This is a genomic window from Mycobacterium sp. pUA109, assembly GCF_041287095.1.
Classification (GTDB): domain Bacteria; phylum Actinomycetota; class Actinomycetes; order Mycobacteriales; family Mycobacteriaceae; genus Mycobacterium.
Genome location: NZ_JBGGKS010000019.1, coordinates 1 through 57,671, shown reverse-complemented (window position 1 = coordinate 57,671; position 57,671 = coordinate 1). Strand labels below are relative to the sequence as shown.

General features: G+C 64.2%; 48 protein-coding genes (1 of these 48 running past the window's edge). 35 read left to right on the top strand and 13 right to left on the bottom strand.

Annotated features, from left to right (window positions below):
- On the top strand, positions 1–1,307 hold the 3' portion of the coding sequence (locus tag ACAG26_RS20520; RefSeq protein ID WP_370484909.1) for an FAD-binding oxidoreductase. 106 nt of this gene lie to the left of the window's left edge; 1,307 of the gene's 1,413 nt are visible here — the last part of the coding sequence; the start codon falls outside the window, past its left edge; it ends in the stop codon at positions 1,305–1,307.
- Between the two features lie 20 nt (positions 1,308–1,327).
- Here the strand turns inward: ACAG26_RS20520 and ACAG26_RS20515 are convergent, their stop codons facing one another.
- The 4 genes from ACAG26_RS20515 to ACAG26_RS20500 all read right to left on the bottom strand — a co-directional run bounded on the left by ACAG26_RS20515 (position 1,328) and on the right by ACAG26_RS20500 (position 5,968).
- The gene (locus ACAG26_RS20515) at positions 1,328–2,893 is read right to left on the bottom strand and encodes an FAD-dependent monooxygenase (protein WP_370484908.1); all 1,566 of its coding nucleotides are present in this window, start codon (positions 2,891–2,893) and stop codon (positions 1,328–1,330) included.
- Positions 2,894–3,033: 140 nt separating this feature from the next.
- Positions 3,034–4,029, bottom strand: a complete 996-nt coding sequence (locus ACAG26_RS20510; RefSeq protein WP_370484907.1) for a fumarylacetoacetate hydrolase family protein — start codon at positions 4,027–4,029, stop codon at positions 3,034–3,036.
- Positions 4,030–4,066: 37 nt separating this feature from the next.
- Positions 4,067–4,951, bottom strand: a complete 885-nt coding sequence (locus tag ACAG26_RS20505) for an NAD(P)-dependent oxidoreductase (RefSeq protein ID WP_370484906.1) — start codon at positions 4,949–4,951, stop codon at positions 4,067–4,069.
- Between the two features lie 48 nt (positions 4,952–4,999).
- Positions 5,000–5,968 carry a VOC family protein gene (locus ACAG26_RS20500; RefSeq protein WP_370484905.1) on the bottom strand — a complete coding sequence of 323 codons (969 nt, stop codon included), beginning with the start codon at positions 5,966–5,968 and terminating at the stop codon, positions 5,000–5,002.
- A gap of 170 nt (positions 5,969–6,138) precedes the next feature.
- Here ACAG26_RS20500 and ACAG26_RS20495 point away from each other — a divergent pair, with 170 nt between their 5' ends.
- The 13 genes from ACAG26_RS20495 (at position 6,139) to ACAG26_RS20435 (ending at position 21,800) form a co-directional block, all read left to right on the top strand.
- On the top strand, positions 6,139–7,350 hold the full coding sequence (locus ACAG26_RS20495; RefSeq protein ID WP_370484904.1) for an acyl-CoA dehydrogenase family protein: 1,212 nt from the start codon (positions 6,139–6,141) through the stop codon (positions 7,348–7,350).
- A 77-nt stretch (positions 7,351–7,427) separates the two neighbouring features.
- Complete coding sequence (locus tag ACAG26_RS20490; RefSeq protein WP_370484903.1) at positions 7,428–7,868, top strand: acyl-CoA thioesterase; 441 nt, start codon at positions 7,428–7,430, stop codon at positions 7,866–7,868.
- 9 nt (positions 7,869–7,877) lie between these two features.
- Entirely contained in the window at positions 7,878–9,167 is a 1,290-nt protein-coding gene (locus ACAG26_RS20485; protein WP_370484902.1) for an alpha/beta hydrolase, read from the top strand.
- Positions 9,167–10,864 carry an AMP-binding protein gene (locus ACAG26_RS20480; protein WP_370484901.1) on the top strand — a complete coding sequence of 566 codons (1,698 nt, stop codon included), beginning with the start codon at positions 9,167–9,169 and terminating at the stop codon, positions 10,862–10,864. The genes ACAG26_RS20485 and ACAG26_RS20480 overlap by 1 nt, the downstream gene beginning before the upstream one ends.
- Positions 10,865–10,892: 28 nt before the next feature.
- Positions 10,893–11,447 carry a VOC family protein gene (locus ACAG26_RS20475; RefSeq protein ID WP_370484900.1) on the top strand — a complete coding sequence of 185 codons (555 nt, stop codon included), beginning with the start codon at positions 10,893–10,895 and terminating at the stop codon, positions 11,445–11,447.
- 63 nt (positions 11,448–11,510) lie between these two features.
- A complete protein-coding gene (locus tag ACAG26_RS20470; RefSeq protein ID WP_370484899.1) occupies positions 11,511–12,062 on the top strand; it encodes a chromate resistance protein ChrB domain-containing protein in 552 nt (183 codons plus the stop codon).
- A gap of 206 nt (positions 12,063–12,268) precedes the next feature.
- Entirely contained in the window at positions 12,269–12,862 is a 594-nt protein-coding gene (locus ACAG26_RS20465; RefSeq protein WP_370484898.1) for a CoA pyrophosphatase, read from the top strand.
- A gap of 198 nt (positions 12,863–13,060) precedes the next feature.
- Positions 13,061–15,457 carry a LuxR C-terminal-related transcriptional regulator gene (locus ACAG26_RS20460; protein WP_370484897.1) on the top strand — a complete coding sequence of 799 codons (2,397 nt, stop codon included), beginning with the start codon at positions 13,061–13,063 and terminating at the stop codon, positions 15,455–15,457.
- A 218-nt stretch (positions 15,458–15,675) separates the two neighbouring features.
- The gene (locus ACAG26_RS20455; protein WP_370484896.1) at positions 15,676–16,800 is read left to right on the top strand and encodes a phosphotransferase family protein; all 1,125 of its coding nucleotides are present in this window, start codon (positions 15,676–15,678) and stop codon (positions 16,798–16,800) included.
- Positions 16,801–17,144: 344 nt separating this feature from the next.
- Entirely contained in the window at positions 17,145–18,632 is a 1,488-nt protein-coding gene (locus ACAG26_RS20450) for a PEP-utilizing enzyme (protein ID WP_370484958.1), read from the top strand.
- Positions 18,633–18,759: 127 nt separating this feature from the next.
- On the top strand, positions 18,760–19,656 hold the full coding sequence (locus ACAG26_RS20445) for a hypothetical protein (RefSeq protein ID WP_370484895.1): 897 nt from the start codon (positions 18,760–18,762) through the stop codon (positions 19,654–19,656).
- A gap of 30 nt (positions 19,657–19,686) precedes the next feature.
- Positions 19,687–20,298, top strand: coding sequence for a hypothetical protein (locus ACAG26_RS20440; protein WP_370484894.1), 612 nt, complete (start codon positions 19,687–19,689; stop codon positions 20,296–20,298).
- Positions 20,295–21,800 (top strand): pyruvate, phosphate dikinase, encoded by a 1,506-nt coding sequence (locus tag ACAG26_RS20435; RefSeq protein ID WP_370484893.1) that lies wholly within the window; start codon positions 20,295–20,297, stop codon positions 21,798–21,800. The genes ACAG26_RS20440 and ACAG26_RS20435 overlap by 4 nt, the downstream gene beginning before the upstream one ends.
- 9 nt (positions 21,801–21,809) lie before the next feature.
- Here the strand turns inward: ACAG26_RS20435 and ACAG26_RS20430 are convergent, their stop codons facing one another.
- Positions 21,810–22,859, bottom strand: coding sequence for a tyrosine protein kinase (locus tag ACAG26_RS20430; protein ID WP_370484892.1), 1,050 nt, complete (start codon positions 22,857–22,859; stop codon positions 21,810–21,812).
- A 186-nt stretch (positions 22,860–23,045) separates the two neighbouring features.
- Here ACAG26_RS20430 and ACAG26_RS20425 point away from each other — a divergent pair, with 186 nt between their 5' ends.
- From ACAG26_RS20425 to ACAG26_RS20405, 5 genes are all read left to right on the top strand, one after another.
- Positions 23,046–24,113: a hypothetical protein gene (locus ACAG26_RS20425; RefSeq protein ID WP_370484891.1), complete on the top strand. Its 1,068-nt coding sequence runs from the start codon at positions 23,046–23,048 to the stop codon at positions 24,111–24,113.
- A 71-nt stretch (positions 24,114–24,184) separates the two neighbouring features.
- On the top strand, positions 24,185–25,816 hold the full coding sequence (locus ACAG26_RS20420; protein WP_370484890.1) for a PEP-utilizing enzyme: 1,632 nt from the start codon (positions 24,185–24,187) through the stop codon (positions 25,814–25,816).
- A gap of 379 nt (positions 25,817–26,195) precedes the next feature.
- Positions 26,196–27,146 (top strand): hypothetical protein, encoded by a 951-nt coding sequence (locus tag ACAG26_RS20415; protein ID WP_370484889.1) that lies wholly within the window; start codon positions 26,196–26,198, stop codon positions 27,144–27,146.
- Between the two features lie 37 nt (positions 27,147–27,183).
- Positions 27,184–28,803, top strand: coding sequence for a PEP-utilizing enzyme (locus tag ACAG26_RS20410; protein ID WP_370484888.1), 1,620 nt, complete (start codon positions 27,184–27,186; stop codon positions 28,801–28,803).
- A gap of 182 nt (positions 28,804–28,985) precedes the next feature.
- The gene (locus ACAG26_RS20405; protein WP_370484887.1) at positions 28,986–29,645 is read left to right on the top strand and encodes a TetR/AcrR family transcriptional regulator; all 660 of its coding nucleotides are present in this window, start codon (positions 28,986–28,988) and stop codon (positions 29,643–29,645) included.
- Between the two features lie 767 nt (positions 29,646–30,412).
- On the opposite strand, the gene ACAG26_RS20400 is transcribed toward ACAG26_RS20405, so the two are convergent.
- The gene (locus tag ACAG26_RS20400; RefSeq protein ID WP_370484886.1) at positions 30,413–32,029 is read right to left on the bottom strand and encodes a phytoene desaturase family protein; all 1,617 of its coding nucleotides are present in this window, start codon (positions 32,027–32,029) and stop codon (positions 30,413–30,415) included.
- A gap of 69 nt (positions 32,030–32,098) precedes the next feature.
- Between ACAG26_RS20400 and ACAG26_RS20395 the strand changes: the two genes are divergently transcribed.
- Together ACAG26_RS20395 and ACAG26_RS20390 are read left to right on the top strand one after the other, a co-directional pair.
- Positions 32,099–32,776, top strand: a complete 678-nt coding sequence (locus ACAG26_RS20395; protein WP_370484885.1) for a TetR/AcrR family transcriptional regulator — start codon at positions 32,099–32,101, stop codon at positions 32,774–32,776.
- A gap of 317 nt (positions 32,777–33,093) precedes the next feature.
- Positions 33,094–33,936, top strand: a complete 843-nt coding sequence (locus tag ACAG26_RS20390; protein ID WP_370484957.1) for a hypothetical protein — start codon at positions 33,094–33,096, stop codon at positions 33,934–33,936.
- An 8-nt stretch (positions 33,937–33,944) separates the two neighbouring features.
- Here the strand turns inward: ACAG26_RS20390 and ACAG26_RS20385 are convergent, their stop codons facing one another.
- Positions 33,945–34,580 (bottom strand): TetR/AcrR family transcriptional regulator, encoded by a 636-nt coding sequence (locus ACAG26_RS20385; RefSeq protein ID WP_370484884.1) that lies wholly within the window; start codon positions 34,578–34,580, stop codon positions 33,945–33,947.
- Between the two features lie 221 nt (positions 34,581–34,801).
- On the opposite strand from ACAG26_RS20385, the gene ACAG26_RS20380 reads away from it, so the two are divergent.
- The 6 genes from ACAG26_RS20380 (at position 34,802) to ACAG26_RS20355 (ending at position 42,109) form a co-directional block, all read left to right on the top strand.
- Complete coding sequence (locus ACAG26_RS20380) at positions 34,802–35,848, top strand: tyrosine protein kinase (protein ID WP_370484956.1); 1,047 nt, start codon at positions 34,802–34,804, stop codon at positions 35,846–35,848.
- A gap of 30 nt (positions 35,849–35,878) precedes the next feature.
- A complete protein-coding gene (locus ACAG26_RS20375; RefSeq protein WP_370484883.1) occupies positions 35,879–36,991 on the top strand; it encodes a phosphotransferase family protein in 1,113 nt (370 codons plus the stop codon).
- A 105-nt stretch (positions 36,992–37,096) separates the two neighbouring features.
- Positions 37,097–38,704: a phytoene desaturase family protein gene (locus ACAG26_RS20370; RefSeq protein WP_370484882.1), complete on the top strand. Its 1,608-nt coding sequence runs from the start codon at positions 37,097–37,099 to the stop codon at positions 38,702–38,704.
- 154 nt (positions 38,705–38,858) lie between these two features.
- Complete coding sequence (locus tag ACAG26_RS20365; RefSeq protein WP_370484881.1) at positions 38,859–39,968, top strand: phosphotransferase family protein; 1,110 nt, start codon at positions 38,859–38,861, stop codon at positions 39,966–39,968.
- 8 nt (positions 39,969–39,976) lie between these two features.
- Positions 39,977–40,936: a propanediol utilization protein gene (locus ACAG26_RS20360; protein WP_370484880.1), complete on the top strand. Its 960-nt coding sequence runs from the start codon at positions 39,977–39,979 to the stop codon at positions 40,934–40,936.
- A 69-nt stretch (positions 40,937–41,005) separates the two neighbouring features.
- Positions 41,006–42,109 carry a TIGR03857 family LLM class F420-dependent oxidoreductase gene (locus ACAG26_RS20355; RefSeq protein WP_370484879.1) on the top strand — a complete coding sequence of 368 codons (1,104 nt, stop codon included), beginning with the start codon at positions 41,006–41,008 and terminating at the stop codon, positions 42,107–42,109.
- Here the strand turns inward: ACAG26_RS20355 and ACAG26_RS20350 are convergent.
- From ACAG26_RS20350 to ACAG26_RS20330, 5 genes are all read right to left on the bottom strand, one after another.
- Positions 42,106–42,753: a TetR/AcrR family transcriptional regulator gene (locus ACAG26_RS20350; RefSeq protein ID WP_370484878.1), complete on the bottom strand. Its 648-nt coding sequence runs from the start codon at positions 42,751–42,753 to the stop codon at positions 42,106–42,108. The two genes, ACAG26_RS20355 and ACAG26_RS20350, sit on opposite strands and share 4 nt — an antisense overlap.
- Entirely contained in the window at positions 42,734–43,759 is a 1,026-nt protein-coding gene (locus ACAG26_RS20345; RefSeq protein WP_370484877.1) for a hypothetical protein, read from the bottom strand. The genes ACAG26_RS20350 and ACAG26_RS20345 overlap by 20 nt, the downstream gene beginning before the upstream one ends.
- Complete coding sequence (locus ACAG26_RS20340; RefSeq protein WP_370484876.1) at positions 43,759–45,435, bottom strand: PEP-utilizing enzyme; 1,677 nt, start codon at positions 45,433–45,435, stop codon at positions 43,759–43,761. Before ACAG26_RS20340 ends, ACAG26_RS20345 begins: the two co-directional genes overlap by 1 nt.
- A gap of 296 nt (positions 45,436–45,731) precedes the next feature.
- The gene (locus tag ACAG26_RS20335) at positions 45,732–46,424 is read right to left on the bottom strand and encodes a TetR/AcrR family transcriptional regulator (RefSeq protein ID WP_370484875.1); all 693 of its coding nucleotides are present in this window, start codon (positions 46,422–46,424) and stop codon (positions 45,732–45,734) included.
- A gap of 72 nt (positions 46,425–46,496) precedes the next feature.
- The gene (locus ACAG26_RS20330) at positions 46,497–48,167 is read right to left on the bottom strand and encodes a GMC family oxidoreductase (protein ID WP_370484874.1); all 1,671 of its coding nucleotides are present in this window, start codon (positions 48,165–48,167) and stop codon (positions 46,497–46,499) included.
- Between the two features lie 111 nt (positions 48,168–48,278).
- Between ACAG26_RS20330 and ACAG26_RS20325 the strand changes: the two genes are divergently transcribed.
- The 8 genes from ACAG26_RS20325 to ACAG26_RS20290 all read left to right on the top strand — a co-directional run bounded on the left by ACAG26_RS20325 (position 48,279) and on the right by ACAG26_RS20290 (position 57,285).
- Positions 48,279–49,073: an SDR family NAD(P)-dependent oxidoreductase gene (locus ACAG26_RS20325; RefSeq protein WP_370484873.1), complete on the top strand. Its 795-nt coding sequence runs from the start codon at positions 48,279–48,281 to the stop codon at positions 49,071–49,073.
- Positions 49,074–49,115: 42 nt separating this feature from the next.
- Complete coding sequence (locus tag ACAG26_RS20320; protein WP_370484872.1) at positions 49,116–50,216, top strand: TIGR03857 family LLM class F420-dependent oxidoreductase; 1,101 nt, start codon at positions 49,116–49,118, stop codon at positions 50,214–50,216.
- Positions 50,213–51,889: an FAD-binding protein gene (locus ACAG26_RS20315; protein WP_370484871.1), complete on the top strand. Its 1,677-nt coding sequence runs from the start codon at positions 50,213–50,215 to the stop codon at positions 51,887–51,889. Before ACAG26_RS20320 ends, ACAG26_RS20315 begins: the two co-directional genes overlap by 4 nt.
- 86 nt (positions 51,890–51,975) lie before the next feature.
- Complete coding sequence (locus ACAG26_RS20310; protein WP_370484870.1) at positions 51,976–53,409, top strand: hypothetical protein; 1,434 nt, start codon at positions 51,976–51,978, stop codon at positions 53,407–53,409.
- Positions 53,406–54,905, top strand: coding sequence for an acyl-CoA reductase (locus ACAG26_RS20305; protein ID WP_370484869.1), 1,500 nt, complete (start codon positions 53,406–53,408; stop codon positions 54,903–54,905). The genes ACAG26_RS20310 and ACAG26_RS20305 overlap by 4 nt, the downstream gene beginning before the upstream one ends.
- 43 nt (positions 54,906–54,948) lie before the next feature.
- On the top strand, positions 54,949–55,344 hold the full coding sequence (locus ACAG26_RS20300; protein ID WP_370484868.1) for a nuclear transport factor 2 family protein: 396 nt from the start codon (positions 54,949–54,951) through the stop codon (positions 55,342–55,344).
- Positions 55,345–55,411: 67 nt separating this feature from the next.
- Complete coding sequence (locus tag ACAG26_RS20295; RefSeq protein ID WP_370484867.1) at positions 55,412–56,506, top strand: phosphotransferase; 1,095 nt, start codon at positions 55,412–55,414, stop codon at positions 56,504–56,506.
- 125 nt (positions 56,507–56,631) lie between these two features.
- Complete coding sequence (locus ACAG26_RS20290) at positions 56,632–57,285, top strand: cysteine hydrolase family protein (RefSeq protein ID WP_370484866.1); 654 nt, start codon at positions 56,632–56,634, stop codon at positions 57,283–57,285.
- Positions 57,286–57,361: 76 nt separating this feature from the next.
- Here ACAG26_RS20290 and ACAG26_RS20285 read toward each other — a convergent pair whose 3' ends face one another.
- Positions 57,362–57,511: a hypothetical protein gene (locus ACAG26_RS20285; RefSeq protein ID WP_370484865.1), complete on the bottom strand. Its 150-nt coding sequence runs from the start codon at positions 57,509–57,511 to the stop codon at positions 57,362–57,364.
- Positions 57,512–57,671: the final 160 nt, after the last annotated feature.

The window sequence follows — 57,671 nt, the reverse complement described above, 5'->3', positions numbered from 1 at the left end:
ACACCCGTATGGCCGACCGGCAGCCCGCCGCGATCGCTCGTGCGCTCGATACCGCCGACGTGGTGACCCTGGTGCGCTTCGCTGCCGAGAAAAATATTTCGCTCGCGGTCCGGGCCGGAGGGCACGGTGTTGACGGCACTGCGATGCCTGACGGTGCGCTGGTACTTGATCTGACCGCGTTCAAAGGCATCACGGTCGACGAGTCGACGGCACGCGTGCGACTGGGCGCCGGTGTGTTGTTGGGGGAGATGGATCCGGCGCTCAATGACCACGGACTGGTAGTACCGTCGGGCACGGTGAGTACCACCGGGGTTGCCGGGCTGACGATCGGCGGGGGCGTCGGCTACAACATGCGCCGCTACGGAGCCACTGTCGACAACCTCATCTCCTGCGAGGTGGTCACTACCGATGGCCGGGTGGTGCAGGCGAGCAAGGACGAGAACGCCGATCTGTTCTGGGCGCTGCGCGGTGGTGGCGGAAACTTCGGCATCATCACCGATTTCGAGTTTCAAGCGCGCCCGATGCGGCCGGTGGTGTCGGCGGGGATGATTCCTTACGCCCACGATCAGGCTCCCTCGGTGATGCGCGCTCTTCGCGAGTACATGCCCACGGCCCCGCGTGAGCTCGCGGTAATCGCTGCATTGACACAATGTCCGCCACTGCCGCCCGTGCCGGCGGAGATGCATGGGCAGGACGTGTTGATGTTCGTTGTGGTGTTCTCCGGTTCGCCCGAGCAGTCCGACACGGTGATAAAGGAGCTGGCTGCGTGCGGAACGCCAGCGACGATCGCGGTAGCGCCGACGCCGTGGCCGGTGGCCAACAGCATGCTTGATGTGATTGCGCCCTATGGCCGACGGGTGTACACGAAGGGCGGGTATCTGTCGCAGCTCTCCGATGCCGCGATCGACATTGGCGTGAAACACGCTGCGACGGCTCCGCCACGCACGGCTCCACCCGCTCCCAGCACCGTGCAGAACTTCTGGTCGCTGGGCGGTGCTATCACTGAGGACTTCGAGGAGGACTCGTGTGCGTTCTCCCGCGAGGGTGCGACCTGGTTCTGGGAGGTCGCTACTCAATGGGACGAAGAGAACGATGACCAGAAGTTCATGACATGGGCTGACGAGTTACACGTCGATCTGCGGTCACGCCTGCGCGACAATTGTTACATCAACCTGACAACCGATTTGGGTCCCGAATGGCGTTCGGGCGCATGGGGCTCGGCGACGAAGCACCGTCGCTTGGTCGAGGCTAAATCGAAGTGGGATCCCGATAACATGCTGCGGCACAATAAGAATATCGACCTGTAGGTGCCGAGTCTGTCGGATTCTTATGAGCTGACGTCTAGCTCCAAGAGGTCGGCGCGGTCGGCCACGATTCCGTCGGCCACGAGGTCCTGTTGATCGGCGCGAGCACGGATCGCTACCGCGCAGTCGGTCTCGGAGCGGATGCGCTCGGCAACCGCAAGCCGATCCATCAGATCGGATCGCCCCGTGCCGCCGGTGAGCGCAACAATGTGAGCCCCGCTGCGCGCATGCTCTTTGGCGCGCTGGACATAGTCGTCACCATCGGGCCCCCAGGCATCCCCGTTGGCCACGTCGATGGTCATGACGGTGCCGTTGCTGGCGCTGCCGTCAGCAGGCGGTAGTACCCGCGTCGGTAGTTTGAGCTTGTGGTTGGAGAAGGCATGGTGCAGCACCCACTGCGAAAGCTCGCGCACAGGGACCGCCGCGGCAGGGACGTTGGCGAAATCAGCTGTCGCCTGGACCGCAAGTTCGAGGTCTGACGCAGCCAGTCCATCCAGCGAGACGACGCCCGATCGGCTGAGGTAGGCGAGGGCGATCCGAGACGGCGATAGATCTTTGCGTGCCGGGAAGGATTCCCACCACAACTGGCTGCGCATGGCCCTCTCCTGAAGGCGCGCCACGCTGGGTCGGCGGGTGCGGACGAACTCTTGCAGCACTCTGCCTGGCGGGCGAGTTTCGAGCGCGGCGAGGCTCTCGACCAGTGCGATGGCGCTTTCCAAGGCGACTTTGGTGCCTGAACCCAGTGACGGGTGGACCGTGGCCGCCGCGTCGCCGAGCAGCACCACATTTTGGTAGGACCAATTCTGGCATTTCAAGGTCGTGAAATGCGACCAGCGTGACCTGTTGCCGAAGAAGTGCGCGCCCTTCAACATCGTCGAGTACGCGTCGGACAGGTATTCCAGTGCCCGGTCATCGGATTCATCATCGGATTTCCACTCGTGATCAGTGAAACCTGCACGGCGGATCGTCTCTGAGCTGGTCTCAATGACAAAGGTCGACAATCCTTGAGCGTACGGGTATGCGTGCGCTACGAAGATTCCCGCCGGTGTCTCGACAGGTTCGAAAACGCTACCGCTCAGCTCGATATCGGCTGCACACCAGATGAATACTCCACGGCCCATGGTGGTGCTGGCGTTGAATTGCGGCAAGAACCGACTGCGTGTGCTGCTGGAAAGGCCGTCTGCCCCGACGACGATGTCGGCGTTGCCCCGAAGGTCGTCCACGTGAGCGGGTGCGCCGATACGGACCTCTGCACCGGCTTCCTCGGCTCCCTCGAGAAGGATGCGCAGCAACTCGGCGCGACGGATCGCTCCGGTGTGTGACCGCCCGAAGTTGACAGTTCCCTGAGGGAGGTGAAATTCGGCTGATGAGAAGGGAAATGTCGCCGCCCGCAGCCGGCGATGGATGGTCGGGTCGGCGTCATCGACCGCCTTGAGCAGTGCTCGGGTCAGGCCCACACCGAAGCCAAAAGTGTCATGCGGAGGGAGGTGCTCGAACAGGCGAATCTTCCAGTCCGGATAGCGAAGGGCGGCTAGGCGGGCCGTGAACGCGCCAGCGGGTCCGCCTCCGATGATGTCCAAGCGTGCCATAGGTCTCTGCGGCTCCGTTTACGGTCGGTGGTGGTCTGGTATGGGACAAAAGTTGTGACGCCATGCTGTGGCGGTGTCAACGGCCCTTCTTGCTGCTGGGACAAGCAGGCGAAGATAGGCGACATCGCAAACGCACTGCGCTAACCGGTGAAGCAGATTCGGTTGGTCAGCACGTCGATACCGTCTACCGAAACGGTTACGTGATCGCCGTTCCGCAGGAATGGGCCGCCAGGTCCACTCTCCACCGCGGTGCCCCCGGGTGTCCCAGACAGAATCATGTCGCCGGAACCTATGGGGATATACGTCGATACATGCGCGGCGATCCTTCCGAAGGAGTATTTCATTTGGGAGGTATTCCCACGTTGGCGCACTTCTTGGTTGACGCTGCAGGAAATCGACAGGTTATCCACCGCTGGGTGGTCGACCACCATCCACGGTCCGCAGCTGTTGCCGGTCCGGAAGTTTTTGGTCAGCGACCAGGTCAAAGGGCCGTGGTCGGTCTGTGAAACACCCAAGGCGGTGTCGCGAATGCTGAAATCGTTCCAGGCGGTATACCCCCAGATGCAGGCTGCCGTGCGCCCGGGCTGGTGGTTCCCGGCTCCGAGAACCACGGCCACTTCGGCCTCGTAGTCCAGGTATCGCGTTCCAGCCGGCGGAGTGATCGTGGCTTCCGTGCCAACGATCGTGCCCGGAATAACGTAGAAGCCCCACGGAGGGGTATTGCCAGCGTCGCCGTTGAGGACGGAGTCGGGTAGGTCCATCTGCGTACCCATCGTTGACGTGTGCGCCGGGAAGTTGCCGCCCATTGCGAAGATCCGCGATCCTGGATCTGGGATCGGTGGATCCAGCGGTAGCTCCTCATAGGTGTGGATAGGCAGCCGCGTGCGGTCCTGACGGATGTCGTCCATCGCGATTGCGGCCAATTTCCGCAACGTTTCCCGCGCGTCGGCCCAATTGCTGATCATGGGAAGCCAGCTCTGCCCGGGATCCTGGAACAAAGCATGGATCCCGCGGGCAGTCTCGGGCGCCTCCGATCGCAGTGCGGGCTCGGTGGCGACGATATCGATCACGTGCAGTTGGTGGCCGACTTCCAGGATCAGCCCGGTACCGGCCCCCGTGATCCGAACAAGCCTCACCAGCGGAGACCTCGCACCCAGCCGTACGCAGGCCTGCTCATGGTGTCGGTCCTTGCGTAAGGGTCGTGAATAATTTGGCCGGCTCGGCGTCACCCTCTCCGGCATCCGAAAGCCGGCGGTAGTGCTGCGCTACGATCGCCAGAAGATCTGTCGGCGCGCCGATCTCTTTGCCGTACTGCAGAACCTGGTCAACGTCTTTGAGCGTCATGTCGACGGTGACCAGCGTCCCCTCGAACTGACCGGCGGCGATCAGCGGGGCGCGGATCTGAAATTGTCCGGACGTGGCGCCTGGACTGGCAGCGATCAGCTTGCTGACTTCGGACAGGTCGAGCCCCGCCCGCTGCGCGTATGCCATTGCCTCCACCGCGGCGGTCACATTAATGGTGGCCAGAAATTGGGCGACGAACTTGTACTTCGACCCGTTGAGCGATGAACCGACGTAAGTCACCTGAGGTGACATGGCTTGCAGCACGGGCTCATGCCGCAGATAGAGATCGTGGTCCCCGCTGGCGTAGATCATCGCTATTTTGCGTTCCACCATTGCGGGCGTGCCGCTGACAGGCGCGTCAAGCATGCCGGATTGCGCGGCGACCAGTTTTTTGCGGGCGGTTGTCTTGACTTCCAGCGGCAAGGTGCTGGCCTCGATGAGCGGTGGTACCGGGTTGGCCCGCAGGATGCCGTCGGGGCCGTCGAGGATGTCTTCGAAAGCCGACGCCGACGGCATGCAGGTGACGATGACCTCCGACGCCTCGGCAACCGCCTGCGGTGACCCGTCCCCGCCGATGTGACCACCGGCTTGGACGAGTTCGTGGCTGCGCCCCCGCTTTGTGGTCGCCACCGCGTGGCCGGCTTCGAGCAATCGCTTTGCTAGCGGCAAGCCCAGCCGCCCGACGCCGATGAAGCCGACCGTCCCCAAGCTCATGACTTCTCCTCGATAGCTCTGGTCGCCACGTCGCGTGCTCGCGGCATGTTAGGTGTTGTCGACCGCGAAGGTCTCATCAAGCGAGGCGCCCAGCAGTGCATCTGCCGGCGGCGGTCCCATCAGTTCGGCAGGCGGTGCGCCGGTGTCCCATTCGTCAACGGCGTGTGGGTCTTCAACCGTCCAGGTGCGGGGCACATAGGTCGGGTCGTGCAGGATGATCTCTTCCTCGACCGAGTACTCGAACCAGTAGCCCTCGGCGTCGCGGAAGTACATGGCGATGTTGTGCCCGGGGCCGTGCCGCAGCGGACCCCACTCGATCCGCACGTCGTTGGCCTGCAACGCGGTGGCGGTGGAGTAGAAGGCATCAACGTTCTTCATGCTGAACTGGATGTGGTGCAGGGCAGTCTCCGGCGTCCGCACGAGCACGACATCGTGATACAGGTAGCGGCCCGGGGAGCGGAGGAAACCCATCACCTGAACTCCGCCGGGACCCATGATCCGGCTGGAGTACAGCTGCCCCAACGTCTCGAGCATGAACGCCTCTTCCGCCTCAAAATCGGGGGCGCCCAAGCCGAGATGATCGGCGACGACAGGCTCGGGCCCGCCGGTGTCGGGCGCCTCGATCAGATGGGACACCGGGATTTCGGTGCTGACACCGGTCGTGAGTTCCAGGCAGTGACCCGCCGGGGTCAGCACCCGGATGGCCGGACTGCCCTCCCATCCCGCGGCGTCGAGCTTCCTGACAGTGGCACCCGTGGCCTCCAGCCGAGTGGCTGCTGACTCCAGCGTGGCACCGTCGTGTACGAGATAGCTGACGTGATGCAGACCGTGGGTGTCGCTTGGTTTGTAGACCAACGAGTACCTGTCGACACCGTGCGCACTTAAGTAATGGGTGCCGTCGGGATCGACGTGGGCCAGATTGAAGCCGAGTCGCTGGGTGGCGAATGCTGCGGCTGACTCGGGGTCCCGCGCTTTGAGGGCAATGTAATTAACGCGCTCAATGCCGATTGGTGACAACGCTGCCTCCTTGTAGCCAGGGGGACGTCGAAGCCAGCACAAATCAGTGCGCAATCAACGCCCGGACACCAGCTTACGGCGGCGGCGACTATTTGACAACAACGTCGGATACCCCTAGTGTGACGGAGGTTACGGCGGGTCTTTTAGAGCGCTATGTGTTGGAGGGAAACGTGTCCGGAACAACCACGACCGCTGCACAGAGCCCACAGCAAGCGCTGGAATCTGAAACCAGCGCGAGACTGATCGCCAAGGCAAAAGAGCTGGCTCCGCTGCTGGCCAAGCATGCCGACGAAGCGTCTCAGCTGACGCGGCCGGCGGACGAAGTCATCGACGCACTGGAAGAGGCCGGGATGTTCGGCCTGACGGCGCCTCGGCTCCGCGGCGGATCGCAGGTACCACTGCATGTATTCATCCGTATCGGCGAGGAGCTCGCCAAAGGGTGCGCTTCCGCTTCCTGGGTGAACAGCATCTACAACGGCGGCGTCTTCATGATGTGCACCTTCCCGGACCGCGCGCTCGATGAAGTCTATGCGGACGGTCCACCGCGTGCCTGCTCGAATTTCACGCCCTCTGGCGGGGCGGTGCCCACCGACGGTGGCTACCTATTGTCGGCGACGTGGCGGTTTTGCAGTGGGCAGCACCACGCGAACTGGGGTCTGATGGCGTCATTCATCAACCGTGACGGGGAGGAACCCGAGCCCGCGATGTTCATCGTCAGGCGTGCTGATCTGACCGCCGCCGACGATTGGCACGTTTCGGGATTGCGGGGCTCGGGATCCAACGCGTTGACCGCTGATGACTTGTTTGTGCCCGAGCACATGGTCCAGCCCATTGCCATCTCGTCGATGGGTGGTTCAGAATCCGAGTCGTTGGGCTCCGACAGCTATTTCAACATGCCAAACATCCCGTTCTTTACCGCGGGTGCCACCGGCGCTCCGCTGGGGCTGGCGTCAGCGGCGGTGGAGATCTTTGCTTCTCGGATCCACAATCGCGGGATTACGTACACGCCGTACACCAAACAGTCCGACGCGGTGGTGACGCATCTGCAGATGGACGAGGCCGTTATGAAGCTCGACGAGGCCCGTTTCCATGCGCAGCGCGCTGCCGATACCGCACTGGAGGTGTCGGTCAACCTGGCTGATACTTCCAGTCGAGTCCGGATTCGCTCGGATGCGGCCTGGTGCTTTAAACGGTGTCACGAAGTGGTCGAGATCGCCCGACAGGCCGCTGGTGCGAGTGCGCTGCAGGTCTCGAACCCGTTGGGGCGCATCGTCAACGATATCGACGCGCTCACAGTGCATTCGTTCCTGGTGTTCAGTACCAACGCCGAGCTTCACGGCCGAGTGCGGTGCGGGCTTCCCCCGGACGTTCCGTTCTTCTGATTCAGCGACCCTCCCGGGTTCTGGCTGCGGCACCGATATGGAGAAAGGCCGAGGTGGCTGATTCTGGCCGAGGAGGCGTGCAGTTTGATGCATTGGTGCACACATCGTTTCGGGTCGCGATGGGGGACACGGACGCGGCACAAGTCATTTACTTCGGCGCGCCGATCCGGTGGTCGGAGCGTCTCGTCACCACGTGGTTGGCCGACGTCGGATGTGCAACATCACAGACGCTGAGGGACGGCTACGGTTTGCCCGCCGTGCACTGCGAACTGGATTACGCTTCTGCACTTCGGCTAGACGACCGAGTGCACGCCTCGCTGTGGATTGACCGGCGCAGCCAACGGTCCGTGACGTTTCGGTCTGAATTCACACGGGAGGGCGAGGCGCTGCCGGCCGTCGTGGTTCGAGTCACACAAGTACAGGCCGAGACCGGAGGTGAACAGCTGTGCGCCATACCTCTACTGCCGAAATTAGCTGCTGCTCTTGCGAAAGCGGAGCGAATGACGGATGGGAACTAGGCAAGGATTATGACTCACCTGACCGATGACGGATCACGGCCGCGGGCCGGGCGCCAGCCCTCGGGGCGCGGACGCGCGGCTCTGGCCATCGACTTCTGGCCGACCGTGCTGCCCGACACCGTGCAGATCACGTCACATACGTTGATCACGTTCGACGGTGAGATCACCAAGGGCACCCTCTACCGTGCCCATGCTGCGTCGGGGACAGTCTGCTGCCTGATGCATCCACGCCAGGATCTGCGCCAGCATCCGATCATCCCCGAGTTGTTGGAGCGGGGGTGCGCGGTGTGGGCGCAGGTCGGCCGCGACGTCGGCAATGACTTACGGCTGGTACACGAGAACACCCTGCTCGACGTGGCGGCGGGCATGGAGTTGCTGCGTCAACAGGGGTTCGACCGCGTTGTGTTGGTTGGCCATTCAGGCGGCGGCGGACTCTACTCCTACTACACCGAACAGGCACAGGCGCAACCGGGTTCGCGCATCGTCCGCACTCCGGGCGGCGCGCCGACCAAGCTACCTGACGCGCCGATGCCCGCTCCGGATGGCTTGGTGCTGATCGCCCCGCACCCGGGTCAGGGCAAGCTGCTTCAAGGCGCGATCGATCCATCGGTGACCGACGAACGCGATCCGTTCTCCGTCAACCCTGAGCTGGATCCGTTCGATCCCGCAAACGGCTTTGCGACGGCAGAGGACGGCGGTTCGCGTTACTCGGAAAGCTTCGTCACCAGCTACCGTGCCGCACAGGTGGAGCGGGTTGCGCGTATCGACGCGCTGGCCCGAGAGTTGATCGCCGAGCAGATGGCGGCGCGTACGAAAATCAAGGGCGGCAACGCCAGCCGTGATGACCGGCGTAGGAGTGTTTTGACCCCGATTATCACGACCTACCGCACTGACGCCGATCTGCGCTGTACGGATCTGCACCTGGATCCCTCCGAACGGCCATACGGTTCGGTGATCAGCGCCAAGCCGTCGGTGTCGAACTACGGAGTCAACGGGTTCGGGCGACTGGCCACCGCGGAGGCGTGGCTGTCGACTTGGTCGGGATTGTCGTCGAACGCGTCTCTTACGCGCTCGCTGGCCGGCGTCACGGTGCCAGTGTTGATCATTGAATTTACGGGCGACAGTTCGGTGTTCCCCAGCGATATCGCCGCCGCCGTCGATGCCGCGGCCTCCAACGATGTGTGCCACAGTAGTATCCGGGCTGATCATTTCGGCCGACCGTTAGCACCCGGAGACCAACCGGGTATGCAGCTGGCGGCGCGCGAAATCGCCCAATGGACCAAAGGGCGCCTAAACTGATGACCACATCTCACGTCAGCGACCTCGCTCCCGGCGTGGTGGGCTACCCGCCGGAGTTAGTGAACAGCTACCGCGCAGCCGGACTGTGGAATTCACAGACTATAGCCCAGGAATTACAGGCGTCGATCGACGGATTCGGCAGCAGTCTCGCGCTGGTCGATCCGAACATCCAACTGAGCTATGCCGAATTGGGCGAAATCACCAACCGGATCGCGGCGGGACTGCTCGGTCTTGGCCTCAAGCCCGGCGAGCGAGTGTTGTTTCAGGTAACCAACCATGCCTGGGCCGTGTTGGCGTGGTACGCGGTGTTGAAGGCGGGACTGGTGCCGGTCGCCACCCTGGCACAGCACCGCCAGCACGAAATCAGGGCGATAACGCAGCAGTGCACACCCGCAGCGCACCTGTTCGAACCGAGCTTCGCCGGCCACGATCTTCGTGCGCTAGCCACCGAGGTCGCCCACACGAATTCCAGTCTCCGGGTGAAATTGACCGTAGGAACCGGGCAAAGCCGCCGCGACGAGGTCTCCCTCGAGTCATTGGCCGACCCTAGTACCAGCAGCGACGATCCGCGCCGGCTCGTCGATGAGGTTCAGCAGACGCTGTCCCCGGACAGCGTTGCGGTGCTGCAACTGTCCGGCGGCACCACCAGCGTTCCCAAGCTGATTCCGCGACTTCACGCCGAGTATTGGTACAACTCGCGGGCGTGGGCCGAAGCGATGAACATCACTGAGAGTAGCGTCGCGCTTCATCTGCTTCCTCTGATCCATAATGCCGGAATCATTTGCGCACTCCACGCCGCACACTCGGTCGGCGGATGCTTTGCGACCTCACCGCCGGACAACGACAGTTTCCTGCGTATTGCCTCGCGAACGACCATCACCCACATGCTCATGACCCGGCCCATCGTCCGCGTCATCCAGGCCGATCCGCAACTCCGGATCGCGCTGAGCAGGCTACGGACCATCGCGTGGGCCGACCGCGCCGTACCGCCGTCAGTGGTCGAGGAATTCGAAACTGACACCTGCAAGGTGATTCAGATGTTCGGCATGGGGGAGGGGCTGTGCATGTTCTCGGACCGCAATGCGCCCATGGCGATTCGTCACGGCACCCAAGGCGCGCCGGTATCGGCGTACGACGAAGTTCGGGTACACAAACCGGATACAGAAGACCCACTGCCACCGGGGCGGCCCGGGGAACTGTGCGTACGCGGCCCGTACACTATCCGCGGTTACTACGCTGCTCCCGAGCGCAATGCTGTCGCCTTCACCTCCGACGGTCTATACCGGACCGGCGACATCGTCACCGAGATCCAGCATGGCGGCCGTTCCTACTATCGGCTGGAAGACCGCATCAAGGATTTGATTAACCGGGGCGGTGAGAAGATCAACGCTGAGGAGGTCGAGCAATTGCTACTGGACCATCCCGACATTGAACGCGCGGCAGTCGTGGCGATGCCTGACGATCGGCTCGGCGAAAGGGCGTGCGCGTTCCTGGTTCTTCGACCCAGCGTGGATAGCATCGACCTCGAAGCGGTCAAGGACCACTTGCACGCCCGTGGCGTCGCGAAGTTCAAATGGCCAGAGCGGCTTGAAATCCGCTCCGAACTGCCGCTGACCAACATCCACAAGGTCAACAAGGCGGTCCTGCGGGAACAGATCGCCGGCATCCTCAAGATCGAAGATTCGGCGACGACATAGCCAGGTCAAGGAGAAAGGAGGCGCTCCGATGAGCGCACCGCTGCATGATGCGGTTACATCGCGTCCGATTCACCACATCGGATATGTCGTTGACGATATCTCGGCGGCAGTGGGGCGATGGGTCACCATGTTCGGGGCCGGGCCCTTTTTCTGGATCGCCAAGCACATGTCATTTCCCGACGCACGATACGACGGTGAACCCTGCGTACTCGACCATTCCGCCGTCATCGGAAGGTGGAATAACAACTTCGTCGAATTGATGCAGCTGCATGAGGTTTCGCCGGCGGGTCTTCGGGACGTGTTCGTCGGCAGCGCCACCGACACCAACCACATCAACCACATCTGTTACGCGGTGGAAGATCCCGATGCCGAGGTCGCACGATTGGAAGCCCTCGGCGTGCAGCGTTTCTGGCACGCGACGCAGGGCCCGCTGGAGGTGTCCTATTGTGACGGTCGAGCCACGATGGGCCATGCCATCGAGATCCACAAACTGGGGGCACAATTTATGGCGCTATCCGACGCGGTCGCGTCGGCAGCCGAGAACTGGGACGGAAAGGATCCACTGCGTGAACTGCCGCACTGAAGGTCCAACGAGTCGCGAGGTCACCACACATTGCGGCGAGTCAACTGTGAGGACAGGCAAACCATGAAATGGGTTACGCGAGAAAACGTGCACCTCGATCGCGTTGCATCACCCTGGCTGATCAAACGCTTCATCGATCCGGACGCAGAGTTCGTGTTCATAGATCCCGACGCGGCTCCATGGCCCACCGACGCGATCCCGTTCGCGCTACCCGGTGCTGAACTGGGCATGCACGATAGCGACGGAACCACCTTCGACAAGATTTTGCGCAAATATCAGTTGGACACACCGGAACTGCTTGAGATGGCCGACGTCATCCGAGCAGCGGTACGCCACGTCCTCGGCGAAGACCAGCAAGGCTCTTCCGCCTGGGCGATCCACGACGGCATCACGTTGTCGATGATTTCTGAAGGGACTATGTTGCGTCGTAACGGCGATCACGTCATCCTTGACGCGTCTATGGAGCTCTATGATTCGCTGTTCGCCTTTTTTTGGGCGCGGAGCGTGGACCCGAGAGTCGGTAAAGAAACGTTCTGGGAACGGATGGAGTCGCTGCGGGCGCAGTGGCGCCGTGACCAACCACTGGCTCCCAGCACTTACGAGGCGGCGATGTAAACTTTGGCGAGCAGTTGATGGGCGGGCCGCCGGTGGCGTTCGAGAACGTCGCCGGCTATTTCGACTCGACCGAGGCTTAGCCGGCACCGAAATCCGGCTGGTGGCCGCTTATTTAGGCCCCACCATCACTTTCGGATTGAAGACAAGGCGACATGGTGGATATAGCCGGGGGAACCCCGCGCCGCGGGGATGGTGAGGGTTCATTGATGCTGCTGTCGGAGATCGCTGCGCGGCTGGACCGATTCGCCTACACGACCGCACAGGTACACGGTGCTCGTGCGGCGGCCGTCAGCATCGTGGTGGTTTACCAATGCGGCGAATACGGAGTCTGGCTGACCAAGCGCTCCCCCCATATGCGAGAGCATCCTGGGCAGTACGTGTTACCTGGCGGTCGGCTTGAACTTGGAGAAAGTCACGACGAGGCGGCCCTGCGCGAGTTGAGCGAGGAGCTCGGCGTCAACCTGAGCCGCGACCATGTGCTCGGCCGGCTCGACGATTACCGGACTCGATCAGGATATGTGATCACGCCGATCGTATGCTGGGCTGGCCGCGAACATGTCATCCGCCCGAATCCTGACGAAGTCTCCAGCGTGCATTTCGTTCCCTTCACCGACCTGCTCACGACCCCGCGATTCGTGTCGATTTCGCAGTCCGAACGGCCCGTCATCCAACTTCCGCTGCTTGGAGTTCTCATTCACGCTCCGACCGGGGCGGTGCTGTATCAGTTCGCCGAGGTTGTGCTACGGGACCGGCATACTCGTGTCGACGGTTTTGAGGAACCCACGATCTCTTGGCCCTAGCAAATCCCGAACCTGCGGATTTGATGTACGGGTGTACATGGAAATACGCCGGTGTTACACATCGAAGAGGCGCTCGTGGGTCTACGCCACCCTCCCCGGCAAAGTGCCAATCTGGGAATCGGGTGTCGGGCAGCGTGGTCGAGTCAGTGGTCTGATGAACGCAGCTATGCGCCGATGGCAGGGGCTGGTGGATCGCTCATGCGAATCTACGCCATGATGGAGGGTGCCATGGGCAGGGTCACACTTGGAGTCGGCGCCGACCCCTCCGCCGGACTCCCGCTAGAGACGACCAGTTTTGTTGGCCGGCGACGCGACCGGGGCAAGATCCGGCAACTCCTCGGTGATGCTCGACTGGTGACGCTCACCGGCTTCGGCGGGGTCGGTAAAACCCGTCTGGCATTGCGTGTCGCGTCCGGCTTACGCCGTGTGTTCGCCGACGGTGTCCACGTCGTTTCCTTAGCTGCTGTGGGTGACCCTGCGCTGACCGCGCAGACCGTTGTGACCGTTCTCGGTCTGCAGGGCCGTACGCAGCGCGCTGCCGTCGACTCTCTCGCCGACTACCTTCGCGAGCGGGAGGTGCTTCTGGTCCTCGACAACTGTGAGAACGTTGTCGACGCCGTAGCGCCACTCGCCGACATATTGCTGTCTCGATGTGCGCGGCTGCGCATCCTGGCTACCAGTCGTGAGCCGCTGCGCATCACCGGCGAGACTATTTATGCCGTCTCGCCCCTGAGCGTCCCGCCGCGAGAGATCAGTGGGCCACCATCGGGACTACACGCGTTTGAGGCGGTTGGGCTGTTCATCGATCGAGCCAGGGCCGTTCACCCCGACTTCGACCTGTCCGACGTCAACAGTGCGGCGGTGGCAAAAATTTGCTCGAAGCTTGAGGGTATCCCGCTAGCCATCGAGCTGGCCGCGGTGCGCCTACGTACCATGTCGCCGGCAGAGTTGGCCGACAACCTCACTGGCCGTTGGGCCATCTTGACCCGGGGAAGCCGAACCGCACCCGATCGGCAGCGCACCATGGCAGCGTGCATCGAGTGGAGCTACGAGCTGTGTTCCGAGGCGGAACGTGATGTCTGGGCCGCGGTCTCCGCGTTTTCCGGTGGGTTCGACTTCGACGCTGCCGATTGGGTGTGCGCCGGTGTGAGTCTGGATGAGCCGCTCGCCGACGTTTTAGCTGCGTTGGTTGATAAATCGGTTCTGGTCGCGCAGAGGTACGACATGTACACCAGGTTCCGGCTGCTGCCGCCGATCCGCTATCGCGGGTTGCGCCGACTCGAGGAAACCGGCCAGCTGGGTAAGTTGCGCCGCCGCCACCGGGATTGGTATGCGCGCTTGGCGCACATGGCGCGTGAGGACTGGATCAGCCCGCGTCAGGTCGACTGGATCCACAAGCTGCGGAGAGAGACCAGCAATTTGCAGACGGCTCTGGGCTATTGCTTCGATGAGCCCGGCGAAGCCGAGACCGGCCTGCGGATGGGCGTCGACCTGCACGAGTTCGGCCTTGCCGAGGGTCTGTTCTACCCGGGTTTGATGTGGTTCCACCGGTTACTGCCGTTGGTGCCGGAGTCGACACCACTGCGCGCGCTCGCGCTGCGCACCGCTGGTTGGTGGTCAGCCGCCAGCGGTGACCTGGCCGGCTCACTACGCTTGCTGGTTGAGGGCCAGCGGGTCGCCGACGAGGTCGGAGTTGCAGTTGAGAGTCTGTTCACCCAGACCGCGGGCTTTGTAGCCCTCTTCTCCGGTGACTTCGTGCGCGCCATCGAGCTGTTCGACGAGGCGCTTGACGGGTTCCGCAACGAGGAGAACACCCTCGAAGTGGTGCAAACGCTCTACCTGCTGCAGCTCGCCCACGGCTTCGTCGGTGACTTCGACCGCGCGCTCACGTGTCACGAACAGTGTTTGCAAATCACCGAACCCGTCGGCGAGAGTTGGGCGCGGGGATACTCGACCTGGATTGCCGGCTTCACCCACTGGTGCCGCGGCGACGTCCCTACGGCAATGACGCTGTATCAGCGTGCCCTCGGCATCAGCCATCGTATCGACGATCCGGTGGGCATCGGCCTGTGTTTTGAGGGACTCGCGTGGATCGCTGCCGCCTCGGAGCCCGAGCGTGCCGCTGAACTGTTGGGTGCGGCCGATGGCGTGTGGGCCCGCATCCAGACATCTACCTCGGCGCTGCGCGGATTGTTCGTCCACCATGAGGATGCGGTTGCCGCCATCTCCGCGTCCCTCGGTGAAGCAGCGCGCGACGATGCGTGGGCGCGCGGACGGTCGCGCAGCCTGCATGATGCGATTCAATACGCCAGCAATGAGAAGCCTGTACGGGAGGACTTGGCCGCGGCCGGGCGCGCCCGTGGCGGTGACCCGCAGGATATCTTGACTACACGCGAGAAGCAGGTCGCCGCACTCGTGGCGCAGAGTATGAGCAACAAGGACATCGCGGACACCCTGGTGATATCCAAACGTACCGCTGAGACGCATGTCGAGAACATTCTGACGAAGCTGGGCTTCACCTCACGTAACCAGATCATGGTGTGGATGGCCGACCAGGTCGGCTCCACTACCGCGAGGGTCCGTCGAACACCGTGAGGGCGCCGGAGTTGAGGCCGGCGACGCGGTAGCTGCTGTGATCGAGCCATGGGTGGTCCGGTAGACGTAAAAATTGAAATGTGATTAAAATTGTCTAGCCGATGGTTGGCAACTCGGCTCCATCGGCCGACCCGTCGAGGGACGGTCGACCGCACCCGGTTCCGAGCCTGACCCGATGCCGCGACGCGACTGCGGCGAAACAGCCCGAGGAGCAACGCATGGCCCTGAAGAACACCTTCGACCTGGCAGAGGTCCGGCGGCGACTCTCGGACTGGCTGCCGGGCGTCCTCAGCGTTGACGGTCCCGTCGACGTCACCGACCTGGTCATCCCCGAAGCGAGCGGGATGTCGAGTCAGACGGTGCTGTTCGAGGCTGTCGTCGATGATGGCGACGCGCGCGCGAAGCGCGGGTTCGTTGTTCGGGTTCCGCCGGAGGGGGAGGGAGTCTTTCCGGACTACGACATGGCCCGCGAAGCTCGGGTCATGTCGGTTCTCGCCACTGCAACCGACGTTCCTGTCCCGAACGTCGTCGCACATGAGACAACGGGTGACGTGCTGGGTACGGAGTTCCTGCTGGTGGATCGGGTACACGGTGAGGTACCGGCCGACGATCCGCCGTTCACCACCGCCGGGTTCGTGGTCGAGCTGTCCGACGAGCAGCGCGCGACGATGTGGGACGCCGGACTGCGCGCGATTGCCGGTATCCAGTCCATCGACCCGCTCGATCACGGGCTGGGGTTCTTGCGCCACACCGACCTCGGCGGCGATACGGTCCTCGACGAGGAACTCACGTACTGGCGTCGCTTCTACCAGTGGGCGGCCGGTGACCAGCGGAGCCCGACGATCGATGCGGCGTTTGAAAAGCTGGAGGCGACGAAGCCCACCGATGACGGTCCGCTCGTGGTGTCGTGGGGTGACGGCCGCTTCGGGAACCTGATGTTCGGCCCGGATCAGCAGGTCACCGGCGTCTTCGACTGGGAGATGGCAACACTCGGTCGGCGCGAGGTCGACCTGGGTTATTGGCTGTTCTTCGACAAGGTCTACTCATCGGGGCTGGGTATCCCGAGGCTGACCGGGTTCCCGGGGCGCGATGCAACGGTCGCGCGGTTCGAGGAGCTCACCGGTCACACCGTCCGCGACCTGGAATGGTTCGAGGCGTGGGCCGCACTGCGCGGCGCCTGCCTGATCGTGCGGGTCGGGAACCTCATGATCAGCCACGGGTTCCTGCCCGAGGGCCACGCGATGCCCTGGAACAACCCGGCGGCCCAGGTCCTCGCGCAGCTGTTGGATCTCCCGCAGCCCAGCGGCGAAGCGGGATGGATCACCGGCAACCGCGACCGCTAGCCAACCTGGCGCTCCGTATCTACGTAGCGGTCTGCGTATCCGACCCGATCCGTGGCTGTGGTGCAGGACGCATACTGACCGCATACAAGCGGTGCCGGACACGCGCCATCGCACGGCCTGTTGTGCAGGCGATACCTGCCCCGAAATGGTTGCTGGCGACTAAACCGATCATGACCCAGGAGAACCGGATGCCACTCTCCGAGACCGACGTGTCAGCGCAGACTGCCGTTGGAGAGCCGCCCAACGCCCTGCACTCGGTGTCACCGAACGAGGCATCGTGGAGTTCCATCAATCTCGCCGAGGCGGTCCCGGGGGTCATGACCCCGCTCTGCGCGAGCGCCTGGATTCCGGCCAGCGAGATCGGTCTGCGTATGCCTTTTTATGCGATGGGGGTGCTCCCGAGGCGCCGCCGGCATATCCCGGCGGACCCGGCTGAGCGAATCACGAACGTCTTCTATGGGCGGATGGCCGTGCGGGTGGACTTCCTGTGCGAAATCGGCGACCTTATTCCCGGCCAGTCAGGTGAAGCGCTCTCCCGCGACTTCTTCGGCTTTGTCCCACCGACGTTTGTCAGCCGACCGTCGATGCGGCGGCTCCCGTTCATTGTGCTGCGGTATCCGCGCATGCTGGCTCGGGCAGCGAAGAACATGGAGCGACTGCGCGCCGAAACCGATGTCTGGTGGACCTCCGCGATCGCGACCACCCCCGCAGTGTCGGTGGCCGAGGCGCAGGATCGGATCAACGCGGGGGTGGAACGCTTCGCCGAAGCGCTCGCGCAGCAATCCCTGATGGCCGCCGGCGTCATCCAACCGGTTTTCGAGCAGTTGACCGCGCTGGCGTCGGCAGCCGGAGTCGACACCTCGGTGTTGCTGCGCGGCCATCGCGAACATGAGGAGAGCGTGGTCCTACAGGATCTGTGGGACGTCTCTCGTAACCGGCTGTCGCTGGAAGAATTCTTGGCGCGCCACGGTTATCACGGCCCCGGCGAGGGCGAGCTGTCGGCGAGATCCTGGCGTGAGGACCCCACCCCCGTGGTCCGGCTGGTCGAGCAGTACCGGGCGATGGGTGACGACCGGGCGCCGGGCATGGGCCACGCCGCGGATGCGGCGGCCCGCGAGGAAGCAGAGGCGTGCCTGCTCGGTTCGGTGGGAGCGATCGGACGGGTCAAGGCACGCCTGATACTGCGGCTCGCCCGCCGTTTCGTACCGTTGCGCGGTGTTGGCAAGGTCGCTTACCTGCAGGGTGTCGATGTCGTCCGCGCCGCCGCCCGTCATATCGGTGCGGAATTGGTGGCGCAAGGTCGTCTCGACGAGGCGGACGACACGTTCTACCTCACCCGTGAGGAAATAACCGGCGACCTTCACGACGACCTGCGGGCGCGGGTCGCCGAGCGGCGTGGTTTACGTGCGCGTTACCAGTCCCTCGATGTCCCCTCATCATGGACTGGGCAACCAATCGCGACCAGGCGCAAGGAGGTCTCCGCGGCCGACGCGTCAACGCTCTCCGGTGTCGGTGCCTCGCCCGGCGTTGTCGTCGGCAAGGCCCGCGTCGTGTTCGATCCCAGCGACGTGGACGCGCAGGACGGCGAAATCCTGGTGGCGCACACGACCGATCCCAGCTGGGTTTCTTTGATGTTTCTCTCCCAGGCGCTGGTCGTTGACATCGGGGGCATGATGAGCCATGCCGCGGTCGTGGCGAGGGAACTGGGAATTCCGTGCGTGATGAATGTGGCTAACGGTACCCAAGTGCTGGCCACGGGCGACGTTGTCCGAGTGGACGGAGCGGCGGGAATAGTCGAGATCGTCGAACGCGCCGAAGGAGTGGAGCGCTGAACCCGTGGAGGGCCCACACCTACGTATCGAATTACGTATTCGATCGGAACCGGGGAGCCCGCCCACCCGCCCATGATGGAGTCGATACGCCGCTTGGGCGATGCTGAGAAAACTGGAAGGACCGTCGATGTCTGTGACCGCAGCTACCGATAACACCTGGGGCCCGCTGTCTGAACCGATTCACCCCGACGCCGCCGGTGCCGGTGACCCGGTTTGGAAGGACAACGCCTACCTCGCGTTCTGGGACGTCGATGCACAGGTATTCGGCACGTTGCACGTCTCGACGTCACCCAACGCGCCGAGCGCGCGCCGCGCGCGGTTCAGCATCTCCGTTGCCGGCCGTGTCGTGGAGGTCGTCGAGTCACTCGGCAACGGTTCGTTCGACAGCAACAGCATCCACTTCGGTCTGGACGGCCAGGCTCGTATCGACAACCCGAGCGTGCGCGCCGAGCTTGTCAACGCCCCGCTGTTTGTCCCCGCTGACTATGCCACCACCGACCTGATCCCGCCGCTGGTGCCCGGTAAGCCGCTGCAACACTTTCAGCAGGCGTGCACCGTCGTCGGCAGCGTAACCATCGGTGACGCGACGGTGGCGATCAACGGATACGGTATGCGTGACCGCACCTGGGGTTTCCGTGATGAGTCTGCACAGTGGGTCGAATACGCCGGGCTCATCGTTGCCGACGACACGTCGTTCATCACCGCCATTAAGTTCGTCGGTACTGACGGCGCCCTCGCGATAGATGGTTTCGCCATCGACGGTGAGCATTCGGCCTCTATCACCGGTGCGACTTTCGCGCGTAACGCTGCCGCACAGTACCTGCGGGCCCGGCTGGAGCTCTCCGACGGCACCACACGAACGGTGTCGTTGCAAGACCGCCAGGCAGGATTCTGGGTGCCCATGGGCCCGGCCGAAACCGAAGGCCCGGCGTTTGGGACCTATGACGACTTCATGACGCTGGAGAGCGATGGCCGCACCGTCGGTGGCCTCTTCGAGCAGGGCATCATCCACCGGGCTGCCTAGCCACGCCCCCGAACACAAGGGTTCATCACGATGAACGATCTTCAGGTTCTCCAGGCGGCGCGGCTCAAGGGGCGCGCTACCGACGCCGATCTCACCGCCGCAGCGGGGATCTCCGACAGCGATGGGGCGACGTTGCTGCAGTCGCTGATCGACGCGGGCGAACTGGACCGTGCGGGTTCACGTCTCAAGCTCACCGCCGTCGGTCGCGCCCGACTCGAGACGCTGCTGGCCAGTGAGCGCGCCGAGCTCGACCCTGAGGTGCTCCAGGAGCATTACCAGGAATTCGACGTGATCAACGCGGAATTCAAGCAGTTGGTCACCGACTGGCAGCTCATCGACGGTGTGCGCCCCAACGACCACAGCGACGCCGACTATGACGCGGACATCGTTAAACGGCTCGTCGACCTGCATGAACGCTTCGCGCCACTATTGGGCCGGCTTGTGCAGCTGGTGCCTCGGCTCAGCCCATACCCAGCCCGGTTCGGCTCGGCGCTGGAGAAGTTGGCGGCCGGAGAACGCAAGTGGTTCGCGCTGCCGCTCATCGACAGCTACCACACGGTCTGGTTCGAACTGCATGAGGAGCTGATCGGTCTTGCGGGCCTAACCCGTGCCGACGAAGCCGCGGCCGGGCGGGCCGAATGACATCCGAGGCGCTCGATCCCGCACCGCTCCTCACCCTGGACGGCAGCACCCCGGCGGGCCGGGAGCTGCTCGGCGGCAAGGCCTGGAGTATCCATCGGATGATGGCCCTGGGAATCCCGGTACCGCCGGCCTTTGTCATCACGACCGAGGTCTGCAGGCGCTATTACGCCGCGGACGAGACGCTGCCGGAAGATGTCTGGCAGCGCGTGCCGGACGCGATCGCAGAACTGGAGAGTGCAACGGGGCGACGGTTCGGTGGATCGGCCAGGCCCCTGCTGGTGTCGGTTCGCTCGGGTGCCGCTACGAGCATGCCCGGAATGATGGACACTATCTTGAACCTCGGTGTGACCGACGATGTCGAACGGGCCATCGCCGAGGAGAGCGGTGACGCTGCATACGCAGCCGATACCCGTCGCCGCTTCCTCGAACAGTTCGAGAAGGTCGTCGGATGTCCGGCGCCGTCCGATCCCTGGGAGCAGCTGCGACTCGCTGTGGTCGCCGTACTCGGGTCGTGGAACTCCAAGCGTGCCAACAGTTATCGTGCGAGCCGCGGGCTCTCGCACGCTGGTGGTACCGCGGTGACGGTGCAGGCAATGGTGTTCGGAAACCTCGATGATCGTTCAGGTACCGGCGTGTTGTTCTCCCGCGACCCGCTCAGCGGATCGGCGGCGGTTTACGGTGAGTGGCTGCCTCGTGGTCAGGGTGAGGATGTCGTCTCGGGGCGTGCCGACGCACTGCCACTGGATCGTCTGGCCGCGACGATGCCGGCGGTCCACGCCGAGCTGATGGAAGTTACCACACGCCTCGAGTCAGACAGCAGAGATGTGCAGGACATCGAATTCACCGTCGAGAGCGGCACTTTGTGGCTGTTGCAGGCGCGGGTCGCCAAACGGTCGCCCCAGGCTGCCGTTCGGCATGCCGTGCTACTGCAGCGCGAGGGCATCATCACAACCGCCGAGGCGCTCGACCGTGTGAACCCCGATCACGTCCGCGCTCTGCTTGCACCGCATCTCGACCCGACCGCCGTTCGTAGCGCCACGCCGATCGCCGCCGGCAAACCGGCCTGCCCGGGCGTTGCCACCGGAGTTGTGGTGACCAATGCTGATGAGGCTGAGGAACGCGCCGACGGGGGCGAGGCGGTCATCCTGGCGCGTCCCACCACTGATCCCGACGATGTCGCGGCGATGTCGGTCGTCGCGGCCGTGCTGACCGAGTTGGGCGGCTCGACGTCGCATGCCGCCGTCGTCTGTCGTGAGATGGCGGTGCCCTGTGTGGTCGGCTGTGGCACCGGGAACCTCATGGCGCTCGCCGGTCGGACCGTCACCGTCGATGCGACCGCCGGAACGATCTTCCCGGGGGAGGTGCGGGTCCTGGCAGCCACCGTAGCGGACGACCCCGATCTTGCGTTGCTCACCGCATGGGCACGTGAAGAGCAGGGGCCCGCCGCCCAAGGTTCGCTTCCTGAGCTGCTGCAGCGCCGCAAAGAGGCAGCGCGCCGATGAGGCGGTGCGTCAGCGAGTCTCGGCGCCCCGGCTGCATTTGAGGCGCTGGTAGTTGTCCCACCAGACCTCCTGATAGGTGCAATGTGTCACGCGACCGTGCTCGTCCTCCCAGCGGAAGACGCTGTCGGCAAACCCGATGTTCGGCCAGGAGTGCATTGGGGACACGGCCAGTGCGCGGCCCTCGAAATGTGAACGGGCACCCGAGGCATCGACGATCTCAAGCTGCTGCCGGCTGGCAGTCCCGAGGACCGGGTGGCGTTCAATGACCCGGCGGCGGACCTCGGTGATCTCCACGAGCCTGCCATCGCGCACCATCCACTTGTAGTAGGAAACCGAGGGACCGTCCGGGAGGTCGTAGGCATCCTTCCAGAATGGGTCGGTGTCGGCGGCCTCGAAGCTGGTGACGTTGAACGACAGGTCCTCTCCAAAATAGGCGGGGGTCCAGCCGATCGCTGGGTTCGGTTGTCCGCCGCCCGGGTTCTCTGTTCGGATCTGATTCCACGATCGGTCACGGACCGGGTAGCAGTCGACAGTAAACGTCTCGTCGTGCAGCCGTAACTGGCCGGTGCAGTGCAAGAACTGTTCGGTGCCGCCATGCTGATCGGCTGTCTCGCCGTGGTGGAACTGCTCGTCGGGGAGGATGAAGCCGCGCCAGACGAGCGGCGTCACGGCCCGCTGCGCTAAGTCCAGGGAGACCGACTGATCCGGGCTGGTGTATCGGATGTGGATGAGCTCGCCGGGGATCGTAAAGTCGAATTCGAGGCCGTTGTCGAAGACGATCCGGGTGTCGTCGACTTGCGGCCAGGGCATCGTCGCGCGGTAATCGTGGTGTTCGGCGTCGAGTAGCTGATGGTTATGGGTGCCGCGGAACATCACCACCCCGCCCTGTGAGAGGGGGAATGCCGGCTGGTATCGCGCGTAGATGTACCCACCGATTTCGGCCTCGGGGATCACGAATCCGAAGTAGTGGGTGTGCACGGTGTAGGGATGAAGTTGTTTGCCCGGTGGCGGAAGAGGCAGGATCAGATCGGTCTCGCCCGGGGCGGTGACCAGAGCCATCGATTGCTCCTCTCGTCGGGGCAGTCAACGATGAGGTTCGCCGGACGCGCAAGTATGTGCTTTCCATTGTGTACCTGCACATCTGGAGACGCCGACAAACCGCATCTTCCAGTAATCTAACATAGGTTATATTCTTGTCGGCATGAGACTGCGCGGAACTCTGCAGGCGTTACTCGGGTTCGACGCATGACGGCGGGCGCCGGGTCCGTGTGGCGGGTCCGAACGGGCGACAACCCGTTCGACGTCGACCCGGCCTTGGACCTGTTGTGCGCGGTCCCCGAGGGTATCCCCGGCTGGAGTGAGACGATGTTTTTCCACGTCTGGTCGCCAGCGGGGCACGTCGGCATCTTCGTTCACATAGGACGGTGGCCCGGCGATCTCGACCTCTGGTGGGCGCAGGTGATTGCGCTGTTGCCCAACGGCGTATTACTCGTGGACCGGTCGTGGGGTCGGGCGGGCGATGAGCGTGGACCGGCGACCGGGAATCTTCGCGTCGCATGTCTGGAACCGCTGCGGCGCTGGCGGCTCACCTTCGACGGTGCCGGACAGGTGACCGATCTGGGTTCGATGGCGGCGGCGCCGGTGGGCGCGGGGACGGCGCGGGATTTCGGCTTCGAGGTCGAACTCGAGGCGGCAGCCCCGGTTTGGGATCTACACGCAGCGCTCGGCATTGACGGTCTGAACTGGGCGTCGGCACATCACACGCAGGGTTTCCGGGCCACCGGATGGCTAAAGTCGCAAGGGCGGCGGTGGGCCCTGGACGGTGGTGTGGCGCTTCGAGACCACTCCAGTGGGCCGCGCGACATCGGCGGCCTCGGCGGCCTGCATTTCTTTCTGGTGGTATTTCCCGGCTCCGGCCGGGTGGTCAACGGTTTGGTCAACTGGCGGCTGGACGGTCGGGTCGACCATCGCACCTACGCGTTTCAGGAGGCGGGACGGTGCGAGACCGGCGGGGAAGTACGGGTAACGGGGCTGGAGAGCTACGTCAGCCATGAGCCGCGGCAGCTTCAGATCACACTCGGCCGAGCCGACGGATCGGTGCACACGATGGATGCCGAGTGGTTGCACGGCTATACACTCACCTTGCTCGAGCCCAACGAAAACATCAACGGCGTCGATATTTCCGTTCAGCAGGACCCGCTGATCATCACTCAGGGTACGGTCCGGGTGGCGGCCTCAGACGGTGAGGTCGGCTACGGCGTCATCGAGCGGGACTACCGCCCCTCGATGCTGCCCTCGCCGGAAGAACGTTGAGATGACCGGGGTGGCGACGACCGTATCCCCAGGTGTGTACCACCGAATGAGAAGAGATGGGGTAGCGGCACATGCTTGACGACCTCGAGATGAGTCCGGCTGCACGCGAGAAAAACCCGATCCACGCGGGCACGTGCGATCCGTCGGTGGGATGGTCAACCACGAATGCCAGCGAGGCGCTGCCCGGGGTGGTAACCCCGCTGACCTGGTCGATTTTCGGCGATGGCGTCGAGCGGTCCATGCGCGGTGCCTTCGCCGACATGGGGGTCCTGCGAGAGTCCGAATGTGTGCCGCCTGCACGTACCGAGCAGCGGTTGTGGGATCTGTGGTACGGCCGTGCGGCGGGGAACCTAAACACGTTTCGGTTCGTCGGCGACCGTACCCCGGGTACCAGTGGTGACGCGGTTGAGGAACAGATCTTCGGCCGAGTGCGGCCGGGCGTGACATCGAAGAAGGTCTATTCGCGCTATCCGATCGTGGCGGTCAAGATGCCCTACAGCGCATTGCGCTGTCAGGCACGGCTCCGCGAGGCCACCGCCACCATCTACCCGTGGTGGCAGCGCTCGGTCGGCGGTGGCCGACCGACCGACCTTGCCCAGGCCCAAGCCTTGTTGCGTGAGGCGGTCCAGAACTTCGAGCGGGTCATGCGGCCGCACACCCTGGCAGCGATGCTATGCCAAGCGCTCTATGACCAGGTCCGTGCCGCCGCGGAGCGGGCGCACCGCCGCGGGCTGGAGATTTCCCTGGTTACCGGATATGGCGATATGGCGGAAACTGTCGTGGTGGGCGATCTCTGGGCGGTATCACGAAACCGCCTGTCGGTCGAGGAATTCGTAACGCGACACGGGTTTCACGGCCCCAACGAGGGCGAGCTCTCCGCGCGCGTGTGGCGGCTTGACCAGGCGCCGCTGGAACGTCTCGTGGCCGCCTACCGCGAGATGCCCGACGAACGCGATCCACACCGCGTCGTCGCCGAGCGTGGCGACGAGCGCCGTCGGGCCGAGGCCGAGCTGATGCGTGCCTTGCCGTCGTGGCAACGTCCCCCGACACGGGTCCTGTTGGACATCGCAGCCAACCTCATCCCGCTGCGCGGGATCGGTAAAGCGTCGTTTCTGCAGTGCCTCGATGTTGCGCGCGTCGCCGCGCGCGTCTGCGGCGAGGCGCTGACGCGGTCTGGTGCCTTTGCCGTTCCCGAGGACGCATTCTGGCTCACGGTCGATGAACTCACCGGGGCGCCGGCACCGGACGTGGACGCCCTGATCGCAACTCGGCGTGCAGTGACCGACGAATACCGCAGGGTGGGCGTACCCGAGGTGTGGCAGGGCACACCCCGGCCGTTCGTCCTGGACGCAACGGCAGATCGGATCAACGGCGAGATCAGCGGTGCGGCAGTGTCTCCCGGAGTCGTGGAAGGCACTGCGCGACTCATCCTCGACCCCGAGGCCGACGAGGAGCTCAAGCCGGGTGAGATCTTGGTGTGTCGGACCACCGACCCAAGTTGGGCGTCGCTGATGATGGTGGCCTCGGCGCTGGTGATCGACATCGGCGGAGCGATCTCGCACGGTGCGATTGTCGCCCGCGAGCTCGGAATCCCCTGCGTGATCGGTACGCGCACCGGTACCCGGATTCTGCGCACGGGGGACCGAATCCGCGTCGACGGCGAGCGTGGTGTGGTGGAAATCCTCGCGCCAGCCGCACCCTGAAGGGTGTTGGGGTTTCCCGAAATGTGGATACGGCTGGCATCGGCTGCAATCAGCTCCGCGTTCCCTGGCCGGGTTTGCCGGTAGCGGCATTCGCGCTTGAATATCGACTTAGCTCCCCAGCGAATCATTTCCGTCACGTTCGCGGCGCGCCTTCCACCGAATGTGAGAACGCCTGTTAAGTGTTCGTTCGTCACACCCTTCGGACGGCGAGGGAAGTGCGATTGGAAGCGGCGTCGCGGTTTTCGGTGCGGAAGATCCGACACAACGGTGGTCGTGTATAGTCATTGGAAGTATACTAGTAGACATGCGAGTCGAAGGCCTGCCTCGACGGGGGGCTCAGGTGTCCGGCAACGAGGAAGACCGATTACGGAGTTGACCAATGCCCAGGAAGTCCGAGCGTGCGCTCGAAGCGCCCCACGACCCGCCAGCCGACGTGCCGCTGTGGAGTGAGAACTTCGCCTGGTTGTGCCACGACGCGGAAGCGGGAGCGGGAATTCTGCTGCACCTTGGGCGGATGCCGCACCGTCAGTCTCTGTGGCGCAGCACCGTTATCGCGTACCTTCCGGATGGGCAGCTCGTGGTGTCGAAAGCGGTCACGCCCTGCCCGGGCGGTGCGTTGGGTACCGGCAACCTCACCCTGACCTGTCGCGAGCCGATGCGCGAGTGGGCACTGCGGTTTGTCGGGGTTGGCCGGCCGACCAGCCGGACAGCGCTAGGACAGGGGCGGCTGGTGGACGCCGAAGTTGTGCCGCTCGAGATCGACCTGTCGTTTACTGGGCTGACGCCGGTGTGGGACCTCGGCGCGATGGGGAGTCTCGGTGATACCCATTACGAACAACACGGGCGGTTCACCGGCACCATCACGGCCGCAGACCGTCGGCACGGTATCGACGCCAGCGGTTATCGCGACCACAGCACCGGCACGAGGGACCTCGCCGGGCTCGGCGGTCACGTCTGGACACACGCACTGTTCCCGAGCGGCCGGGCGTTTTGCGCATTCCGCGCGTTCGCCCCGGACGGCACGGTGGTGGTCAATGACGGCATCCTCATCGAGGGCGACCAGCTCACACCGGTCAGCCCTGTCGACGTCCCTGTTCTCACCGATCCGCTCGGCGGGCCGGATTCGGGCGCGATCACCCTGGAAGGGCACAATCCGATCACCGCGACCGTGCTGCACAGCGTGCCGATCAGCCTCGGTGAGCCGAACGACTTCTACCTCGGGTACGACGCCGACCTCGGGCGCAAGGTCATGGTCGATTGCCCCGCGCGATTCGAGTGGAACGGCGAGATGGCCTTCGGTTGGCTAGAACGTAGCGCGATCCTGCCGTGATGAGCACGATCGAGACCTGCACGGCGGTGGAGAACAGATGAACCCAACTGAGAATTTCGTAGACCCTGTCGACCACGCCAACTGCGACCCGGCGGTGGCGTGGACGTCCGGCAACGTAGCGGAAGCATTCCCCGGGGTGTGTACGCCGCTGGGCTTCAGCTTCATGCACGCCCCGGTCGAGCTCGCCCTGCGCGGCGCCTTCCGCGATATCGGGGTGCTGACCGACGCCCAGCTCGTCGTGCCGGAGCGGGTCGAGGAGCAGTTCTGGTCGGTGTTCGCGGGGCGGGCCGCCGCCAACATGGACCAGTTCCGCACACTGGCCGATCTCACGCCGGGCACGTCGGCGACCGCGGTGGAGAACCAGCTGTTCGGCTACGTCCGCGCCGGCATCGTGGACAACAACAGCTATCGGCGGTACCCGGTAATCGCCCTGCGGGCGCCACTCGTGATAGCCAGGTTGAGCCGGGCTCACGATGCGTACTTCGCGGAGGTGCGGCAGTGGTGGCAGACCGTCGTGCGACGCGTCGCGACCGCCGGCCAGGCGGAGTGTCTGGACATGCTCGAGGTGACCCAGGAACGATTCGGCCACATGATGCGGCTGCATTTCCTGGCCACATTCATCGGCAACGGCCTCGCCGACCGGTTGGCGGCTCTGGTCGTCCAGCATGGCGAGCCGGGGCTGGAGGCCAAGCTGCTCTCCGGTGTGGGGTCCGAGGAGGCCGACGTCGCGGAGGATCTCTGGGAGCTGGCACACGGCGGACTCGACCCGCAGATTTTTGTGGACCGGCACGGCTACCACGGCCCGCAGGAGGGCCAGATCGACAGTGTTTCGTGGCGTGAGAGCTCCCAGCTGCTGGCGTCCCGTCTTGCCGAGTACCGCGCCATGGGACGCGATAGCGCCCGAGCGCCCCAGCAGCGTGCTCGTCAGCGGCGGCAGGAACGGGAGGCCGCCGAACGGTTGGTCAGGGAACGTCTGCCGTGGACATCCCGGGTCCAGCTGCGACCGCTGGTCAAGGCGGCGAGCCGGTTCCTCGCGCTGCGCGAGCAGGGCAAGGCCGGCTACCTGATGATGTTCGACGCTGCCCGGGCGTGCGCCAGACGCCTCGGCGACCTGAAACAGGCCGACGGGCTGCTGGACCGCGCCGACGACGTCTTTTTCGTGACCTACTCTGAGCTGAAAGCGGGGCCGCCGCCCGGTGCCCGGGCGCACATATCGGAGCGCCGGTCCCGGCACGAGCTGCGCCAGAATCAGCGCCTGCCCGAGTCCTGGGTCGGGGTGCCAGAGCCGATCCCGCTGGGCGGCCCCACCGGCAGCGGCGCCGAGGCCGGAACGGTGATCACTGGTGTCGGGGCCTGCAACGGAGTTGTCGAGGGGCGCGCCCGAGTGATCACCGACCCGGACGAGATCGACCTGGACGAGGGCGACATCCTGGTTTGCGAGGCCACCGACCCTAGCTGGATCTCGTTGTTCCTGGTCGCCTCCGGTGTGGTTACCGACCTCGGCGGAATGCTCAGCCACGGCGCCATCGTGGCCAGGGAGATGGGAATCCCGGCCGTGGTGGGCACCCGGACCGGGAGCCGGACCATCGCTGATGGCCAGCACGTGCGGCTGGACGGGGACAACGGCACCGTCGAAGTCCTGGGCGGAGCGGAGTGACGGCCTGTGGGGACCGAGGGGGAGGCCTTCGTAGACTGCCGCACTGTGATCCAGAATCGCGCATTGTCGATGAAGCCCCGATCGCAGCTTGACCCCGGACACCTCACGCTGGTCCGCTGTGCGCTCTGGAACGGTCCCGAGTTCGGTGCCGAGTGCGTCGGGGCGGCAGGAGGCACGACGTCGTGAGCGCCCCGTATCGTCCGAGCGGCATAGCAGCGGGGCTGTCCTCCGATCAGGTGGTCGAGGCGGCGCTCGAGCACATCGAACGCCACGGGTACGAAACCCTCACGATGCGCAAGCTCGCTACTGAGCTGCACGTCTCGCCCATGACGATCTACCGCCATGTGGCGGATAAACGCGCACTATTGAGTCAAGTCGCCGACCATTACTTCGATGAGCTCCGTGTCCCGTCCGTCATGGCTGATTGGCAAGACTATTTGGGCGAATGGTTCGACGCGCTGCACACCTTGATGCTCCGCCGTCCGGTGCTGGCCCACGTCATGGCTGAGCAGCCACTCGACGGGCCCGTGGCCTGGAAAGCCGCCGACCACGTCATCGGGGTTCTCGCCGATCACAGGTTCACGCCGGCAGAAGCCGGGGAACTGTTCACCGCGCTGCTCAGCTACACAATCGGGTTCACCCAGCTGCGTCGCGGACGGTCGGCTGACGACTCTTCGATCCAAGCGGCTGATCGCGATCAATTGCGCGCTGAGTTTCCACATCTGGCCGAAGCAGTTGAGAGCTACGGCAGATGGCTGTCCAGGCCGTCGTTCGCCCACGGGGTGCGGTTGTTGATCGAGGCTTGGACGGCCGAGCGAGGCGCGTCACCGTCGATCCCGTAGTTCTTTGCGGGTGGGTTGCCGAATCTCGCACCGTTTCAAGGGATCGAAGCCCGGCTGACCGGCCCTTCCGGAAGCAATGATCAGAACCTGTGGATGAGTCTCGGCGAGTGGTGTACGAAAGGGCGGTTTCTCACACTTGGCGACGAAGCTAATCACATTGACTTCGTTATGATCTCGATTTCCAGTCCAGACAAACGTCAACCGCCCGTAGTCGACACCCGCCCGAGCCTGGACCCGTAGAATACCTGCATCGGCAAGTCTCGGCCTCCCTGCAACTCTTCAAAGTCAGGATGCCCCAGCGCCCTGGTCTCCAACGAAGGGGAAACTGATGCTTGGAATCGCCCGCTTGTCGACGCCGAAAATCACGCATGACTACGTCACCGACCTGATCCGCCGTCAAGCTACTCATCCGATAACCCACTGATCTTCCAACAGGCCAATCCAGCAGAACTCGGCATCCCACTGGTGACGTGGGTCCACGTTGGCCCCAGTTGGAAGTCGTACATCCAGGATCACTGACGCCACCGACAAGTTGCGGTGGACCGACTCGTCCGCGACATTCCTACCTGGACGAATGGCTTCTACTTTGAACAAAGAGCAACAAATGCCGGGTCACGGCGGTTCGGTGCCAGCGTTCTCCCGGCACGATTCATCAGTCAGAATCCTCACGCCCCCACCGAGATCAGGCTCAGGGGCGTTACCGGGCCACCGTCCCGCTATCCCAGATGGCTCCTCGTATAGGGGTCCTCCGGTCGTCTACGTCCGCCTCAGTGGCCCTTGGCCAGGTCGCGCAGCACGGTTTGAGCGGCGAGTTTTCCGGGCAGCGCGCATACCCCTCCGACTGGATGAGTGCCCGCGCCGCTCAGGTATAGGCCGTCGACGGGAATGCGGTAACCACCAAGCCCCGGTGCAGGTTTGAGAGGCCCGAAGCGGGTGATCAGCGGATCGACGTGGTAGACGTTGCCCGCCGGGGCGTTGAAGCGCTTCTCGATGTCGGGTCCGCCGAGCACGGCGCGGTCGACCTCCAGGCTATCGAGCCCCTCATAGTACTGAGCCGTGTCACGCAGGACGGCGTCACCGACCTTGTCCCGTACGTCCTCCCACGGGACCTCTGGAGTCACCGGGATCACGCCGGACCACAGCCAAAGGTTGCTGGAACCGGCTGGCGCCTGGGTGGGGTCGACCGCAGAGGGAATGATGGCGCAACTGACCGGTACCGGGTCGGGCCATTGGCCACGCACGACTGCGTTCCAGGCGGCGTCTTGTTCCTCCAGGGTGTGCCAGGCGATCAAGTACTTGCGCAGGTCCAGGCCGTCGTTGCGCCACGCTGCGTGGCGGCGCATCGAAACCTCGCCGTTGAGAGCAACATTGATCTTCAGCGACGTGGCGTGGGTCTTGCGGATCGGGATGTCCCTGGCTCGCGCAGACATCTTGAAGTCGAGCACCCCTTCGGGGAGCAGCTCGTTGAGTGTCACCACCGGATTGCAGGTGGTGAGCACACCCTTGCGTGCCCGGATCGTCTGGCCGGAATCGAGGAGTACCCCGGTAACTCGATCGCCGGACATGACGAGTTCGCTCACCCGGCTGTTGGTGTGGACCGTGCCGCCCAGCGCGGTCAGGCAGCGATGCAATGCGGCGGGGAGCGCTCCGGTGCCACCGATCGGCATGGCATTGGAGACCCGTTGCACCACACCGAGGTAGATCATCGCCCAGGCGGTCATGTCGAGGCGCATCTGGGAGAACGCCGCCATCGCAGCCAGCGCGCCCTTGGGCAGTTCTGACTCGAAGGTCTCCTCGAGGAACTCGGTGTGAGACGCGGTGGCGAAGTGCCGCAGCGACCACAGCTGCTTGGGGTGTCGGGCTGCCCGAGCCACGGCACGACCCATCTCCTTATTCCACGGCCGCAATGGATGGGACTTCATGTAGGCGACCACCAGGTCCATCGCGGGGTCGAGCGCGTTGGCCAGGTCGAGCCAGGCCCGAGCGTCCTTCGGGGAGAAGCGACGAAGCTCATCGGCGGTGCGGCTGGCGTCCTTCCAGATCGCCAGCGAGCTGCCGTCGGGTGCTAGCTGGACGTGTGCCGGGTCGACCGAGATTTGGCGCAGGCCGTATTTGTGCAACTCCAGTTCCTCGGCGACACCGGAGAGTCGGAAGATGCCCGTGAGTTGGATTGCGCCTTCGTTGAAGAAATGACCCGGAGCGCTGGGCAGCGTGGCGTTGGTTGATGTCATCCCACCGACGGTGGGGGATGCCTCCACAACGGTTACCTGGTGTCCCTCGCGTGCCAGGTAACAACCCGCCGTCAGACCGTTGTGGCCTGCTCCGACGATTACGAAGTCGGTCTCGCGGGGGAGGGGCGTGACTGCCGGTATCTCAGTATCCATGGGTTGATCATGGCGAAACTCGATTTATAAATCAAGAATAATTTTTGCTTCAGATGCGATACTTCGATCATGAACGCGCCAGCTGCACCGATGGGCCGCCGTGCCCGCCGCAAAGCCGAGGCCAAACGTCGGCTGCTGTCGGCGGCTCGGCAGGCGATCGCCCAATCCGGCATCGTGGGGGTGCGGATCAGCGACGTGACCGCGCTCGCCGATCTGGGCTTTGGCACCTTCTATAGCTATTTCGAGTCCAAGGAAGCCCTCGTCGATGCGGTTGCCGAGGAGGTACTTTCCGGGCTGGGAGCCACGATCGGCGGCGCGGCGTTGGAGTTCGAGGACCCCGCCGAGGCCGCCTCGGCGTCGTATCGCAGATTCCTGCGGTTCGGTCGCGACCAGCCCGAGTTCGCCAAGATCATCGTCGAACTCGACCGCGCCAACGACATGTTCGAAGATGTCGTCAGGCCGTGGGCGCGCGAGACCCTCGAACGCGGCCAGCGGCTGGGGCGTTTCGATATCCCGAACGTCGAACTGTGCTTGACCTCCGTCGCGGCCTCGGCCCTCGCGGTGATCAGCGGGATCCTCAGCGGCCACATCGCGGCGGGGCCCGATACCGAATCGAGCGGAGCCGAGATGATGTTGCGGGCGTTCGGTGTCGACCGGGCCGCCGCCCACCGAATCGCATACCGGGAACTGCCGGCTCTGGGGTCGATGGGTTCCGACGGACCGGCCGGTGAGCCACGCGGCAACTGACCTTCGCGCGAGTGGTCTGTCCGCGGTGTCGACTCGGCGACTTGCCGGCGTTCCGCGCACTGCGCGACGTGTGTCGAAGCCTCAGATCCCGCGCGAAGCCCGGCGAGATCCATCGTGGATGAATAAAGATTCAATATTGATGTTTTGCTCATACCGCTGTACCGTCAGTGCGCAGCCAGGCCGAGAGCCATCGGCCATGAGGTGCCTACCGCCGTCGAGGGGGCGCGCGGAATCAACGTCGGATGTGAGGATCGACCGTGACATCTTCGGTGAGCGTGCTGGCCGCAACGCCAATTCCCGAACACCCGGGGACCCCGATGCCGTTCTGGCCGGAAATCCTCTTCACGGTGTTCCTGGGCATACCCGTGGTTTTCGGTGTTTTCTTCGCGATCCGGCACCTCATCATCGGACGGGGGCCGTTGCTGGCCTACTGCATCATTGGCGGCGGGATCGCATGCCTGTTCGAACCGATTGTCGACCTCTTGGGCATGGCCTACATGCGTGAGCATGCAACACTGACGACGTTCTCCTCGATGGGCCGAGACTTCCCGCTCTTCATTAACTTCGTCTACATCTGGTACGTCGGCGGGTTGGCGTATCTCGCATATCGCATCTACTCCACCGGGGTCACTCGAAAAGGTCTGTTCGCGCTCTACGTGATCGACGTGTTCATCAATATCTGGCTGGAGAGTCCCGGTGTGTTGATGGGCGCCTACGAGTATTACGGGCATCAGCCGCTGAACTTCTGGGGACTGCCGCTGTGGTGGGTGTGCGTCAATCCGGTCATGCCGATGACAGCGGGCGCGTTGATCTACCGGCTGGCTCCGCACCTGCCCGGGTGGAGGTTGGCCCTGATCATTGCATTCATCCCGATGGCGGACGGTATCGCCAACGGTGCGACTGCATGGCCGATGTGGACGTCGCTGAACCTCGATGCCCCGGTGGGGGTCGCATACCTGGCATGGCTGGTCACTCTCGGATTGGCACTGACCTCGGTGTGGATCCTGTCGTTCGCGGTGACTCGCCCCGATGATGAGGTGTTCATCAAATCGAAGGTCGGCTTGCTCAAGGCCGCGATTTTCGGGACCCCTGGCGAGACCGCCGCGGATGCGTCGGCCGGTCGGCACGCCGACGGCATAGCGGTGCCAGCCGCCGGTTGACGGCGCGGTTAGGTCGCCGCTGACCCCGCGGTCCTCGTCACGATCGCGGAGGCCTCGTCGGGGCGCACCCCGAGGGACGCGAGCACATAGCAGGCGAACGCCTCCGCGGCTTCGGGTTGGTGGCGTCCATCGAGGATCTCGCGAATCAGCGCGAACGCACCGCCGATCACCGCCGTCAACAGGACCTCGACATCGGGGACGCTGAATCGGCCGGTGGCGATCCCGCGTTCTACCGCCATCCGGGCATACGGGTGTACGGCCTGCCCGAACAACGCTTCGGAGTGCGCGATATTGACGATCAATCGAGCGAGATCCGGCTCCCGGCGGGCCAATCCGATGACGCGCACATTGGCCATCGCCACGATCTCGGCGGGATCGGTATCGTCACTGGTCTCGGTGATGGTCGCCGACGCCAGATCGGAGAGGGTCTCGGTGATGATGGCCTCGACCAGCTCGTCCTTGGACGGAAAGTAGTTGTAGAACGATCCGAGTGCGACGTCGGCGAGTTCGGTGATTTCCTGCACGCGCAGACCGGAGACACCCTTGGCCGCAATCAGGCTGCGTCCCGCGTCGAGCAGTTGGCGCCGGGTCCGCAGTTGCTGGCGCTGGGTGCGCGTCACGGTGTCCTGTTTCTTGGGGGACATAGCGGTAATTATCGTAGATGAACCGATGTTCAGTATTGATACTCTGCTCACATTCGGCTACGCTTAATGACGGTTAGATTTGTGATCTGGCTGACAGATCCGGTCTGGGGGCTCACCGCAGATCATCTCCCCACGGCTCATCAGGGCCGTTGTGGCGGAGCCTGCGGGGGGCGGTCGGATCTGGCGCGCCCGTCGATGTGACGTTGAGAGGATTTTGCGATATGGCATTTCGTACGCACCCGGGTGACACCGATATGGTGCTGCCTCTGCCGAAACCCGGTGAGCGTTGGGATCCGCACCTGATCCACACGCACTATTTCGGCTTCTCCGTGCCCGAGGCGGCCATCGGGGCATTCCTCTACGTGCGCTACCAGCCGGCGTATCCGCTCTCTCAGGGTGGGGTGTGCATCTTCCAAGGCACCGACAATGTCGAGTACACCGATATGGCGTTCATCGACTACGAACTCACCATGCCCTGGCCGACCGTCGACGGCAACACGATTACGACCGACAACGGGCTATCGATCGAGTTCCTCGAGCCTGGACGTACGGCACGTCTGCGCTATGCCGCCGGTGACGGACGGATGTCGTTTGACCTGCTGGCCGACGCGGTGACCCCGTTGTTTGCCCGTGGCCACGTCATGCCGGGCGAGGAAGATCATCACGATGCATCCCGGGAGTCCGGCGGCACCGAGCAATTCATGCATGTCACCGGACAATTGCTGCTCGACGGGACGAACTACGACGTCGACTGCTATGCACCGCGCGACCGATCGTGGCGCCAGGTGCGCGTGGAGAAACGCGGCGCGGTGCCGGTGCCGCCGGTCGGATGGTCGCCGATGTACTTCGGCGAGGACCTGATCTTCAACCAGATCAGCTTCGAACCGCTCGACACCGACCCCGCCTGGGCGGGCCTCTACCAGGTCGGCGACAGGCCCTCGCACCACTTCGCCTGGGTCCAACGTGGGCAGGAATCACGCGAAGTCGTGTCGGTGCGACGCAACGTCCTCGAATACCACCCACGTATCCACATGGCGACCCGCCAGGAGATCACGGCCGAGGACGACCACGGCGACACGTATCGGTTCCGTGGCGAAGCGATCGCTGCGGCGTCGCTACCGGCTTGGCCCAACGCATCTTTCCACGACAGCCTCTACCGCTGGGAAGACGAGCAAGGTCGCGTCGCGCACGCCACCTATCAGGAGATCTGGTTCGACGACTACCAACGGGCCATGGTGCGCCGCAGTGCGCAGACCGCGCGAACGTAACCGGCAGCCCGCAACCCACGGAGGATCCCTATGGCACTGCAGAATTCGATCGATACCGACGCCGCCGCAGAACGGCTGGCCATATGGTTGACCACGCAATGGCCGGGTGTGCAGAACATGAAGGTGCAGGACCTGACCGTCCCCGCCTCGGCGGGCCTGTCTAATGAGACGGTGCTGTTCAACGCCGCATGGCAGCGCGACGGTCAGTCAGATTCCAGGGCGATGGTCGCCCGGGTGCAGCCCGCCGGCGAGGGTGTGTTCCCGACCTACGACCTCAAAAAGGAGGCGAAGGTCCTCGGCGCACTCGGCGCCAACGGGACCGTGCCGGTGCCGGAGATCTACTCCTACGCCGAGGACCGCTCGGTATTCGGCGCACCGTTCATGGTGATGGAGCGCGTTGACGGACGGATCCCCTCCGATGACCCGCCGTTCACCGCCGGCGGATGGGTGCTCGATCTTGAGGCGTCGCAACGAACCAAAATGTGGCAGAGCACCATTGAGGTGCTCGCCAGTATCCACGGCACCGACTGGAAGGGCCTAGGCTTAGATTTCCTCGATACCCCGGATTACGGCAGCGGGCTCGACGCCCAGCTTGCGTACTGGGCTGAATTCTTCAACTGGGCCGCCGCGGGCGAACCGAACCCCACCATCGAACATGCGCTCACCTGGCTGGTCGACCACAAACCCACCGACACCGAAGACAAGGTCCTCAACTGGGGTGACGCACGAGTCGGCAACGTCATCTACGGTGAGGACCTCGCTCCGGTTGCCGTGCTGGACTGGGAGATGGTCACTCTTGCCCCCAGGGAACTCGACTTGGGCTGGTGGTTCTTCCTGGAACGTCACCACACCGAGGGCATCGGGTTACCGACGCCCCCGGGCATCCCTGACCGCGCCACCACCGTCGCTCGGTACGAGGAACTGACCGGCTACCGGGTGCAAAACCTCGAATACTACGAGATATTCGCGGGAGCGAGGCTGTCCATCATCATGGTTCGCGCTGCTCACATGATGATCGCCGCCGGCCTGCTCCCGCCGGACGCGCCGATGGCGCTGAGCAACCCGGCTAGCCAGCTGCTGGCCAAGTTGCTGGGCCTGCCCGCACCCACCGGGACGACCACCTCGTTTATCGGAAATCGCTAGATTCCGTGGAGTATGCCTCGCTGGGCAGGGCAGGAAGCCTTTGCGGTCGAGAGTGATTCGCACGTGTACCTGAACCACTCTCGCCCTCAGAAATAAGGAATTCGCATGAACAGCAAGATATCCCGCGATGTCATTGTCATCGGTGCGGGCCACAATGGGTTGACGGCCGCGGCGTACTTGGCCAAGGCCGGCCGGAAGGTGACGGTGCTGGAGGCCTCGCCGGTCATCGGCGGGATGTTGGGATCGAATTCCATCATCCCCGGCGCGCCGAATCATATCCACAACGAGGGCGGTATCCAGGCGTCGCTGTTCCGGGCGTCGTCGATCACCAAGGACCTCAACCTGGACCGCTACGGGTTGGTGCAGCTACCGGCAGACCCGTATCACGTGCACCTTGAACCCGAAGGTGCATCATTGGCATTCTGGCAGGACCCGCGATGCACCGCCGAAGAGATCCGTCATTTCTCGCCCCGCGATGCCCGCGCATTCCTCAAATTCGCCACCATGTTGGATGCGGCGATGGACATCGGGCTTCCACTGCTGCTGGGCCACCCCACCCGTCCGGCCGCGCGCGCGGTGAGCGCAGCCGTCACCCAGATCGCCAAGCACCGGCGCGAACTCGCGCCCCTCACACGGTTCTTTGTCAGCGGTCACCAGGAAATCATCGAAGAATGGTTCGATCATCCGCTTCTTCGAGCCGCTTTAGCGGCGATGCCGCCGTTCTGCTGGATGACCCAGGATGGGACCGGCTGGGCCCTGATCTACCTCGGTATCTGCCACCGCATCATGAACGCCAGATTCCAAGGCGGGTCGGTGGCCTTGCCCAGGGCGCTGGCCGCGTGTCTGAAGGACCACGGCGGTGACGTGCGACTGTCCGCTCGGGTGGAGGAACTGATCGTCACAGGCGGTGCGGTTACCGGGGTGCGGCTACGCGATGGCGAGGAGCTCTCGGCGGGGTACGTGATGGCCGCGTGCAGCCCCGTCGTGACGCTGAACAGACTGCTACCCGAGGGGACCCTGTCGGAGGATCTGGAGCGGCGCGCCTCGGTCATCCCGACAACCAACACCGGAGCAGGCAACCTCAAGGTCGATTTTGCCTTCTCGGGTCGCATCGAGATGACCAAGCACAACAGGTGGCGTAAGGATGGCCTGGACCTACGTCAACCCGTGGTGAGTTGGCACACCTACGACGAACACCTGCAGGGATGGAACGACTCGGTGGCACGACGCTGGCCCGCCAAGATTCCATTCATCTCGATCGTCCCGACAGCTATCGACCCCACACAGGCCCCCGACGGGCAGGACACGTGCTGGATCTGGTCGGGGATTGTCCCGTCGCGTCCAGACGTACCGTGGTCCGAGGTTCGCGAAGACATCGGCGAACAGGTGGTCAACGAATGCGCGCAGTACTACGACAACTTTCGGGACGCCGAGATCGGTCGACGGGTGTTCCTGGCGCCCGATCTTGCTGAGCGTTTCAATGTGCCCGGCGGCAACGTCTACCATGTCGATCCGTTCCTGCTGCGCTTCGGGCCGGCACGGCCGGCGATCGGATTATCCAAATATGAGACTCCGGTACCGGGCCTGTACTTGACCGGCGCGGGCACTCACCCGACGGGCGGTATCAGCGGAATTCCGGGACAACAGGCCGCCTTGCGGCTGCTTCGCAGGTCGCAAGACCCCGCAAGGCTCCGGCTCGCGCGGCGCTCATGACTCGAACGGCGCATGGCGGCGGGAACGGTCGTCTGGGTGGAGGGGCCGCGCTGGTCCTCGGCTCCTGGCTGTCGATAGCAGCCGGGGTGCAGCTCAACGCACCAGGGATTCCTAGCGAACTGACACTCGGATATGACGTTCAAGGAGGGTTTGGATGGCGCTGAAGAACAATTTGGACGCGGAGACGGTGGCCGCAAAACTGGCGGGTGCATTGACCCGCCACCTCGACGGCGTATCCGACGCCCGCGTGCATGGGGTGGAATTCCCCAGCACGAACGGCATGTCGAACGAAACACTGCTCTTCGAGGCGAGCTGGACGGCAGCAGACGGGCCGCAGCGTGAGTGCCTCGTCGCTCGGGTGCAGCCGGCCGGACCCGCGGTGTTCCCCCGATATGACCTGGGGCTGGAGTTCACGGTGATGAGCGCCCTGGCACGCGGCACGGATGTGGCCGTGCCGAGGATGTTCTTCCATGAGCCGGATCCGGATGTGTTGGGGGCGCCGTTCCTGGTGATGGCCCGGGTCGAAGGCCGGGTGCCCTCGGATGACCCACCGTTCACCACCACCGGGTGGGTGCTGGATCTGACGCCGGGTGAACAACAGGAGCTGCACCGCAACGGCTTGCGGGCGATGGGGCTCATCCATGCCGTCCACCTTGACCAGGTGGGGTTGGGGCAGTTGTGTGACCATCGGGAATCTGGGGTGGATGGCCAATTATCGTTCTGGCGGCACACTTTCGGATGGGCGTCGGAAGGCCAACCCAACCCGGTGGTCGAAGCAGCGCTGGACTGGGCCGAGGGCAACCGTCCGAACGATACCGGTGCCCCCGTGCTCAACTGGGGTGACGCGCGGATCGGCAACATGCTGTTTGCCGGCGACCTGACGGTGGCTGCCGTGCTGGACTGGGAGATGGTGTCGGTGGGTCCGCGTGAACTGGACCTGGGTTGGTGGCTGTTCATGCTCCGCTACTACTCGGAAGGCCTGGGTGCGCCCCGGCTGCCAGGATTTCCGACCCGCGACGAGGTGATCGCCGAGTATGAAAACATCGCCGGTGTGCAAGTCCGAAACCTGCACTATTACGAAGTTCTCGCGGCTCTGCGGCTGTCGATCCTGATGCACCGTGCAGGGAACCTGATGATCTCCGCGGGCCAGCTTCCTCCGGATGCCCCGATGCGGTTGAGCAATCCGGCGAGTCATCTGCTGGCGCGGCTCCTGGATTTGCCGGCACCGACCGGTGAAGCGCAGAGCTTTGTGGGGAATCGATGAGCGCAGCGATGAAACAGTACGACTACGACGATGAAGGGAGCCACGACACGGGCACCGACGCGCCGGACTGGCAGGAGAGCGTGTTCGTGCACTGGTATGACCGCCAGGCCGGGGTGGGGGGAGTGTCCCGCATCGGTCACGAGCCGAATCGACCGGGTGGGGGTACCAGTGCGCTGCAATGCTTTGTCGCAACCGCCGACGGTGTGCGTTTCCGTCGCAACGACTATCAATTGCCGCTGGAGCCTCCCGTGGCCGAGCGGGCATTCCGCGCCGGCGGCTCGAGCTGGCTCGTTGATCAGGGCAGACCGCAACTGGTGATCGATGAGCCGGGCGTGACTGCGGACCTGGTCATGGACAACTTCTACCCGTTGACCGACTTCTTCCCGCCGACCAGCAGCATGGCCCAGGATTTCGCCGCGGATCACTACGAAACCTCGGGTCGTATTCGTGGCAGCGTCCGCATCGATGGCCGCAGCTACGACGTGGACGGCATGTACCATCGTGACCACTCCTGGGGCCTGCGCAAGACCATGACGTTGAAGAGTCATCGGTGGATATCCGGCACTTTTGGGCCTGAGCTGTCCTTCGGATCGATCCTGTGGCATGCGTCTGACGAATCGCTGGTGAAGGTGGGATACCTGGTGCGCGACGGGCAGATTGACTACGCCGCTGATGTCGACGCTCTCGCGTACCTGGAACCCGATGGTCTTACCCACCGCGGCGGGGAAGTGCGTTGGACGATGCCGACCGGTGAGACGCTGGAGATGCGTGCGGAGTTGATGGACGCGGTGGTGGCTCAACTGCACAACGTCTACTACATCGATGCCATCTGCGATGTCCGCCACCCGGATGACGGACGTCTGGGGATGTGCGACTTCGAGATCAGCAACAACGCGCGGATGGGTACCGGTGCGGTCGGCACGGCGATCAGCGCGACGTTGCAGGACGGCTTGAGCAGACGCAGCTGAGGCTGCCCCGGGACCGCCGGCATGAACCCATCGGCGGCGTCAGGATCTGGCAGCCAGATTGGAGGAAGCGTGGGGGACGAGGTCCTCGGTTCGGGTGCACAGCTCGCCCCGGTGGTCGACGATGTCAGCATCTGGCTCATCCCGGGCCGCACCAAGGATCCGGCGCCGGCGCTGCAGCAGGCGGTTGACGCCGAGCGGCTGGGTTTCCGACGGGCGTTCGTGTCGGAACGGTTCGACCTCAAGGAAGCCGGAGCGTTACTGGGTGGTGTTCTGGCCCGCACGAGCCGGCTGGAGGCCGGGACGGGAATCGCGGCCGCGGGGGCTCGGAGCCCGCTGATGGCGGCTGCCATGGCGGCCACGTTGCACGCTGCTTACGGGCATCGATTCATCTTCGGACTCGGACGCAGTTCGGGGCCTTACCTGGCTGGGCAGGGCATCCGGGAAATGGGGTTGAGGGGATTCGAGGACTACTTCGACTTGCTGCGACGCTTGTTCCGGGGCGAGGAGGTCACCTACCAGGGGCCAGCGGGGAATTACCAGGGCATGCGCACCGTGGACCCGTGTCCAGGCAAGCCTCCCGAGCTGTGGGCAACCAGCATGGGCGGGCCGAAGGCGACGAAACTGGCGGCACGGATCGCCGACGGACTGATCCTGCCCGGCTTCCTTACCAGCGAGGCCGTGGCCCGTGCCGCGGAGATGGTTCGCGCCGAGCGCGAACGTCATGACCTGGACCCGAAAGCGTTTCGGATCCTGTACTACATGATCACGGCGAATGACCTCGATGAGGAATACACCCGCGCCATTGCGCATGCGCGCCTGGTCACCTATGTGGTCGGAATGCCCGCCTTTGCCCAGGCTTACATCACCAACAACGGTTGGGATGCGACGCAGATGCGGCGTCTGCTGGACGATCAACGGTTCCAGTCGATGGGACGGCCGACCGCCGACCAGACCTACCACCGTTCCGACCTGATCGAGGTGTCGAAACGGGTGCCCGAAGAATGGGTGCACGACACCTGTGCCATCGGATCGCTGTCACACTGCCTGGACAAAATCCGCGAGTACCGCAACGCGGGCGCCGATGAGATCGGCTTCTACGGCAGTACCCCGGCCGAGAACGCACGGCTGATCGATGGCTGGCGCGGGAGCATCGATCGTGGCCCATCAGGCTAAGGGCCGTAGGTGCCGATCAACCGATACAACGACGTCCGGAAACGGTGCTCGGCCGAGTCGGCGTTGAAATGACCCGCGATGTGGGCCAGCGCGGGCAGCATCGTCGTATTGATCTCGCGGACCCGATACGTGTCGTGCAGGCGCTGACCGGTGCCGGGTAAGGAAGCGCCGAGGGTGTAATACGCCAATGTCACAACCGTATCCGCTGCCGCATCGGCATCGAAGCCGGCATCGAGCAATATTCCGACCAGACGGTTGGCGTGGCGGTGGAAGTGGGGACCGGCGACGGCCTGCTGGGCGACGATTGTGGCCACCGCGGGCAAGGCCACGAGCTTCGCCCGCATCGCCACGAAGAAATCCAGCAGCGAGTCCTGCCAGGTGATATCGGTGCGAGCATCGGGTATGTCCCCTAGGGCGGCGTCGGCGAGCAACTCAAGCACCTCGTCCTTGCCGGAGACATGGCGGTACAAGGCCCTCGGTGTGCAGCCCAACCGGTCGGCGAGTACGCGCATCGATACCGCTTCCAGCCCGTCGGCATCGGCGACCGCCGTAGCCTCGGCGATGATCGCGTCGACAGTCAAGAAATTGCGGTAGTCGCGCGGCTTGGTGCGAGTGCCGCCGCCGTCACGACTGGAAGTTGGCACGGATGAAGTCCGTCCACATCGCCACTTGGCTGTCGCCGTGTCCGATTCGGCCGTCGCATTCCCAGCGGGTCAGCCCGATGCTCATGTGCACATTGGACCAGGTATGCCAGTTTGCGCCGGCCCGCACCCGACCTTCCAGTCGGTGCTCGGTCCCGGTCTCGTCGACCACCACGACGTGATGTGCGGCCTGCCGACGACCCGAATCGTCCCATTTGGTCTGGATGTGCGCGGAAGTGATGGTCCGTAGCACGCCGTCCTGCCATACCCAGCCACGGTTCATCGCCTGTGACATCGCCGGCCGCTCGAGGAAACGGTCGCGCCAGCGCGCGGTCGCGGGATCCTCGAGTCCGGTGACGTGAATGGCGTAGTCATCGCTGAACATCGCCATCAGCCAATGGATTCCAGAAACCACCGTAGGATCTTCAGTTCGTGCCTCACCCCACGAGCGGTCGCGCACCGCGAGGCTATCGACCGGGTATTGCTGGCCGCGCAGCGTGAGGGTTCCCGTGCTCCGCATCACCTGGTCGAAGTGTCGGTTCGATGGCAGCATCGCCGGCGGCATGACCGCGGTCTGCGTGACGTCGAACGAGTTACCGCGGGTCGGATCGTCATAGGAGATCCGGATCGACCTCAAGGGTTCGAGCACCTGGTAGCGGAAACCGTTGGGTAAGGTCACATCGGTGAGGTCACCACCGTCGTAGGTGATCGCAGTGTCGGGAACGAAGTCGCGCATATCGAATAACTCGGCCTCGAGTTGGGAACGCTTGAATCCCTGCCAGCACCACGCGCCACCGCTCATCGTCCGCATGTTCGGATGCAGCCAAATGTAGTTCAGGCAGTGAATATCTGCCTCGGGAACACTGAACCCGGTGAACACCGTCTCCACCAGCGCGGGGTCGGTATTGTCGACGCGGGCCTCGCGGTGCATGCCTTCGTCGCTGGCGCGGGTCTCGCCGAACGAATCGGCGACCTGCGCGTTCATGAAGTACGAGGTGTTCTTACCCATCACGCTCCTTGGTTGTCCTCGTCATCTGGGTGAGCTGGTTCCAGCACGGTGACGGTGCCGGCTCCGCCGTCGATCCGCACCCGGTCGCCGGTTCGCAGCAGTGCTGTTCCGTTGCCGGTCCCGATCACGCACGGCAACCCCATTTCCCGGGCGACGATGGCGCCGTGCGACGACGTCGACCCGACGTCGATCACGGCACCCGCGGCAAGGTAGAACGCGGACGCCCACGAGGGATCGGTGGTGCGGCACACCAAGATCTCGCCCTCCTCGAGATCGTCGCAGTCGCTGGCAGAGGCGAGTACCCGAGCTCTGCCCTCGGCGATCCCGCCCGCGGCGGCGATACCGGTGACCTGTGAGATCCGCTCGTCACTGCCTGCCGACGCGGCGATCGGCTCAGGCTGGCCGATCCAGCAGTCCGGCACGTCGATCTTGGTGTAGGCCGTATGCAAGGCGCGGCGGTGGTCCACCAGGATCCGCGCATCCGCCGGTGCGCTACCGCGCACCTCGTCGATGGTAAGGAAGAACACGTCACGCGGCTCGTCGATGACACCCTCGCTGACTAACTGTCGGCCGCGCACGCCGCATGCCGCCCGGGCGCCGTCGAACGCCTTGGCGAGAGCGGCTTTCCCCTCCTCGCGAAGCGGGATGAACGTCGCCGCCAGCTTCAGCAGCAACCAGCCGACGGGGCGCTTGGCCCTGGGCAGCGCACGGATCAGTTCGCGTTGAGCGGCATGGCGGCGGTAGGTCCGTTCCCGTGACTGTGCAGCCGGGTCCGGCCGGTCGGTGAGGGCGCGGTACTTGACGATGAGCCGCTCCACCGGGCGGGGATCCTCGCGCCAGGACGGATTGGACACCTCCACCTCGCCCGCGCAGCGGAAGCCGTACTCGGCGAGGAACTCGTCCAACGACGCCGACCCCCGGGCCACCCGTTCGAGTGCTGACACCAGTTCCACTTCGACCATCTGTCCGTAGCCGGTGGACAATTCCAGCTCCAAACCTGGTTTGCCCGCGCTGACGGCAAGCTTACCCAACGCGTCGAAAATGCCCTGGGCCACAAAGGTGCCCGCGACGTGGACCCGCATCGCGTACTCGAGCATCTCGAAAGATTCGTCGAACTGCGCCTCGACTGGACGGGACAAGCCAGCGGGCGACGTCGTGAAGCGCCACCAGTCGTCGATGCGGTACACCATCTTTCGCAACCGCTTCGGCAAGCCCAGCACAGCGATCGGCGCCTTGACCGCGATGACAGGGTAGCGCCGCGCCGAGGTGGTGTCCTCGACATTCTCGCGGGTGGAGCCGAAGATCTGCTCCTCGAATGCCGCGCCCGATGAGCCGGGGATGAGATCGCTGACCCTGCGGAAGTAGTTGATGCCCGCCGTGTAGCGGCCGTAGAACACCGCAGATGTCGCCTCGCCCGGTGTTGGCGCGACCACGACTTCCGACCGCTTGAGCACCCCGAGGTCGTAGAACGTGCCGTTGACCGCGAGGTCGGAGATGGGCAGCCACAGCGTTGCGCCGAGTGGGCTCATCACACCCTGGTAATTCTCCCGGGTGTTGATTGTCGACCAGGCGTCGTTCGGAGCGGATTGATGATGCATCGGGTTTGGGGTGTGCAGGTCGAGCGCCGGCGCGTCGCGCGACTCCGACAGAGGCGAATCGCCAGACAGATTAGACATGGTTGAAGTATACGATGTGTACTTCGTGTCTTGCGACCGATGGTTCGAATGAGTTCTGTGCGAGTTGTTGGCGATCTGTCCGCCGAGGTAGCTGTCATCCGGGCAACAAGTCGCTGGGCAAGTCTGGCATGGGAGTTACCGACTAGGGCGTGTCTGATAGATGGGGAAGTCAGAGGGACTGTGCCTAGGACGCACCTCAGGTGCGATATACCTCAAGCCTCAGGCATAACACCCGAAACATTTTGCCAGACACGCCCTAGGCGTCACCGCGCTCATTCAGGTCGATTTCCCTTGTCTCAGCTCGGTTGAGCTTTTGTGGGCGTGCACGTTGATCGGCTAGGGGACGAAGCACGCGGCACTTGCTGGCGCAGCGCTTGAACAATCAACGCGAGCCCAGCACGGAAGTCCTCGGGAGTGTCGAGGGTATCTCCTGCTGAGATCGACAGCAGAGTCGCAAACCGCACTGGCTCTGCTGAGAGGCGGCTGAAACGATGGGCGCGGGTCTCAGGGGCGCGGCGATACTCGGCACGACGGTGGGCATACCCGGTTGCGAATGCGCTAAGCGTTGCGAGCCCGCTGCGGACGCCGTTGTCGTCGAAGCCGGCTGACCGCAATGCTCGGGCGATGCGTTCCATCGCGTCGAGAACTGCGGCGGCGTCGACCGGTTGGATGGCCATGATCTCGGCGAGGTGGGTGTGGGCTTCGAACGCAGCCCCGACCGCGAGAATGACCTGCTGGATTGCTTCGTGCCAGGGCAAGTCGTCGGTCGCTGGCAGCTCGACGTCCGCGAGATAGGTGTCGACGACGGCGCGGAGCAGTTCCTCCTTGGTGGCGACGTGACGGTAGAGCGACATCGGTGCCGCGCCGCACGCGGTCGCGAGTTTGCGCATTGTCAGCGTGTCTACCCCGTCGGACTCGATCATCGTGATCGCGGTTGCAATGATCGAGTCACGGGTAAGCTGCCCTCCCCCTTTAAGTGATGCCGGCATCAGAGGATTGTCGCATTGGTGCCGAGGCTGGTTGAGGTCCGGGACAGTCGGTGTCGTCGGCAGCCAGTTGCATCAGTGCGTTTGACGCCGCGTTGCGGCGGTGCGGTTGGCGGCGTTCGCGTCGCGATTCAAGATGATATCGGCGGCATGCCAGGCCATTGCGAGGATGGGACCGTTGGTGTTGCCCGATGGCATCACCGGCCAGATTGAGCCGTCGACGATCCGGAGTGCATCGAGTCCCCGTACGCGCAGCCTGGCGTCGACAACGTAGCTGTCGTCTGGGCCCATGGCGCATGTGCCGCTGGCGTGGAATGCGCAGTTACCGTTATGGATGGCGTATCGAATCACGTCCTGATCGGTGTTGACGTGGGGGCCTGGGTAGGTCTCGTTTTCGACGAGGTCGGCCAGCGGGGATGCGGTGACGATGTCACGCAGTCGTCGCAGGAGGTCGACTGTGGCGCGTTGATCCTCGGGCTCTTGCAGGTAGGCGGGGTCGATCGCAAGCGGAGCATCAGGGTCGGCGCACGTAATGTGCAGGGACCCTTGACTTTCGGGGCGGAGGATGTAGCCGCCGATGCTGAATCCTGGAAGCGCTTCGGGGGTGAGCTCCTCGACCACCGTGTCTTTGCGGAGGCTGAACGGGGCGACGAGGAACATGGCATCGGGTCGCGGGAGTTCTGGGCGGGTGCGACAAAACGCCATGACGTCATAGGCGGGGAGGGCGAGCACACCCCGGCGGGTCGCCAGATAGCGTGCACCGGTGAGTGCTTGTCGCAGCGGTGTGCTGATCTGCCGGTTGTAGCCCAGTCGTTCCCGCAGCCGCCACTGCGGGATGATCGCCCGGTGCTCTCGGAGGCGTGATCCCACCGCGGGTTGCTCTATCACGCAACCGACACCGGCTCGGGCGAGCACCGCTGGGTCGCCGACGCCGGAGAGTTCGAGTAGCCGGGGTGTCTCGATGCTACCGAGCGAGAGGATCACCTCTTGGCTGGCACGAAAGTCGTGTTCTTTGCTCCTGTAGCATGCTCGCACTCCAACGACCCGGTTACCGTCGAGCAGGAGCCTGACCGCTCGGGCGCCGGTCACGATGTCGAGATTTGGACGGCCGGCGGCGCGTCCGAGGAAGGCGCGAGCGACGCTATAGCGTCGCCCGTTCTTGATCGTCGCCGGCGCGTAGCCGATGCGCTCCTCGTCGGTCGCGTTGACGTCGGGCACGCGACGGATGCCCAGCTGATGGGCCGCCTCGATCGCCGCCTCGCAGACTGGCTCGCGTACCGGGCTCACCGAGATGTGCAGTGGTCCATCGGCGCCGCGAGTGGCGCTTGCGCCGAGCTCGTGATGCTCGATAGCTCGATAGGCAGGCAGGATTGTGTCCCATCCCCAACCTGGGTTCCCAAGCGCCTCGACCGCGTCATAGTCAGCGGCGTGCCCGCGGTTCCAGAGCATGCCGTTGACAGCACTCGATCCGCCGAGGCCGCGTCCGCGCGGCCAGTTCTCGCCTCCGCTGAGGTCGCCGAACGGAAGGGTGGGGTAGCTGTAGGAGAGCCGCGGTGAGGTTAAGGCGAACCGCAGACCTTTGGGAATCCCAATCCGCGGGTCCCGATTTCGACCGCCGGCCTCCAGCAGCAGAACGGTCGCGCCAGTGCCGTCACTCAACCGGTCCGCAAGGACACAGCCCGCCGAGCCGGCCCCCACGATCACGTAGTCATAGCCAAGCATTCGCTTTCCAATGGTTGCGTACACGTACGCTTCATGGTACCTATTAAATATGTTCGCTGCCAATCTTGAGCCGACCACAAATGCCTCACGCTGGCGCACGGGCAGCACAGCACTGTGCCCGGAGGGAAAGTAAGCGTGGGCTCAGCGGAGCGTCGCACCTACGCGCTCGTCACGGGCGCCTCATCGGGCCTCGGCTGTGAACTCGCCCGGCAGCTCGCCGCCCAAAGACATGACGTCCTTCTGGTCGCGCGGCGACGCGACCGGCTTGAGCGCCTAGCGCAGGAGATTCGCCGCGATCACGGCGTCCTCGCGGAGATGATGGCATGCGACCTCGCCAGTGCGGAGGGTCGGCGCCAGCTGGTCGATGACATCGATGCCCTTGGCGCCCATGTGGATCCGCTAGTGCTATGTGCTGGCTTCGGAATTGGCGGGAGCTTTGTCGCGCAGGACGCGGAACGTCTTGAGGCGATGATTCGGACGAACGTCGAAGCAACGATCATGCTTGCTCATGTGTTCGCGCGGCGGATGGCGGCGCGACGGACTGGGCGCATCCTGATCATCTCGTCAATCCTTGGCAATCAACCGATGCCGAACGTCGCTGTCTACGCGGCCACCAAGGCGGCGATCACGTCCTTTGCCGAGGCGCTCAACGAAGAGCTTCGCACATGTGGTGTGACGGTGTGCGTCGTGCTCCCTGGATCGATCGAGACTGAATTCGCCGATGTCGCGGGGCTTGGCCGCGCCCAGCGACGGATGCCCGGAGCGCTGGTCTCCACCCCAAACGCTGTCGCAGCCAAAAGCCTCCAGGCGCTCGAACGCGGCGCCCGCACGACCATTCCCGGCGGCCCCGCGGTGCGCGCGCTGCATTGGATGGGTGGCCACGCGCCGCGGGCGCTGTGGCTGCCGGCCGCGCGGCGCCTTATGGCATGAATCCGCGCTTGGCATTTGTCAACCAATATCGAGGAGACAACGATGAACAGCGATGATCTCGGCCCCCCAGGGCAGCTCGCCCCAGTGGTAGAGGACCTCAGCATCTATCTCATCTGTGGGCGGGTGACGACGCGGCACGAGCGCGGGTTCACTCACGTCAGCACCGCATTGACCGATGCGCAGGCTGCTGAGCGTCTCGGCTTTCGCCGTGGGTGGCTCAGCGAACGTTTCGACCTCAAGGACGCGGGCGCGATCCTCGGTGGTATCGCCGCGCGGACCACGCGTTTCGGCGTTGGCACCGGGGTGTGGTCGGCGTCCTCGCGGCATCCCATGGTGGCGGCGAGCTTCGGTGCGACGATGAACGCCCTCTACGGGCCGCGGTTCGTGCTTGGCCTGGGACGTGGTGTGCCGTTGCCGGATATGCCGGAGTTCTCGTTCGGCCAGTTCGTCCACTACGCAGAAACGGTCAAGGCGCTCTGGTGCGGTGGCGTGGTGGACTACAACGGCACCCAGCTGAGGACCGTCGATGCCCTGGCTGAGGTGCCTAAACCGGAGATCTGGGCGTGTGGGTACGGGCGCCCCAAGTTCGCCAAGGCTGCCGCGCACGAGGTCTTTGATGCGGTGATGCTCTATCCATTTTTGACGGTTGAGGCGGTGCGCACCGTGGTCGAGCGGCTGCGCAATGCGTGCGCGGACCGCGGTCGTGACCCGGAGTCACTGCGGATTTGTCATCCGATCGTGGTAGCGCCGGAGCTCGATGACTTCACGACGCGCGCTTACGCGCACGCGCGTGCGGTGACCTACCTCGAATGGCCCGGCCACGGCGAGTCGCTCTGCGACTCCAACAAGTGGGACACTTCGGTGCTCACACAGCTGCGCGAGCACAAGCAGCTGCAAGGTAAGAACGCCGACCAAGATTTCCACCGCGCCGAGCTCCTGGAGCCTGCACGGCTCGTGCCGGATGAGTGGATGGAAGAGTCGTGTGCGATCGGCACCGCGGCGCATTGTGTCGACCGACTCGCCGAGTACCGGGCTGCGGGTGTGGACGAGATCGCGATCTACGCCAGCACCCCGGCCGAAAATGCGGAACTCATCGCCCGGTGGCGCGAGCGCGCAGCGAAGCGACAGGTGGCGGCGGTATGAGAATTGCTGACGTCGACGCGGTCGTTGTCGGGTCGGGCTGCGGCGGGCTGATCGCCGCGACCAAGCTGCGTGAAGCGGGCCTGGACCCGCTGTTGATCGAGAAGACGGAATATGTCGGGGGCACGGCCGCGTGGGCGCTCGGCGGCCTGTGGTTCCCCGCGAATCCACTCGAGCCCGAGGCTGGCATCGCGGACTCAGTCGAGGACGGCCTGGCGTATGTGGAGGCCGCAGTTGGAGACCAGGGCCCGGCGACGACGCGCGCTCGCCAGGAGGCCTACATGCGTGGCGGTCAGCGCCTCATCGGCACGCTGCTCGACTGGGGCGTCCCGCTGCGGATCGTGCCGGATTACCCCGACTACTACCCGGAATTGCCGGGAAGCCGTCTGTCGGGAAGGATCCTGCACCCGCCAATGGTCGACGCGAGGCGACTCGGGCCGTGGCAGGACCTCGTGCGGCCGCGACCGCCCGTGCCGTTCGGCTTGGTTGTCGACTCCGTTCCACAGTTCCGCGCGCTGCTCGCGGCTGGATACAGCTGGCCGGCGCGTCGCGAAGTGGCTCGGGTGGCGCAAAATTCACTTCGCCTGCGGCTCCAAGGCGTCAAACCGTTGGTCTTCGGGCAGGCCTACATCGGCTGGCTGATGCTCGCCGCACAACAGGCCGGCGTTCGGCTCCGCACCCAGACTCCGCTTGAGCAGCTGATCATCGAGTCGGGTCAGGTGCGCGGCGTGATCGCGGGAGGCGAGCAGATCGCGGCGCGTCACGGCGTACTGCTTAACGCCGGCGGGTTCGCGCGCAACCTCGATCTGCGCAACAGGTACGGGCCGCATCCCGCGTCGACCTCGTGGACGGCCGTCACGCCAGGGGACACCGGTGACGTCTTGATCATGACACGGAACCTTGACGTCGCAACGACGGGGCTCGACCGCGCCTACTGGATGCCTGGGATTGTGGGCCCTGACGGCCAAGCGGTGCTCTGCGTTGCCGAGCGGCATCTGCCGCACTCAATCCTGGTCGACGCATCCGCGGCGCGGTTCACCAATGAGGCGACCTCCTACACACAGCTCGGCAATAACATCTACCGGCGCCACCATGATGTACCGGCGATCCCGAGCTGGCTGGTGATCGACAGCCAACACCGGCGCAAGTACCTGCTCGGAGAGACGCCGCCGCGGGCTTCTGTGCGCCGCTGGGTCCGCAGCGGGCACCTCAAGTGTGCGGGCACACTCCGCGAGCTGGCCGGCAAGTGCGGGCTCGACGCCGACGCGCTCGAGCGCACAGTCCAACGCTTCAACAGGATGGCGGAAGCAGGTGTGGACGAAGATTTCCGGCGCGGCGACAGCCCCTATGACCGGGTCTACGCCGACCCCACTCACGGGCCGAACCCGAGTCTGGGCACCATAGCCGAACCGCCGTTTTACGCAGCCAAGCTCGTGCCGACCGACATTGGCATGGCGGGCGGCCTGCTCACCGACGAGTACGCGCGTGTGTTGGACTCCAGCGGATCGCCGGTCGAGGGCTTGTATGCGTCGGGCACGACCGCGGCCTCGGCTTTTGGCGACGTCTACGTGGGTGGGGGCATTTCCCTTGGGCAGGCCTCGGTTTTCGGAATGATCGGCGCCGAGCACATCGCAGCTCGGGCACGTGCGGCCGCACCGGTGGGGATACGGATGTGATTGAGGTCCGGCGAAACCGATGCCAGAACCGTCCGTCCACGCATGTTGGCGCTAAGTTGTCAGACCCTAGAAGTGAGGTGCGAGTGATGTCTTTGGCACAGACTGTGGTGGCGCCTGAAGAAGTGCAAGCATTCGTCGATGATCCCGCGGAGTTCTTCGGGCGCTCGTGGCAGGCGATGCAGGACGTCGACCGTGAGCGCCTCGAGGGTCTACAGCTTGAGGCGATCCGGCTGCGTTTTGCCCAGCTGCGCGACCGGATCCCGACGCTGACACGGCTCGCCGACGAGCTGGGTGTCAGCGAGATTGTCGATTGGGACGGTGCTGTCGCGTTGCTGTTCCAGCATTCGGTCTACAAGAGCTATCCCGTCGTCTTGCTGGAGCGCAATCGCTTTCGTGACCTGACGCGGTGGCTTGATCGGCTGACCGTCCGTGATCTCTCTCGGGTTGATGTCGAGGGATGCGACAGCATCGATAGCTGGATTGATGCGCTAGACACGCAGACCGACCTGCGGGTATGCCACTCCTCGGGTACAGCAGGGACGATGTCTTTTTTGCCGCGCACGCTCGGCGAGTGGGACCGGATGTACAAAGGCATCCGGTGCGGGATGTTCCAACTCAGCGATCCCGACGCACGGGACGACCACCCGGGCGAATACTTCAATCTCGTGTGGCCTTTGTACCGTCACGCGCGCAGCGCGATCGGGCTTTTGCCCGACATGGCGCTCGACCGAGTGATGGGCTCACCTGAGCGGGTGCACGCTCTTCGAGAAGGACGTCTGAGTGCTGATTCGATGTTCCTTGCCGGCCGGCTTCGCGCTGCAGCAGCCCGCGGCGAGCTCGATCGCCTCGACATTAATCCTGCACTCAAACGCCGCCGCGCCGAGTTCGAAGCCGAACAGCGTGAGCTGTTCGAGGGCGTCCCTCGATTCATCAAGCAAAAGGTGGCCGAGCTTGCCGGGCAGCGGGTGTGGATCCTTGGGACCTGGAACGTGCTCTATGACATGGCCAAACAGGGGCTGTCCTCCGGGCTTGAAAACGTATTCGACTCCGGATCGCTTGTCACCACCGGTGGGGGCGCAAAAGGCCAGATTGTCCCCGATGACTGGGAGGATGTTGTGCGCCGGTTTGTCGGTGTCGGGCGCCTTCAGCACATCTACGGGATGAGCGAGATGACCGCGATGCACAAGCTGTGCGAAGCGCAGCGCTATCACTTCGACCCGTGGGTGGTGCCGTTCGTCCTAGATCCCGATACCGGGACCGTTCTCCCACGTTCGGGCAGACAGACGGGGCGGATGGCGATCTTCGACCTCTTGCCAGACACCTACTGGGGAGGCTTCATCACTGGCGACGAGGTGCACATCGACTGGAGACCGTGCTCCTGCGGACGCACCACACCGCACATCGCCCGCCAAATCGAGCGTTACAGCGAGCAGCGCGGCGGCGACGACAAGATCACCTGCGCCGCCTCCGACGACGCTCACGCCGCGGCTCTCGAATTCCTCAACGAAAGGCTTGTATGAGCATCGATACTCCGCCCTTCAAGGAGCGCGCCGCCAACGAGACCTCGGTGGTCGTGCCCGCGCTCATTCGTGGTCAGCTGATCGAGACCGACCTCGTTGAGTTCGGGGGCCGTCAGGGCGGCGGTTTCAGTACCCCGAACCCGGCAGCGGTCGCTGATCGACTCCCGCTGCGCGACCCGGGCGCACTCGCCGATGTGCACGCGCTGTCCTTCGCCGATATCCAGAATTTCTTGGCCGAGCTAGGCGAGCGACTGCGGCTCTCGGAGAACCGTTACCTGCAGGACGCACTGAAGTACTCCGCGGCATGGTCGGATCTGACCCCGCCGCTGGTGCGCTCCTCGTTCGAGCAACTTCCCGGTTTGTTCGCGCCGCAAGTCGTGCGTGAGATTGCCGACCGCAGCGTACCCGTGGAGTACCTCGACGGGTGGGTCGAGCATCGCTTGACAGACGGCAGGGTCGCCTCTATTCGCGCGATGGGAGCGCGGGCGGTACACATTATTGCCGGCAACAGTCCCCTGATCGCCGCGTTCACGATCGTCCGCAACGCGGTCACGCGCTCAGACGCGATCATCAAGACGCCGTCTAATGACCCGCTGACCGCGCTGGCAATCGGGCGTACGATGGTCGATTTCGCCCCGGAGCACCCCATCACGCGTCACCTGTCGATCGGCTATTGGAGAGGTGGAGACACCGAGATCGAGCAACGCCTGTACCGGCCCGCACACATCGAGAAGATCATTGCCTGGGGCGGACTCGCCTCGGTGCGGCACGTGGTCCGCTACATCCGGCCCGGGCTCGAGCTTGTCACGCTCGACCCCAAACGCAGCGCGACGATCGTGGGCCCTGCGGCGTTCGCGTCGGAGGAAACCCTGCGCGATGTCGCGCGCCGGGCCGCGACCGACGTCGGTGCGCTCAACCAAGTCGGATGCGTCAACGCACGCGTCATCTATGTCGCGACCGGTATCGAGCCCGCGGGACTCGAACGCGCCAACGCCTTCGGCGCCGCCCTCTACGAGGAGATGCAGCGACTACCCGAGTCGCTGAGCACCAAGCCACGAACGTTCGACGCCGAGCTGCGCGCGAACATCGACGCCTTGAGGGCCGCACCGGACTGGTACCAGATTTTCGGCGGCGCGGAAGATGAAGGCGCCGTAATAGTCTCGCAGCTCGATGAGGCGGTCGAGTTTCACCGCGCACTGGCCTGCCGCGTGGCAAACGTGGTGCCAGTCTCCAGCCCCGAGGACGTGCTGCCCCGGATCAATGCCTATACGCAGACCGTCGGGGTCTATCCCGAGGAGCTCAAGCTCCAGCTGCGTGACAAGCTCGCGCTGTATGGCGGCCAACGCCTGATCTCGCTCGGCTACGCGGCGCACGCAAACTACTCGCTGCCTCAGGATGGAATTGAACCGGTCCGCCGGATGGTGCGCTGGATCGTCGACGAGCGCTGCGACCCAGCTGAGATCCCGCCACTGTGGGACTCACGACCTGGGGGCTGAAATGCGTTTTCTGTAGAACGACTATCGAACATGGGGTGACGGCATGAGCGCAGCGGACGTTGTAAAGCAGGCCATCGCAGCGATCCTCGCTGCAGATATTGAGGGACTAGCCTCAGTGCTACACCCCGACGTCGAGGCCACCGAACCGGCGTCGCTTCCGTACGGCGGCACGTATCAGGGCCGGGAGGCGTTTCTCGAGGGGCTGATGCCCGCTCTGGTCGGCCCTTTCGAGCTTGATCCGCTCAATCCGCGGTATTTCGAGGGCGACGGTAGCGCAGCGGTGCAAATGGACCTCAAGTTCACCTCACGCCGGACTGGCAAGCAGCTGACAATGCCCTACGTCGAGGTCTACGAGATCCACAGCGGACTCATCCAGCGCCTCACCGTATACCCGCAGGACACAGCCACACTCGCGACGTTCCTCAAGTCGAACGCCTGAGTATCAACTATTGCAATGACATGCCGCACCAGAGGGCGGCGACGATCGAGAGGAGCCACAAGTCGCTATGCCAGTGACCGATGAGACCCTAGCGCCCGCCGAGACGCCCGAAGATTTGACCCCGGACTGGCTGACCAGCGCACTGCAGCACGACGGCGTAATCTCGCCGTCGGCGCGGGTGACCGGCGTCGAGGCCACCACGATAGGCACAGGGCAACTCGGTTCGGTAGTCCGATGCACGCTCACCCATTTAGGGAGTGAGGGGCCGCCGTCGGTGATTGTGAAACTCCCGTCGACCGATGAGGGTAGTCGGCAGCTGGGCGCGGCAGTCGGCGTCTACGAAAGCGAAGTCCGCTTTTTTCGGGAGATCGCCTCGACCGTCGATATTCGGGTCCCAGACATGTATTTCGCGGCGCTGGAGTCCGGTAGTGGCCGGTTCACCCTAGTGCTGGAGGACCTCGGTGGGTTCGCAACAGTCGGTGACATGATCGCAGGCGCCACACCGGAGCAGGCCGAGCTGGCGCTCGCGGAGTTCGCCGGCTTGCAGGCGCCGCGCTGGAACGACCCCGAGCTGACTCGGCTGCCTTGGCTCGCCGACACGACACGCACCCGGATGCTATTCGCCATGGTGGCCCCCGCAGTGAAAAATTTCGTTGAGCGCTTCGGCGAGCGGCTCAACCCCCGCCATGTCGACCTGGTCCGCCGGCTCGCACCCCTCGCCGCGCAGGTGCCAGACCTCGTGTGGCGACCGCCGTTCGTGGTGTGCCACGGCGACTACCGCCTGGACAACATGATGTTCGGCAATACCGAGGACGCCCCGCCGATCACGGTGATCGACTGGCAGGTTGTGCGCTTGGGGCCGCCGCTGCTGGACGCGGCGACTTTCTTGGCATCCTGCGTCGAGCCCGAGTGGCGCCGGGCCAACGAGCACCGGCTGTTGGACGGCTACCACCGACGGCTGCTGGACTCGGGTGTGTCGAGCTACAGCAGCGACGACGTCCGTGAGTGTTACCGTCGCTGTTCGCTCTATCCGCTGCTGCTCGCGGTGGCGATGTCGGTCACCCTACAGCGGACCGACCGCGGCGACATGATGTGGGCGCGGCTGGTGTCGGGTGCCGCCGAGTTGGTGACCGACACCGGCGCGACGGAGGTGCTGGGCTGAGGTGTATTCGGTGGCTGCTGCGAGATGCTGGTCGCAGGCGCCTCGCGACGACGAGCGGTTAAGCCCGGATAAGTCATCGAGATGACTCCAGCAGATCCGTTCCAACCCCGTGAAGGAGGCCAGTCGTGACTGCAAGCACCGGCACCATTGAAACAGTTGACGCTGTACTTGTCGTCGACATGCAAAATAGTTTCCTGCACACCGATGGCGCACTGTACGAGTGCTTCGGTCAGCCGGTGGTCAACATCTCGGAGACCATCGATGCCAACGTTAGGCTTGTGAATGCGGCGCGTGCGGCGAAGAAACCGGTCGTTTTCACCCGTCATCGCTTCCGCCCACTGTATGTCGACGCCGGGGTGATGGTCGCCCACAGTTACCGGACCGTGCTCGACGGCGCACTTCTCGCAGGAACCTGGGACAGTGCCATTGTCGACCCGCTAGAACCACGTAACGAGGAACTCGTTGTGGATAAGTCGCGGATGGACGGCTTCTACAACACCGATCTCGAGCTGATCCTGCGCGGGTACTCGGCACGGCGCATTGCTGTTGCGGGTGTGGTTACCAATGCCTGCGTCGAGACTACGACCCGGTCAGCCTCCATGCGCGACTTTGACGTCACAGTCCTGTCCGACTGTTGCAGCACCTTTTCCGACCGTGATCAGCAAAACGCCCTGGAGGTCCTGGCCCGTTACGGCTTTGCGAAGGTCTGCGCCCTCGCCGAGTTCCTTACGTCATCGACACAGCAGGCAGCCAAATTGTCGGACACTGAAACCCGCTAGGATCTCGGTCGCGCACGGCGTTTCCGGCTCGACAACATGATGTTCGGCTCGACGCGCGGCACGCCACCGGTGACAGTTATTGACGGGCACGCAATGAGCTCGCTGCCCCGCTGCTGCTGACGGTGAGGACGTCGGCGACGGTGGAGCGCTCGGCGCGCGGCGCCCTGATGTGGATCGGGGCGCTGACTCTATTGGCCTTGTGCAGCAACGTATCCCGGATCGTCATCGTGGATCGGCGTGGCCTGTTTGACGGGCTGCGGGCGTGCGTGGCATTGCGTCACCCCCTAGATGCCATGTGAACGGATGAGGGTCTGCTGCACGGATAGGTGACAGTTTCGGTTACGCGGCCTGGCTGGCCGGTGTGGTCATGATTGCTTCGAATTCGA

Coding starts and splice junctions, on each gene's coding strand:
- ACAG26_RS20315 (WP_370484871.1), top strand. CDS start 50,213: ATGAGAATTGCTGACGTCGACGCGGTCGTTGTCGGGTCGGGCTGCGGC.
- ACAG26_RS20465 (WP_370484898.1), top strand. CDS start 12,269: ATGCTGCTGTCGGAGATCGCTGCGCGGCTGGACCGATTCGCCTACACG.
- ACAG26_RS20305 (WP_370484869.1), top strand. CDS start 53,406: ATGAGCATCGATACTCCGCCCTTCAAGGAGCGCGCCGCCAACGAGACC.
- ACAG26_RS20515 (WP_370484908.1), bottom strand. CDS start 2,893: ATGGCACGCTTGGACATCATCGGAGGCGGACCCGCTGGCGCGTTCACG.
- ACAG26_RS20370 (WP_370484882.1), top strand. CDS start 37,097: ATGAACAGCAAGATATCCCGCGATGTCATTGTCATCGGTGCGGGCCAC.
- ACAG26_RS20385 (WP_370484884.1), bottom strand. CDS start 34,580: ATGTCCCCCAAGAAACAGGACACCGTGACGCGCACCCAGCGCCAGCAA.
- ACAG26_RS20470 (WP_370484899.1), top strand. CDS start 11,511: ATGAAATGGGTTACGCGAGAAAACGTGCACCTCGATCGCGTTGCATCA.
- ACAG26_RS20445 (WP_370484895.1), top strand. CDS start 18,760: ATGTCTGTGACCGCAGCTACCGATAACACCTGGGGCCCGCTGTCTGAA.
- ACAG26_RS20320 (WP_370484872.1), top strand. CDS start 49,116: ATGAACAGCGATGATCTCGGCCCCCCAGGGCAGCTCGCCCCAGTGGTA.
- ACAG26_RS20400 (WP_370484886.1), bottom strand. CDS start 32,029: ATGGATACTGAGATACCGGCAGTCACGCCCCTCCCCCGCGAGACCGAC.
- ACAG26_RS20365 (WP_370484881.1), top strand. CDS start 38,859: ATGGCGCTGAAGAACAATTTGGACGCGGAGACGGTGGCCGCAAAACTG.
- ACAG26_RS20340 (WP_370484876.1), bottom strand. CDS start 45,435: ATGTCTAATCTGTCTGGCGATTCGCCTCTGTCGGAGTCGCGCGACGCG.
- ACAG26_RS20380 (WP_370484956.1), top strand. CDS start 34,802: ATGGCATTTCGTACGCACCCGGGTGACACCGATATGGTGCTGCCTCTG.
- ACAG26_RS20475 (WP_370484900.1), top strand. CDS start 10,893: ATGAGCGCACCGCTGCATGATGCGGTTACATCGCGTCCGATTCACCAC.
- ACAG26_RS20415 (WP_370484889.1), top strand. CDS start 26,196: ATGCCCAGGAAGTCCGAGCGTGCGCTCGAAGCGCCCCACGACCCGCCA.
- ACAG26_RS20435 (WP_370484893.1), top strand. CDS start 20,295: ATGACATCCGAGGCGCTCGATCCCGCACCGCTCCTCACCCTGGACGGC.
- ACAG26_RS20425 (WP_370484891.1), top strand. CDS start 23,046: ATGACGGCGGGCGCCGGGTCCGTGTGGCGGGTCCGAACGGGCGACAAC.
- ACAG26_RS20505 (WP_370484906.1), bottom strand. CDS start 4,951: ATGAGCTTGGGGACGGTCGGCTTCATCGGCGTCGGGCGGCTGGGCTTG.
- ACAG26_RS20410 (WP_370484888.1), top strand. CDS start 27,184: ATGAACCCAACTGAGAATTTCGTAGACCCTGTCGACCACGCCAACTGC.
- ACAG26_RS20455 (WP_370484896.1), top strand. CDS start 15,676: ATGGCCCTGAAGAACACCTTCGACCTGGCAGAGGTCCGGCGGCGACTC.
- ACAG26_RS20460 (WP_370484897.1), top strand. CDS start 13,061: ATGCGAATCTACGCCATGATGGAGGGTGCCATGGGCAGGGTCACACTT.
- ACAG26_RS20300 (WP_370484868.1), top strand. CDS start 54,949: ATGAGCGCAGCGGACGTTGTAAAGCAGGCCATCGCAGCGATCCTCGCT.
- ACAG26_RS20420 (WP_370484890.1), top strand. CDS start 24,185: ATGCTTGACGACCTCGAGATGAGTCCGGCTGCACGCGAGAAAAACCCG.
- ACAG26_RS20395 (WP_370484885.1), top strand. CDS start 32,099: ATGAACGCGCCAGCTGCACCGATGGGCCGCCGTGCCCGCCGCAAAGCC.
- ACAG26_RS20440 (WP_370484894.1), top strand. CDS start 19,687: ATGAACGATCTTCAGGTTCTCCAGGCGGCGCGGCTCAAGGGGCGCGCT.
- ACAG26_RS20375 (WP_370484883.1), top strand. CDS start 35,879: ATGGCACTGCAGAATTCGATCGATACCGACGCCGCCGCAGAACGGCTG.
- ACAG26_RS20285 (WP_370484865.1), bottom strand. CDS start 57,511: ATGACGATCCGGGATACGTTGCTGCACAAGGCCAATAGAGTCAGCGCC.
- ACAG26_RS20345 (WP_370484877.1), bottom strand. CDS start 43,759: ATGGGTAAGAACACCTCGTACTTCATGAACGCGCAGGTCGCCGATTCG.
- ACAG26_RS20485 (WP_370484902.1), top strand. CDS start 7,878: ATGACTCACCTGACCGATGACGGATCACGGCCGCGGGCCGGGCGCCAG.
- ACAG26_RS20480 (WP_370484901.1), top strand. CDS start 9,167: ATGACCACATCTCACGTCAGCGACCTCGCTCCCGGCGTGGTGGGCTAC.
- ACAG26_RS20295 (WP_370484867.1), top strand. CDS start 55,412: ATGCCAGTGACCGATGAGACCCTAGCGCCCGCCGAGACGCCCGAAGAT.
- ACAG26_RS20430 (WP_370484892.1), bottom strand. CDS start 22,859: ATGGCTCTGGTCACCGCCCCGGGCGAGACCGATCTGATCCTGCCTCTT.
- ACAG26_RS20390 (WP_370484957.1), top strand. CDS start 33,094: ATGCCGTTCTGGCCGGAAATCCTCTTCACGGTGTTCCTGGGCATACCC.
- ACAG26_RS20335 (WP_370484875.1), bottom strand. CDS start 46,424: ATGCCGGCATCACTTAAAGGGGGAGGGCAGCTTACCCGTGACTCGATC.
- ACAG26_RS20310 (WP_370484870.1), top strand. CDS start 51,976: ATGTCTTTGGCACAGACTGTGGTGGCGCCTGAAGAAGTGCAAGCATTC.
- ACAG26_RS20360 (WP_370484880.1), top strand. CDS start 39,977: ATGAAACAGTACGACTACGACGATGAAGGGAGCCACGACACGGGCACC.